At 62.5% G+C, this 57,671-nt stretch carries 50 protein-coding genes, 1 tRNA gene and 1 pseudogene; 43 read left to right on the forward strand and 9 right to left on the reverse strand.

What is annotated here, in order from left to right:
* The first annotated feature begins 12 nt into the window (after positions 1–12).
* From Q4G32_RS02795 to Q4G32_RS02820, 6 genes are read left to right on the forward strand one after another with little or no spacing between them, the layout of a single operon-like run.
* Complete coding sequence (locus Q4G32_RS02795) at positions 13–696, forward strand: MarR family winged helix-turn-helix transcriptional regulator (protein WP_303349130.1); 684 nt, start codon at positions 13–15, stop codon at positions 694–696.
* 42 nt (positions 697–738) lie between these two features.
* Positions 739–1,899 carry a polyprenyl synthetase family protein gene (locus tag Q4G32_RS02800; protein ID WP_303349132.1) on the forward strand — a complete coding sequence of 387 codons (1,161 nt, stop codon included), beginning with the start codon at positions 739–741 and terminating at the stop codon, positions 1,897–1,899.
* Complete coding sequence (locus tag Q4G32_RS02805) at positions 1,896–2,846, forward strand: phytoene/squalene synthase family protein (protein WP_303349133.1); 951 nt, start codon at positions 1,896–1,898, stop codon at positions 2,844–2,846. Before Q4G32_RS02800 ends, Q4G32_RS02805 begins: the two co-directional genes overlap by 4 nt.
* A complete protein-coding gene (crtI, locus tag Q4G32_RS02810) occupies positions 2,843–4,468 on the forward strand; it encodes a phytoene desaturase family protein (protein ID WP_303349134.1) in 1,626 nt (541 codons plus the stop codon). Before Q4G32_RS02805 ends, crtI begins: the two co-directional genes overlap by 4 nt.
* Complete coding sequence (locus tag Q4G32_RS02815) at positions 4,465–4,830, forward strand: lycopene cyclase domain-containing protein (protein ID WP_303349135.1); 366 nt, start codon at positions 4,465–4,467, stop codon at positions 4,828–4,830. The genes crtI and Q4G32_RS02815 overlap by 4 nt, the downstream gene beginning before the upstream one ends.
* The gene (locus Q4G32_RS02820; protein ID WP_303349136.1) at positions 4,827–5,999 is read left to right on the forward strand and encodes a prenyltransferase; all 1,173 of its coding nucleotides are present in this window, start codon (positions 4,827–4,829) and stop codon (positions 5,997–5,999) included. The genes Q4G32_RS02815 and Q4G32_RS02820 overlap by 4 nt, the downstream gene beginning before the upstream one ends.
* Before the next feature lie 133 nt (positions 6,000–6,132).
* On the opposite strand, the gene Q4G32_RS02825 is transcribed toward Q4G32_RS02820, so the two are convergent.
* On the reverse strand, positions 6,133–7,116 hold the full coding sequence (locus Q4G32_RS02825) for a hypothetical protein (RefSeq protein ID WP_303349137.1): 984 nt from the start codon (positions 7,114–7,116) through the stop codon (positions 6,133–6,135).
* A gap of 31 nt (positions 7,117–7,147) precedes the next feature.
* Positions 7,148–7,348, reverse strand: coding sequence for a hypothetical protein (locus Q4G32_RS02830; protein WP_303349138.1), 201 nt, complete (start codon positions 7,346–7,348; stop codon positions 7,148–7,150).
* Between the two features lie 115 nt (positions 7,349–7,463).
* Between Q4G32_RS02830 and lepA the strand changes: the two genes are divergently transcribed.
* On the forward strand, positions 7,464–9,317 hold the full coding sequence (lepA, locus tag Q4G32_RS02835; protein WP_303349139.1) for a translation elongation factor 4: 1,854 nt from the start codon (positions 7,464–7,466) through the stop codon (positions 9,315–9,317).
* A 31-nt stretch (positions 9,318–9,348) separates the two neighbouring features.
* A complete protein-coding gene (hemW, locus tag Q4G32_RS02840) occupies positions 9,349–10,593 on the forward strand; it encodes a radical SAM family heme chaperone HemW (RefSeq protein WP_303349140.1) in 1,245 nt (414 codons plus the stop codon).
* A 34-nt stretch (positions 10,594–10,627) separates the two neighbouring features.
* Here hemW and Q4G32_RS02845 read toward each other — a convergent pair whose 3' ends face one another.
* Positions 10,628–11,257, reverse strand: a complete 630-nt coding sequence (locus Q4G32_RS02845; protein ID WP_303349141.1) for a DUF4870 domain-containing protein — start codon at positions 11,255–11,257, stop codon at positions 10,628–10,630.
* A 213-nt stretch (positions 11,258–11,470) separates the two neighbouring features.
* The gene (locus Q4G32_RS02850) at positions 11,471–12,349 is read right to left on the reverse strand and encodes a DUF3097 domain-containing protein (protein WP_303349142.1); all 879 of its coding nucleotides are present in this window, start codon (positions 12,347–12,349) and stop codon (positions 11,471–11,473) included.
* 138 nt (positions 12,350–12,487) lie between these two features.
* On the opposite strand from Q4G32_RS02850, the gene hrcA reads away from it, so the two are divergent.
* The 3 genes from hrcA to Q4G32_RS02865 all read left to right on the forward strand — a co-directional run bounded on the left by hrcA (position 12,488) and on the right by Q4G32_RS02865 (position 15,526).
* On the forward strand, positions 12,488–13,501 hold the full coding sequence (gene hrcA / locus Q4G32_RS02855) for a heat-inducible transcriptional repressor HrcA (RefSeq protein WP_303349143.1): 1,014 nt from the start codon (positions 12,488–12,490) through the stop codon (positions 13,499–13,501).
* 79 nt (positions 13,502–13,580) lie between these two features.
* Positions 13,581–14,735, forward strand: a complete 1,155-nt coding sequence (gene dnaJ / locus Q4G32_RS02860) for a molecular chaperone DnaJ (protein ID WP_303349144.1) — start codon at positions 13,581–13,583, stop codon at positions 14,733–14,735.
* On the forward strand, positions 14,732–15,526 hold the full coding sequence (locus tag Q4G32_RS02865) for a 16S rRNA (uracil(1498)-N(3))-methyltransferase (RefSeq protein WP_303349145.1): 795 nt from the start codon (positions 14,732–14,734) through the stop codon (positions 15,524–15,526). The genes dnaJ and Q4G32_RS02865 overlap by 4 nt, the downstream gene beginning before the upstream one ends.
* Before the next feature lie 6 nt (positions 15,527–15,532).
* Here Q4G32_RS02865 and Q4G32_RS02870 read toward each other — a convergent pair whose 3' ends face one another.
* Entirely contained in the window at positions 15,533–16,153 is a 621-nt protein-coding gene (locus Q4G32_RS02870; RefSeq protein ID WP_303349146.1) for a GerMN domain-containing protein, read from the reverse strand.
* 296 nt (positions 16,154–16,449) lie between these two features.
* Here Q4G32_RS02870 and Q4G32_RS02875 point away from each other — a divergent pair, with 296 nt between their 5' ends.
* From Q4G32_RS02875 to Q4G32_RS02905, 7 genes are all read left to right on the forward strand, one after another.
* Complete coding sequence (locus Q4G32_RS02875) at positions 16,450–17,544, forward strand: PhoH family protein (protein WP_441327449.1); 1,095 nt, start codon at positions 16,450–16,452, stop codon at positions 17,542–17,544.
* A gap of 95 nt (positions 17,545–17,639) precedes the next feature.
* Positions 17,640–18,056, forward strand: a complete 417-nt coding sequence (ybeY, locus tag Q4G32_RS02880) for an rRNA maturation RNase YbeY (RefSeq protein WP_303349268.1) — start codon at positions 17,640–17,642, stop codon at positions 18,054–18,056.
* A gap of 21 nt (positions 18,057–18,077) precedes the next feature.
* Entirely contained in the window at positions 18,078–19,109 is a 1,032-nt protein-coding gene (locus Q4G32_RS02885) for a GTPase Era (RefSeq protein ID WP_303349147.1), read from the forward strand.
* A 229-nt stretch (positions 19,110–19,338) separates the two neighbouring features.
* On the forward strand, positions 19,339–20,910 hold the full coding sequence (locus tag Q4G32_RS02890; protein WP_303349148.1) for an LCP family protein: 1,572 nt from the start codon (positions 19,339–19,341) through the stop codon (positions 20,908–20,910).
* 288 nt (positions 20,911–21,198) lie between these two features.
* Entirely contained in the window at positions 21,199–22,956 is a 1,758-nt protein-coding gene (leuA, locus tag Q4G32_RS02895) for a 2-isopropylmalate synthase (RefSeq protein ID WP_303349149.1), read from the forward strand.
* A gap of 21 nt (positions 22,957–22,977) precedes the next feature.
* A complete protein-coding gene (gene recO / locus Q4G32_RS02900) occupies positions 22,978–23,733 on the forward strand; it encodes a DNA repair protein RecO (protein ID WP_303349150.1) in 756 nt (251 codons plus the stop codon).
* A 6-nt stretch (positions 23,734–23,739) separates the two neighbouring features.
* Positions 23,740–24,627, forward strand: coding sequence for an isoprenyl transferase (locus Q4G32_RS02905; RefSeq protein WP_303349151.1), 888 nt, complete (start codon positions 23,740–23,742; stop codon positions 24,625–24,627).
* Here the strand turns inward: Q4G32_RS02905 and Q4G32_RS02910 are convergent.
* Complete coding sequence (locus tag Q4G32_RS02910; protein ID WP_303349152.1) at positions 24,594–25,580, reverse strand: alpha/beta hydrolase; 987 nt, start codon at positions 25,578–25,580, stop codon at positions 24,594–24,596. The genes Q4G32_RS02905 and Q4G32_RS02910 overlap by 34 nt on opposite strands.
* A 44-nt stretch (positions 25,581–25,624) precedes the next feature.
* Between Q4G32_RS02910 and Q4G32_RS02915 the strand changes: the two genes are divergently transcribed.
* The gene (locus Q4G32_RS02915; RefSeq protein WP_303349153.1) at positions 25,625–26,707 is read left to right on the forward strand and encodes a quinone-dependent dihydroorotate dehydrogenase; all 1,083 of its coding nucleotides are present in this window, start codon (positions 25,625–25,627) and stop codon (positions 26,705–26,707) included.
* Between the two features lie 85 nt (positions 26,708–26,792).
* Here Q4G32_RS02915 and Q4G32_RS02920 read toward each other — a convergent pair whose 3' ends face one another.
* Positions 26,793–27,395, reverse strand: coding sequence for a DUF3043 domain-containing protein (locus tag Q4G32_RS02920; protein WP_303349154.1), 603 nt, complete (start codon positions 27,393–27,395; stop codon positions 26,793–26,795).
* A gap of 60 nt (positions 27,396–27,455) precedes the next feature.
* On the opposite strand from Q4G32_RS02920, the gene Q4G32_RS02925 reads away from it, so the two are divergent.
* The 20 genes and pseudogenes from Q4G32_RS02925 (at position 27,456) to pyk (ending at position 50,246) form a co-directional block, all read left to right on the forward strand.
* On the forward strand, positions 27,456–28,892 hold the full coding sequence (locus Q4G32_RS02925; RefSeq protein WP_303349155.1) for a dipeptidase: 1,437 nt from the start codon (positions 27,456–27,458) through the stop codon (positions 28,890–28,892).
* A 104-nt stretch (positions 28,893–28,996) separates the two neighbouring features.
* The gene (locus Q4G32_RS02930) at positions 28,997–29,365 is read left to right on the forward strand and encodes a HesB/IscA family protein (protein ID WP_303349156.1); all 369 of its coding nucleotides are present in this window, start codon (positions 28,997–28,999) and stop codon (positions 29,363–29,365) included.
* Positions 29,366–29,629: 264 nt separating this feature from the next.
* Complete coding sequence (gene ctaC / locus Q4G32_RS02935) at positions 29,630–30,547, forward strand: aa3-type cytochrome oxidase subunit II (protein ID WP_303349157.1); 918 nt, start codon at positions 29,630–29,632, stop codon at positions 30,545–30,547.
* Between the two features lie 17 nt (positions 30,548–30,564).
* Positions 30,565–32,268: an aa3-type cytochrome oxidase subunit I gene (ctaD, locus tag Q4G32_RS02940; RefSeq protein WP_303349158.1), complete on the forward strand. Its 1,704-nt coding sequence runs from the start codon at positions 30,565–30,567 to the stop codon at positions 32,266–32,268.
* Positions 32,269–32,275: 7 nt separating this feature from the next.
* On the forward strand, positions 32,276–32,680 hold the full coding sequence (locus Q4G32_RS02945; RefSeq protein WP_303349160.1) for a cytochrome c oxidase subunit 4: 405 nt from the start codon (positions 32,276–32,278) through the stop codon (positions 32,678–32,680).
* Positions 32,681–32,850: 170 nt separating this feature from the next.
* A complete protein-coding gene (locus tag Q4G32_RS02950) occupies positions 32,851–33,036 on the forward strand; it encodes a hypothetical protein (protein ID WP_303349161.1) in 186 nt (61 codons plus the stop codon).
* Positions 33,033–33,296, forward strand: coding sequence for a phosphoribosyl-ATP diphosphatase (locus Q4G32_RS02955; protein ID WP_303349162.1), 264 nt, complete (start codon positions 33,033–33,035; stop codon positions 33,294–33,296). Before Q4G32_RS02950 ends, Q4G32_RS02955 begins: the two co-directional genes overlap by 4 nt.
* Positions 33,297–33,387: 91 nt before the next feature.
* Positions 33,388–34,233, forward strand: coding sequence for an ATP phosphoribosyltransferase (gene hisG / locus Q4G32_RS02960; RefSeq protein ID WP_303349164.1), 846 nt, complete (start codon positions 33,388–33,390; stop codon positions 34,231–34,233).
* Positions 34,234–34,289: 56 nt separating this feature from the next.
* The gene (gene hisF, locus Q4G32_RS02965) at positions 34,290–35,054 is read left to right on the forward strand and encodes an imidazole glycerol phosphate synthase subunit HisF (RefSeq protein WP_303349165.1); all 765 of its coding nucleotides are present in this window, start codon (positions 34,290–34,292) and stop codon (positions 35,052–35,054) included.
* A gap of 67 nt (positions 35,055–35,121) precedes the next feature.
* Entirely contained in the window at positions 35,122–35,511 is a 390-nt protein-coding gene (hisI, locus tag Q4G32_RS02970) for a phosphoribosyl-AMP cyclohydrolase (RefSeq protein ID WP_303349166.1), read from the forward strand.
* A 48-nt stretch (positions 35,512–35,559) separates the two neighbouring features.
* Entirely contained in the window at positions 35,560–37,152 is a 1,593-nt protein-coding gene (locus Q4G32_RS02975) for an anthranilate synthase component I (RefSeq protein ID WP_303349168.1), read from the forward strand.
* Positions 37,149–37,772, forward strand: a complete 624-nt coding sequence (locus Q4G32_RS02980; RefSeq protein WP_303349169.1) for a Trp biosynthesis-associated membrane protein — start codon at positions 37,149–37,151, stop codon at positions 37,770–37,772. The genes Q4G32_RS02975 and Q4G32_RS02980 overlap by 4 nt, the downstream gene beginning before the upstream one ends.
* A gap of 100 nt (positions 37,773–37,872) precedes the next feature.
* On the forward strand, positions 37,873–38,139 hold the full coding sequence (locus tag Q4G32_RS02985; protein ID WP_303349170.1) for an HGxxPAAW family protein: 267 nt from the start codon (positions 37,873–37,875) through the stop codon (positions 38,137–38,139).
* A gap of 146 nt (positions 38,140–38,285) precedes the next feature.
* A pseudogene (gene trpC, locus Q4G32_RS02990) lies at positions 38,286–39,116 on the forward strand (indole-3-glycerol phosphate synthase TrpC); the annotation flags it as partial.
* Between the two features lie 12 nt (positions 39,117–39,128).
* Complete coding sequence (trpB, locus tag Q4G32_RS02995) at positions 39,129–40,409, forward strand: tryptophan synthase subunit beta (protein WP_303349269.1); 1,281 nt, start codon at positions 39,129–39,131, stop codon at positions 40,407–40,409.
* Positions 40,410–40,462: 53 nt separating this feature from the next.
* Entirely contained in the window at positions 40,463–41,266 is an 804-nt protein-coding gene (trpA, locus tag Q4G32_RS03000; RefSeq protein WP_368660354.1) for a tryptophan synthase subunit alpha, read from the forward strand.
* Positions 41,267–41,271: 5 nt separating this feature from the next.
* Entirely contained in the window at positions 41,272–42,180 is a 909-nt protein-coding gene (gene lgt / locus Q4G32_RS03005; RefSeq protein ID WP_303349171.1) for a prolipoprotein diacylglyceryl transferase, read from the forward strand.
* A 176-nt stretch (positions 42,181–42,356) separates the two neighbouring features.
* Positions 42,357–47,084 carry a glutamate synthase large subunit gene (gltB, locus tag Q4G32_RS03010; RefSeq protein WP_303349172.1) on the forward strand — a complete coding sequence of 1,576 codons (4,728 nt, stop codon included), beginning with the start codon at positions 42,357–42,359 and terminating at the stop codon, positions 47,082–47,084.
* Positions 47,077–48,537 (forward strand): glutamate synthase subunit beta, encoded by a 1,461-nt coding sequence (locus Q4G32_RS03015; protein WP_303349173.1) that lies wholly within the window; start codon positions 47,077–47,079, stop codon positions 48,535–48,537. The genes gltB and Q4G32_RS03015 overlap by 8 nt, the downstream gene beginning before the upstream one ends.
* A 224-nt stretch (positions 48,538–48,761) precedes the next feature.
* Positions 48,762–50,246 (forward strand): pyruvate kinase, encoded by a 1,485-nt coding sequence (gene pyk, locus Q4G32_RS03020; protein ID WP_303349174.1) that lies wholly within the window; start codon positions 48,762–48,764, stop codon positions 50,244–50,246.
* Positions 50,247–50,569: 323 nt separating this feature from the next.
* On the opposite strand, the gene Q4G32_RS03025 is transcribed toward pyk, so the two are convergent.
* Positions 50,570–50,652, reverse strand: a tRNA-Leu gene (locus tag Q4G32_RS03025).
* A gap of 170 nt (positions 50,653–50,822) precedes the next feature.
* Here Q4G32_RS03025 and Q4G32_RS03030 point away from each other — a divergent pair.
* The 3 genes from Q4G32_RS03030 to rpsA all read left to right on the forward strand — a co-directional run bounded on the left by Q4G32_RS03030 (position 50,823) and on the right by rpsA (position 56,030).
* Positions 50,823–51,425 (forward strand): ANTAR domain-containing response regulator, encoded by a 603-nt coding sequence (locus Q4G32_RS03030; RefSeq protein WP_303349271.1) that lies wholly within the window; start codon positions 50,823–50,825, stop codon positions 51,423–51,425.
* A gap of 34 nt (positions 51,426–51,459) precedes the next feature.
* Positions 51,460–54,363, forward strand: a complete 2,904-nt coding sequence (polA, locus tag Q4G32_RS03035; RefSeq protein ID WP_303349175.1) for a DNA polymerase I — start codon at positions 51,460–51,462, stop codon at positions 54,361–54,363.
* A gap of 203 nt (positions 54,364–54,566) precedes the next feature.
* Positions 54,567–56,030 (forward strand): 30S ribosomal protein S1, encoded by a 1,464-nt coding sequence (gene rpsA, locus Q4G32_RS03040; RefSeq protein ID WP_303349176.1) that lies wholly within the window; start codon positions 54,567–54,569, stop codon positions 56,028–56,030.
* A gap of 222 nt (positions 56,031–56,252) precedes the next feature.
* On the opposite strand, the gene Q4G32_RS03045 is transcribed toward rpsA, so the two are convergent.
* Entirely contained in the window at positions 56,253–56,951 is a 699-nt protein-coding gene (locus Q4G32_RS03045) for an IMPACT family protein (protein WP_303349177.1), read from the reverse strand.
* Positions 56,952–57,022: 71 nt separating this feature from the next.
* Between Q4G32_RS03045 and coaE the strand changes: the two genes are divergently transcribed.
* Entirely contained in the window at positions 57,023–57,622 is a 600-nt protein-coding gene (gene coaE / locus Q4G32_RS03050) for a dephospho-CoA kinase (RefSeq protein ID WP_303349178.1), read from the forward strand.
* The last annotated feature ends 49 nt before the right edge of the window (positions 57,623–57,671 follow it).

Below are 57,671 nucleotides of genomic sequence, written 5' to 3' on the forward strand. Positions count from 1 at the left end.
TATGATCTGCACATGACCCCCTCGCGTGAGAACCAACCCACGTCTTGGCCCGGGCAGCCTTCCGCAACAGCATCCGGTGAGGCCCAGACGGCCTCTGGCCGTCCCTCCCGTGCCCAGCCGGAGGGTGATGCCGGAGCTGGCTCAGGTGCAGGAGTCGGTTCTGACACCGAGCAAACATCTGCGACACCGCCACTGGAAGCGGCTCCGGGTGAGGGCACGTTCACCGCAAGTTTGCACCGTGAACTCATGCTGGCGTTGCAGGATTTCACCACGGAATCTTCGCGCTATGCCGACGGTGTGCGGCGTTCCTACGGACTGGCGCATTCGGATGTTCATGCCTTGGCTGAGGTGATGGCGGGGCAGCGCCGCGGTCTTCCTTTGCGTGCGGGGGACATTGCGCGGCGATTGGTGATTTCCGCATCGGCGGCCACGGCTGTGATTGATCGCTTGGTCAACCGCGGTCATTTGGTGCGCCACCATGACCACAAGGACCGCCGCGAAGTCGTGCTCAATGCCACCCCCAGCGCTGCCGCCACGGGTAAAGCCATGTTCGCGGCGCTGGAGCGTGAACTCGGCGATGAACTGGCCGGGTGGTCCGCGGAGGAGATCGAGGTGCTGCGCCGCCGCATGCCCGAGCTCACGGAGGCCGTGCGCCGAGCCCAAGATGTCACGCCGCCCCCGCCCTCGGATGTATGAACCTTTATTTCGATTCTTGAAACAGTGTGATGAAATGGGGCAGTGACTTCATCTGATCGTCCACTTCCCGGCCCACCGAGTACCGCGGTTCCGGCAGCTCAGGAGACATCCTCCGTGGTCCTCCGGGGCCTGAGTTCCACCGTTGCCGATCAGGTGTTGACACAGGTGCTCGCCGATTCCACGCGGCGTGCGGTTGAAATTTCCCCCAGCTTTGCGCAGCTCTGGGCGGAGATCGAACGGCTCACCCAGGGTGGGAAACGCTTTCGTCCGGCACTGGTGGCGCTGACCGCCCAGGCTTATGCGCAGGCGGACACAGGCGCGAGCGCAGCGATTACCCGCAACGGTGCCGGACGCACCGTTGCCACCGTGGGAGCGGCCTTTGAGCTGTTGCACAGCGCGCTGATCATTCACGACGACGTCATTGACCGCGACCCTCGCCGTCGTCACGGACCCACCTTGCATCAAGCTGCGCGCGACCGTGCCGTGGCCGGTGGGACCACCGTGGAGCGGGCCGATCACTACGGGTACAGCGTGGGCATCATTGCCGGTGATCTGGCCTTGGCCGCCGCCCACCGAGTGACTGCCACCGCGGGTCTGTCGCGGGAGAAATTGAATCGGGTCCTGGATCTGCTCGATTACGCCGTTTTCGCCTCCGCTGCTGGTGAACTGATGGACATTGATCACGCCCTTCCGGGGGCACGGCCCAGCGTGGAAGCCGTGCTGGAAGCCACGCGACTCAAAACATCCGTGTACTCCTTTGAAGCCCCCTTACAAGCTGGAGCCGTCATTGCAGGCGCCCCGGAGGCCCACATTCAAGCCCTGCGGGAGATCGGACGGAATCTGGGGTTGGCCTTCCAGCTGGCGGATGACCTTCTGGGGGTGTTCGGCAGCGATCAACAGACTGGCAAGCCAACAGACGGAGATCTGCGGGAAGGTAAGCACACCCTGCTGATTGCCGAAGCTGCAGGACAGGTCAATGCGGATGACGTGTTGGCTCTGGTGGGCCGCCATGATCTGACGGCGGAGGAGGCCGCACGCATCCGGGAGCATCTGGAGGCAGGGGGTGCCCGGAGCGCCGTCGAACAGCAAGCCCGTGCTGCAGCGGCGCGCGCAGTGGAGGTCGCCGAGTCAGCGCAACTGCCCGAGGGCCTGACCGGTGCGTTGGCCGCAGTGGCTCAGGATGCCGTGGAGCGCATCCGATGACCCCGGGGCAACCGCAGAGTGCCGTTGACCCGGCAGACCGAGCTGCCGCCGAGCGTTACGACCGCAGCGCCCAAGCTGCTGCTGCCACCGTGATCAGCCGGTATTCGACGTCGTTCGGATTGGCCTGCCGCTTACTGGGCTCCAGCGTGCGCACTCACGTGCGTTCGGTGTACGCGCTGGTCCGGGTGGCCGATGAGATCGTGGACGGTGCCAGTGCGGGTTCGGGAGTGGCACCGCATGAGGCGCAGCAGTTGTTGGACGATCTGGAGGTCGAGACGCTGGCCGCGATAGATCGCGGTTTTTCCACCAACCTTGTGGTGCACGCGTTTGCGTTGGCCGCCCGGGAAGGGGACATCGGTGCGGATCTGATCACCCCGTTTTTTGCTTCCATGCGAGCAGATCTGGGGGTGGACACCCACTCAGATGCCTCCCTTCAGGAATACGTGTACGGATCTGCTGAAGTGGTGGGCTTGATGTGCCTGCAACTCTTTCTGGCAGCGGACCCGGTGGATGCTGACACCCGCTCGGAACTCACGGCCGGCGCCAGACAGCTGGGGGCGGCCTTCCAAAAGGTCAATTTCCTGCGCGACCTCTCTGAGGACTACCAGAGCTTGGGGCGGGTCTACCTTCCCGGTGCGGACCCGCAAGCATTGAGCCAGGCATCCAAAGATGATTTCCTGGATCAGATTGATGCCGATCTGGCGGCTGCTCGCGCTGTCATCCCACAGCTGCCGGCCAACGGTCGCACCGCGGTGTTGGTCGCTCACGATCTCTTTGCCGAACTGGCCCTCAGACTGCGGCACACCCCGGCAGCTGATCTGCTGACCAGCCGGGTTCGCATCCCGGACACTCGCAAACTGGTGCTGGTGGCCCGCGCCATGGTCAGCGCCAACACGCCAACGGCACGTGGGGTGGCGCGTTTGCAGGGAAGGAATGGGAGCGCATGACACACGACGTCGTCGTGATTGGGGCCGGGATCACTGGCCTGGCCACCGCAGCTCTGTTGGCCAAGGACGGGCACCGTGTGACCGTTCTGGAACGCGGAAGCCGCACGGGTGGGCGGGTGGGGCGCTACGAGCGTGACGGTTTTGTTTTTGACACGGGACCGTCCTGGTATTTGATGCCGGAAGTCTTTGAGCATTTTTTCCGGCTCCTGGGCACCTCCGCTGAGCGGGAGCTGCAGCTTGAACGCTTGGATCCGGCCTACCGGGTCTTTGGGGAGAACTATGCCGAGCCGCTGGATCTGCGCTCAGATCTTGACGACACGGCACGGGTTTTCGAGTCCCAGGAGACCGGAGCGGGACAGCGAATCCGGGAATACGTGGCTTCGGCGGACCTGACCTACCGCCTGGCCGTACAGCATTTTCTCTACACGTCCTTTCACTCGCCTGTCAGTTTTGCGCGCCTGGTGAAGCCGGAGGTGGTGCGGCATCTTCCGCGGTTGGGGCGGCACCTTCTGGGCTCGCTGCACGGCTTCACCCATCGCCACTTCACGGACACCCGCCTGCGGCAGGTTCTGGGGTATCCCGCCGTGTTTTTGGCCTCCCGGCCGCGCGATACGCCGTCCATGTACCACCTGATGTCCCGCATGGACCTGGCCGATTCGGTCCAATATCCCGGTGGTGGGGTTTTCACCATCATCCAAGCTGTGGAGCGATTGGCCCGCCAGCACGGTGTCCGGGTGGAACTCAACGCGGAGGTGGAGCAGGTACTCACCACCCCGGCTGCGGCAAACGCTCGATTCCCTCGACGACGACGCCCCCGGGTTGACGGGGTGCAATGGCGCGATGTTCAGGGGGAGACCCACGTGTTGAAAGCCGATCGCGTGGTGTCGTCAGGGGACCTGCATCATCTGGAAACCAGGATGGTGCAGCCCGAACTGCAGACCTACCCCGCCAGCCGATGGGAGAAGCAGCAGACGGGGCCGGGTGCCGTGCTGGTGTTGCTGGGAGTGCGCGGCACATTGCCGCAGCTGACCCACCACAACTTGCTGTTCACCGAAGACTGGGATGCCAATTTCTCCGCAATCTTTGATCACCCCACGCGGATTCCGGATCCAGCTTCCATCTACGTGTGCAAACCATCAGAAACCGATCCCACCGTGGCTCCCCCGGGGGACGAGAACCTGTTTGTGCTGGTTCCCGTTCCAGCGGAGGTGAGCATTGGCAGCGGGGGTGATGATCGCAGCGGCTCGAAACAAGTCGAAGCGGTGGCGGACCGGGTGATCGAACAGATCGCGCAATGGGCGGGGGTCCCCGATCTTGCCGAGCGCATTGTGGTACGCAAGACCATTGGGCCGGCCGACTTTGCGCGGGATTACCACGCGTGGCGGGGCAATGTACTGGGCCCCGCCCACACGCTGCGGCAGTCCGCGTTCTTACGAGGACGCATGCGCAGCCGCAAGATTGCGGGTCTGCACTACTGCGGGTCCACCACCATCCCCGGAATTGGGCTGCCCATGTGCTTGATCAGCGCGGAGAATGTACTGAAGGATTTTCGCGGTGACACCTCTGTGGGCCCTCTACCGGAAACCAACGATCACACAAGATTCGGCGGCGGGAGTTCATGAGTCTGCTCAACTTTGCCCATTTGGGATTCCTGCTCTTCAGCATGGCGGGCATGGTCATTGTGGATGCTCGGGAAAAGTTGTTCTTTTTTCGTTCGCCCTGGCGCGCAGCGGTGGTCACAGTCACGGGAGTCGCCTTCTTCCTGCTGTGGGACATTGCGGGCATTGTGCACGGAATCTTCCTGCACGGAAGCTCTGAGCTGGATTCTGGGATTCTCTTGGGTCCGGAGATGCCGCTGGAAGAAGTGGTTTTCCTGACCTTCCTGTGTTATCTGACCATGAACCTTGTGGTTCTGGTGGAAAGGCTTTTTGCGTATCTGGCGCGTCAACGTGGTGGGAATGCCCGGGAGGTGAACCAGCCGTGACCTACTGGGAACTCATCGTGATTTTCTGTGCGCTGGCCGCCGTACCCTTGGCCTTTCTGGTGGGCTCTGGAATCTCGGAGATCAAGCGCAAGGTGGCCACGGTCGGCGTCGTTCTGGGGATTCTGGTGGTGCTGACCATCATCTTTGATTCGCTGATCATCATGGCCGGATTCGTGGAATACGGGCAGTCCACGCTCAGCGGAATCGTGTTGTGGAACGCGCCGATCGAGGATTTGTCCTACGTGGTGGCAGGCGTGCTGCTGCTATCTGCCCTGTGGTGGGCACTGCAGCGCCCAGGCCATGTCAAGCAGCAGCTCAGCACCTGGTTCACCACCAGTCGGCCCATTTCCTGGGTGAATACGGCCTATCCCTTTGCCGCGGCGTATTTCCTGAGCACGGGCCGCGTGGATGACCTATTGGTGATCGGCAGCCTGTTCTTTTTGATCCCGTACAACCTCATGATGTACGGGATCAACGATGTTTTTGATTACGAGTCCGATCTTCGCAATCCGCGCAAAGGCGGAGTGGAAGGCGCGGTGGTGCCCCGGGCTCAGCATCGCGGCATTCTGGTGGCCTCTTTGCTGACCAGTCTCCCGTTCGTGATCTATCTGCTGGTGGCAGGATCAGTTGCCTCCGCGCTGGTTCTGGCAGTGAGCTTGGGTGCAGTGGTGGCCTACAGCCTCAAAGGCCTGCGGTTCAAGGAAATTCCGTTCCTGGATTCGGCCACCTCCGCAACGCATTTTGTGTCCCCCATGGTTTTCGGCCTGGTGCTGGCGGATGCCACGTGGAGCTGGAGCTTGGTGGCCGTGACGGTGGCCTTTTTCCTGTGGGGTATGGCCTCCCAGGCTTTCGGCGCGGTTCAGGATGTCACGGCAGACCGGGAAGGGGGGCTGGCCTCCATAGCCACGGTTCTTGGCGCCCGCAGCACGGTGTGGGTGGCCGCCCTGATGTATCTCGGCGCGGGAGCACTACTGCTGTTCACGGCGTGGCCGGGGCCGGTGGCTGCCCTGTTCGTTCTGCCTTACCTTGCCAACGTGATTCCCTTCCTGGGCCTCAACGACGCCGACTCTCACCGAGCTCATCTGGGGTGGAAACGCTTTTTGTGGATCAACTACCTGGTGGGCTTTGCCGTCACCATGCTGTTGATCTACACCCGCATGGCCGCTTGATCCGCTGTGCCCGCTGGCCGGTACGCATCTGGCCAGCAACGGTACGCAAATCGCCCATGTGGTGGCCTTTTTGTGGCGATTTGCGTACCGCAGGCGGCTGCCGGAGGTCTCTCCCATCAAGTGGGCCCACGGTTTACAGAAGCCTGTGGGCCAGCCACTCCAACCAGCCTTGAGCCCGAACCGGGTTTCGCATGTCCTCAGCCACCAGAACTCGAATGTCCCAACCGTGGTCGCGGAACAGTTCCAGGCGGTGCATTTCATCGCCGTAGGTGTCACGATCCGAGCCGTGGACGGCACCGTTGTATTCAACTCCCACCTTCTGTTCCTCCCAACCGGCGTCCAGATGAGCTTTCCGGACCCGACCGTTGTCATTGAGCAGGACCGGGAGATTCATGGTGGGGGTGGGTAAGCCGAAACTCACAGCCATGAGGCGGACCATGGTTTCCATGGGTGACCAGGTCCGTGCGCAGGCCAATGGCAAGAGCCGCTGCAATCTGGCAGCCCCGGAACTGCGCATGGCGTTCAACGCCGTGTGGACTTGTTCCAACCGCCAGGGCCGATAACGGGTGCGACCAGGCTGGGTCTCGATCCCCAACAGGTGATCCAGACAGGCCACCGCTCGCCAGTCGGACAGATACGGCTCAATGGCCACCAAGGACTCGACTGCGCTGACGATTTGTGAGTCCCACAAGCCCTGCAGAGCTGGTCCGGGGCTACCGGCTGTGACCAGGAGGCCGTCGTGTCTATGGTGTCCTCGCTTTTCGGTCCAGACCAGGTGCGGGGTATTCATGGCCGCCGCCAGGTCTTGTGCACGTACAGCGGGTTCAATGTCGAGTGCATCGCGGACCCACACCGGGGTGTGGCCGATCGGGAAACCGTACATGTGCGCGGCAGAGAATCCCGCCACCTTGAAGTTTGGACCAAAATGCGTCTGGCACAGGGCCGCAATTTCCTCGGGTTTCAGAGGCGCCAGTCCCGGCAGACCGTGTGCCCAGAGCCCGTGTGCCACCTTGGCGTAGTCCGAAGATCTGGCCATCAACCGGCTGCGCTTGCCGAGCGCGCCGGTGGTGGCCAAGATGGGGCGCGGCTGGCGGGGTTGGTAGTTGAATCGGGGCATGCGTTCCACGCTAGGCATGGTTACGCGCGCTTCAGGAGTTATCCACAGGGCTGATTCCGGGAGCGTGGATGATGAACTCCAACTCGGCTGGCATGACTTGGTACGCAAATGGCCACTGATCGAGGCGGTTCTTGGTGTTTTGCGTACCAATTGAGGGCGAATGCGGACCGCAGGTGGAGGCACGACGACGGGGCGGGTGCTCCGCCACGGCAGCATCCCACCCAAGGCTCATGAGACACTGTGTGATTGATCCTTCCGGGCGCAGGGTGCGGCGTCGTCGTCGTGGTTGCTGACTGGCGTGAGCTGAAGCATCCCCCGGAACTACCAACCGTCATGAAAGGCCCGCTGTGTCCCCACAGGCCGTAGTCCCGCCGGTGCCCTCCCGCACCGACCCGTCTTTGCTGCGCAATTTCTGCATCATCGCGCACATTGACCACGGCAAGTCCACACTGGCTGACCGGATGCTGCAGGCCACCGGGGTGGTGACCCCGCGGGAGATGAAGGCCCAGTACCTGGACCGGATGGACATTGAGCGGGAACGTGGCATCACCATCAAGTCCCAGGCCGTGCGGATGCCGTGGGGGATGGACGGCACCGATTTTGCGCTGAACATGATCGACACCCCGGGGCACGTGGACTTCACCTACGAGGTCTCACGGTCCCTGGCGGCCTGTGAAGGCGCGCTCCTTCTGGTGGATGCGGCACAGGGCATTGAGGCACAGACCCTGGCCAACTTGTATCTGGCCATGGAGAACGATCTCACCATCATCCCGGTGCTCAACAAGATTGATCTTCCCGCAGCGCAGCCGGAGAAATACGCGGAAGAACTGGGCAATTTGATCGGTGAGGATCCGCAAAATGTGCTGCGGGTCTCCGGTAAAACGGGCGAGGGCGTGGAGGCTCTGCTGGATCGGATTGTGCAGGAAATTCCATCTCCGGTGGGCAACGCCGGGGATGCCAGCCGTGCCATGATTTTCGATTCGGTGTTCGACACCTACCGCGGCGTGGTCACCTACGTGCGTGTGGTGGATGGAGATCTCAAACCGCGGGAGCGCATCAAGATGATGTCCACCGGGGCTGAGCATGAACTGCTGGAGATCGGTGTGATTTCCCCGGAGCCCAAACCAACCAAGGGGTTGGGTGTGGGAGAGGTGGGCTACCTGATCACCGGGGTGAAGGACGTCCGTCAATCGCGCGTGGGCGACACCGTGACGGCCGCCCACAAGGGCGCCACGGAGGAACTGGGCGGATACGAGGACCCCAAGCCCATGGTGTTCTCCGGGCTGTTCCCCATTGACGGTTCGGACTATCCGGCCCTGCGGGACGCTTTGGAGAAGCTGCAGCTCAACGACGCCGCCCTGGTGTGGGAGCCGGAGACCTCAGCCGCGCTGGGCTTTGGCTTCCGCTGCGGCTTCCTGGGTCTGTTGCACCTGGAAATCACCCGCGAACGGCTGGAACGCGAGTTTGATCTGGCCCTGATTTCCACCGCACCGTCGGTCTCCTACGATGTCACGCTGGAGGACGGAACTGAGACGGTGGTGACCAATCCGTCCGAGTTCCCGGAGGGCAAGATCAAGGAGATCCGCGAGCCCATGGTCTCGGCCACCATCTTGGCGCCCTCCGAGTTCGTGGGTGCCATCATGGAGCTGTGCCAATCCAAGCGGGGGCAGATGGGTGGCATGGATTACCTGTCCGAAGACCGTGTGGAGTTGCGCTATCGGTTGCCGTTGGCGGAGATCGTGCTGGATTTCTTTGACCAGCTGAAATCCCGCACCAAGGGTTACGCCTCCCTGGACTGGAAGGCCGAAGGCCAGGAGGCCGCCGATTTGGTCAAGGTGGATCTGCTGTTGCAGGGCGAGCGGGTGGATGCCTTCTCCGCCATCACCCACAAGGACAAGGCCTACTCCTACGGGGTCATGATGGCCGGAAAACTCAAGGATCTGATTCCGCGCCAACAGTTCGAGGTTCCCATTCAGGCTGCCATTGGCTCCCGCATCATTGCCCGTGAAAACATCCGGGCCATGCGCAAGGATGTGCTCTCCAAGTGCTATGGCGGTGACATCTCCCGTAAGCGCAAACTCCTGGAAAAGCAGAAGGAGGGCAAGAAGCGCATGAAGATGGTGGGCCGCGTGGAGGTACCCCAGGAAGCCTTTGTGGCTGCTTTGTCCTCGGATTCCTCCGGGGCAGAGAAGAAGAAGTAAGGCTTGGCCCGGCAGTTAAGGAGACCTGAGCGTGCCCGCTCTGCCTGACGGCGATCCCGCACCCGTGGATGGCCTGCTACCTCCCTCAGCCTTCACCACATCGGAGGAACGTGGGCTGAGTCTTTACGTTCACGTCCCCTTTTGTTCGGTGCGCTGCGGTTATTGCGATTTCAACACCTACACCGCTCTGGAGTTGGGGCGGGAGGTTTCCCAAGATTCCTATTTTCTGGATGCGCAACGCGAGATTCGGTTTGCCGGTTCCGTCCTGAAAGCGTCTGGTGGAGTGCAACGTGCCTTGTCCACGGTCTTTTTTGGTGGTGGAACGCCCACCCGTCTGGCAGCCACGGACTTGACCGCCATCCTGGCCACCGCGCGGGAGGTCTTTGGCGTCCACCCCACGGCGGAGGTCACCACGGAGGCCAACCCGGACTCCGTTTCCGCTGAAGATCTGCGTGAGCTGGCTCGGGGAGGCTTCACCCGCGTGTCCTTTGGCATGCAGTCCGCGGTTGCCCACGTACTGCGCACCCTGGACCGCACGCACAACCCCGCCAACGTGGGCAAAGCTGTGCAATGGGCCAAGGACGCGGGGCTCTCCGTGAGCGTGGACCTGATCTATGGCACACCGGGGGAGTCACTGGCCGATTGGGAGACCTCCGTGCGGGAAGCCATCTCTTACCAGCCTGATCACATCAGCGCGTATTCGCTGATCGTGGAGGATGGCACCAAGATGGCTGCTGCCGTCCGCCGTGGGGACATCCCGCCCGTGGACCCGGACGACCAGGCGGACAAATACGAACTGGCAGATGACCTCCTGGCTCAGGCCGGCTACCAGTGGTATGAAATTTCCAACTGGTCCCGGGCTGCACACGGGCGCAGCGCCGTCGAAAATCGCTCCGCCCACAATCTTGCCTATTGGCACAATCAGGACTGGTGGGGGATCGGGCCCGGTGCCCACAGCCATGTGGGCGGCGTGCGGTGGTGGAACCGCAAGCACCCCGTGCCCTACACCAATGCTGTGCGAGCAGGTCAGTCGCCCGCCGCCGGACGTGAAACCCTGGCCGTGGACACGCAGCAGTTTGAACGCATCATGCTGGAAACGCGCACGGTTGACGGGTTACCGATCAGTGCGTTGGACGCCCCGGCACGCCAGGAAGTGGCGGGCCTGGTGGCGGAAGGGCTGATTGACGGGAAGCAGGCCATCCGCGGGCGAGTGGTGTTGACCCGCCCTGGGCGACTGCTGGGGGACGCAGTGGTGAGGCGATTACTGCCGCAGTGACGCCGCTGCGCTCCAGGATCACTGCGCTCCAGGGTCACTGATCCTTGGGCCGCACGCTGACAATCTCACCGGTGGCCGTCATGGGACCGGAAGACATCCGTGCCGCCTTGCGCTCGGCACGGCGCCTGGTCAGCAGATCGTACAGGTACGTGTTGAAGCGGTAGACAAAGGGCCGTCCCTTGTTGACCACGATGGCACCTTGGAGGGAACACACGGCCAGGAACAGCCAGGTGGCAGCGCCAACCAAAGCGAAGATCCAGCCCACGTACGGCACAAAAGCCAACAGAGCGCAGACCAGGATGACCAAGCTGGGGGCCAAGGTGAAGTTGGCAGCTTCCAGGGACTCCTGCTCGGTGAAACGGGCACGCCCGCGCGACCACCGGTGAATCACGATGGCGGGCAGACATCCGGCAATGCCCAGCATGTGCGCCAAGGTGGCCGTCTGTTGGTCCTCAGACACGCTCACGGGGCGGGGCCGCGCGGAAATTCCCTCAAATGGTGTCCCTTGGGGGGTGCCCGGGGCGCCTGCGGTGCTGGAGGACTCGGGCGGGGTCACTGAATCCGCCTCGCGGGTGGTCTCAGCGGCGGGGGAGGTCTCAGCGTCCACGTTGCGGGCGGAGTCGTCCTCGTCGGGTCGCCGGCTGCTGTTGGTCGAAACGGCCACGGTCTACCTTTGTGATCAAGACCGCACAGGGTGTGCGGTCACTTGGTCTGAGTTGGGCTGCCACCGCTCACCTGGTCACCCGGGGTGGGTAAAACCACACCCTGGTTGGCGGACATTGATTCAGACCGGCTCAGGTTTTCTGAGTCGGCCGACTCAGATTGCCGACCTTGATTGCAGTGACCGGAGGAAGCAGCACCATGGTCAGGGCAGAGTTTACCCGCCGGAAGTGCCATTGCCGGGCACGGTGACAAAATCAATGAGTTCTTCAACCCGCCCCAGTAGTTGCGGTTCCAGATCTGCATAGGTTTCTACCCGGGAAAGAATATGACTCCAGGCTTTACCGGTGTCTTCAGCGCTGGCAGATGGCCACCCCAGCCCCCGGCAGATACCCGTTTTCCAATCAGTTCCGCGGGGGACCTGCGGCCAGGCAGCAATCCCCAGAACAGATGGTTTCACCGCCTGCCAGATGTCAATGTAGGGATGGCCCAGGATCAGGACATTGCCCGGTGCTGCGGGAACTTTCATGGCCTCGGCGGCAATCCTGGATTCTTTGGAACCCGCCACCAGGTGGTCCACCAGAATGCCCAATCTGCGGGTTGGGCCTGGCTGAAACTCCCTGATGGCTGCAGCTAGATCATCCACGCCGTGCAGGGGCTCCACCACAATTCCCTCCACGGCCAGGTCATGACCCCAGACTTTGGCCACCAGTTCGGCGTCGTGTTTGCCTTCCACCCAAATCCGGGAGGCTTGCGCCGTGCGCGCGCGGAAACCCTCCACCTCCACGGAACCTGAACGGGTGCGCTGAGGGGCAGCCGGAGCCGCAGCCCGCCGCGGTTCCGCCGCGATCACAGGCTGGCCTTCAAAAAGGAACCCGGGGCCCAGGGGGAAGGCCCGGATCTTGCCGCGACGGTCCTCCAAACTCAGGACCCGCATCCCACCAATGGTTTCCAGACCAACGACGGCGCCCACCCACCCGGAGGAGATTTCCTCCAGGACCATTCCCCTGGCCACGGGCAAGCTCTTGGCTTGTGGGCCCCGACGTTGCCGATTCAGGTCCTCCAGGCTGGTGGGCCCCCACGCAGAATTGGACATGACGCTCCTGGTTGAAGTGATGGTGCTTGCGGGTGCTGGCCCGCGAATCAGCCGCGAGCGTATCAAGCGGGCGCAGCCCGGTCCCCGAATGACCTGTCCCGTTAGACTCTTGGGCGGAATCCAGCAGAGGAGGGAGCCATGGATCACCCGCGTCGCCAGCAAGTGCTGCAAGCGATAGTGGAGGACTATGTCCATTCCCGCGAGCCCGTTGGCTCTCAAGCTCTTGTGGAACGCCATCACTTGGGGGTTTCCTCCGCCACGGTCCGCAATGACATGGGCGTGCTGGAGGAAGAGGGACTGATCATGGCCCCGCACACCAGCGCGGGGCGGATTCCCACGGAAAAGGGTTACCGCACGTTCGTGGACCAGATCACCTCCCTCAAACCGCTCACGCCGCCGCAACGCCGCGCCATCCGAACGCTGTTGGAGGGGGCTGAGGACATCGACGACGTCATGGAGCGTTCCGTGCGTCTCTTGGCTCAGCTGACGCATCAGGTGGCCGTGGTGCAGTATCCGGTCAGTGCCACCATCACCATTCGGCACGTGGAGTTGGTGCGGATGGACTCCCACCACGTTCTGGTGGTGTTGATCCCCACTGATGGGCGGGTGTCACAACGAACCATCACGGTGCCCCAGCCCGTGGATGATCACGTGGTGATGGATGCGCGTAAGCGTGTCTTGGCTGCGGTGGGTGCCAGAGCCGTGGTGGAAGCGGCACCGCTGCTGGGAGCCAGTGCCGTGAACGCTCCGGCCGAACAGCGGCCCGTACTCTTGGCCGTGGCGGAGGCCCTGCACGTGCTGGCGGCCTCCAGCTCGGAGCAGCGCATGGTGATGGCCGGAACAGCCAACCTTGCGCAGTCCACGGGCGATTTTGCTCGTACAATCGGGCCGGTGCTGGAAGCCCTGGAGGAACAGGTGGCTCTGCTCAGACTGCTGTCTGAGATGCAGCAGGACGAACGCGGAATTGCCGTGCGCATCGGTGCCGAGGACTCCTCGGACCCCCTGATGGAAACTTCCGTGGTGGCCACGGGTTACGGACCGCAGGAATCGGCCAAGCTGGGCGTCCTGGGGCCAACACGGATGGATTACCCCCACACCATGGCGGCCGTACGCGCGGTGGCCCGCTACCTCTCGCGGCTGTTGGATTCTTAGGTCATCCGGCTTCCGGGGCCGCGCGCCGGTAGCCTGACTGATGCAGAAATTACTGTCACACACGGAAATGGACTAATCGTTGAGCGATCACTACCAGACACTGGGCGTCTCCCGGGATGCTAGCGCTGAGGAGATCAAGAGGGCTTACCGCAAGAAAGCCCGGACCCTGCACCCTGACGTGAATCCTTCACCGGAGGCTGCGGAAGAGTTCAAACGTGTGGCTCACGCCAACGATGTCCTCTCCGATCCGGAAAAACGCCGGATTTATGACGCCACCGGAGATGAAAACGGTCAGGCCGGTTTTGGCGGCGGCTTTGGTGGTGGTGGCGGATTCGGTGGCTTTGGTGACATCTTTGACGCCTTCTTCCAGGGTGCCGGTGGTCAACAGGGCCCCAAATCCCGGACCCGGCAGGGGCAGGACGCCCTCATCACGGAACGGATCTCCTTGCAGGAGGCCGTATTCGGGACAGACAAGCGGATCACGGTGGACACCGCCGTGACCTGCCCGGAGTGCCAAGGAACGTGCTGTCAGCCGGGCACCCACCCGGAACAGTGCACGGTCTGTGGCGGTGCGGGTCAGGTGCGGCAGCCCATTCGCTCCCCGCTGGGCACCGTGATGACCGTGGCTCCGTGCCATGCGTGCGAAGGTTTCGGCAGCGTGATCAAGAGCCCGTGCCAGGAATGTCACGGACAGGGCCGCGTGCGGGACAAGCGTCAGCTCAACGTCAAGATCCCGGCTGGGGTGCGCACCGGAACCCGCATCAGGCTTTCCGGTCAAGGGGAAGCGGGCACTGCCGGTGGACCCAACGGGGATCTGTACGTGGAAACCCGCGTGCAGAGCGACCCCACCTTCCGCCGTGACGGTGACGACCTCCACATGGTGGTTCGAGTTCCCATGGTGGCTGCCAGCCTGGGCACCACCTTGAAGGTGGACACCTTTGACGGCCCGCAGGAAATCGCGGTGGAGCCCGGAACTCAATCTGGACAGACCCGGGTGGTGCACGGCTTGGGTTCGGGTAAACTCAACAGCCGTGATGGCGCCCGCGGCAACCTGGTGGTGCACCTGGAGGTGGAAACCCCCACTCACCTGGATGACCGGCAGCGTGATCTCTTGCGGGAACTCGCGCAGTTGCGTGGTGAGGACCAGCACACGGGTACGGCGGTGAGCACCACCGCGGAACGCGGCCAGGGTGGCTTCTTCTCCCGCTTGCGGGATCGGTTTGCTGAATCGTGAGCCTGCCGGTTTTCCACGCGGAAGACCCCGCGCTGGCCACCTACACGGCGGGGGATCACTTCCTGCTGACCGGTGCTGAGGCTCGCCACGCCGCCACCGTTCGGAGGCTGGGCCGCGGTGAACTCCTGGACGTGGTGGACGGAGCCGGCACTCGGGTGACGGCGGAGGTTGAAGCAGCCTCCAAAGACAGCCTGAACCTCACGGTGCGCGCCACGCATCACGCAGACCCACCGGCCGTTCGGTTCACCCTGGTTCAAGCCCTGGCCAAGGGGGACCGTGACCTCCAGGCCGTGGAAGCCTGCACGGAACTGGGGATCAACGACGTCGTCGCCTGGCAGGCCGAGCGTTCCGTTGCCCGATTCCGCCCGGAGCGTCAGCACAAGCAACTCGAAAAGTGGCAGAACACCATCACGTCCGCTGCCAAACAGTCGCGGCGCAGCCTGTGGCCCGTGCTGCACGAGCCCGTGGACACGGCGGGACTCCTCCGGCTGGTGGAGTCCTCCCCGCAGACTCAGTGGTGGGTGCTGCACGAACAAGCTGAAATCAGCCTGGTGGCTGGTTTGCGTGCGCAGCCGGCAGAGGGTGCAGAGGCCGGTCACGCGGGGACTCGTGGGCTCACCGACATCGCCGTGGTGGTGGGTCCAGAAGGTGGCATCAGCGAGGCGGAGCTGGAAGGGCTGACCGCTCGGGGTGCCCGGGCTGCTGTACTGGGGCCGGAAGTCCTGCGCAGCTCCACGGCGGGGGCCGCCGCTGTGGCCCTTCTGAATGTGGTCACGGGCCGCTGGGACTGACGGAGACTACAGGGCAGCTGTATCCGCTGTGATCTTCTCCGGCAGGGTGTAGGAACCGAAGATCTCCTGCTGCGGGGTGCCGTCAATCAAGATCCGCACGGTCGGCTGAGCCTCAGTGCTCAACAAGCCGGAATCCTGTGCAGCGGCCACCACGGTGTGCACCAACTGCTGAGTGGCCAACTCGGCGCGGTCCGCATCAAGATGACGGGCGACCACGCTGGAGGGTAGATCCACGGTGATGACTCCCCGGGTGAAGGAAGTTCCCACGCGGGTCACCGGCGTCCACAGCGTGCTCTGTGCGGTGTCGGCCGGGCGGGTCTGCGTCATGGCCAGAACTGCCGATTCAATGGGATCTGCGGTAGTGGAGGAACTGACCCGAACGGAGTCCCGGACCAGCTGGTGGTCCGTGTTTCCAGCCGCCACCCAGTACACAGTCACCGTGGATTCAGCTGCCTGAGCAGTACCCGTGGAGGGGGAGTCCAGGTTGACAGTGTCTGCGGCGCTGGGCTGAACGGATCCGTTGGAGGGACTACACGCCACCAGGGTGAGGACAGTGGCAAGACCCACCCCCACGGCGGTTCGCACACCGCGTTGACCTGGGGTGTGATGCTTGATGGATCGCGGCACGCTGTCCTCCTTCCAAACGGTGAGTTGCGGTCAGTTGCCCAGAGTGTTCCCGTGGTTTTCAAGTACTTTCCGGTCCACAAGTTACTGACCGGTTCCGTACACGGCGCACTACACAACCACAAGGCAGCGTCACCGCGCAGCTGTTCGGCCGGCCTCACGGCAGACCGATACCAAATCGGAATCTTTTGCACCGGCGGTACGCTGGACCCAGCACATCGGCCACAGTCGTCGGCCATCACTGAGGGCAACGCGTCCCTCACCCACGGAAAGCGAGAACTGGCCACAGCGCCGTCGCCATGCAAGACCCCACTGCACCGTCCACCCGCACCGTCCCGGAGTCAGATTCCGCCCGCAGCACCAAGTCCCAGCGGGATCGCCGCGTCATGACTTTTGCCGACCGCGAAACCATGGTCCGCTGCCTGGGCCAAGGTGATGCCGCCCTGACGCAAATTGAACTGGCCCGCCCGGGCACCAAACTCTTTGCCAAGGACCTCCAGGTGGTGGTTGAAGGCAAGGAGGAGGACGCCGCCGTCGTGGTGGCTCTGCTGGCGGAACTGCAAGCGCTGGCCCGTAAAGGCACGCTGGTCACGCCCCAGGTGATCGCCCAGCTGCTGGGGATCCTGGCTCGTGATGCTGCCGCAAGGCCGTCTGCGGCACTGAATCAGGACATTCTCTCCTCCCGCGGGCGAACCATTCGTCCCAAAACCGTCAATCAGAAGCTCTACACGGATGCCATTGACCAGAACACCATTGTGTTCGGGATTGGCCCGGCGGGTACGGGCAAAACGTATTTGGCCATGGCCAAAGCGGTGCAAGCGTTGCAGGCCAAGGAGGTCTCCCGGATCATCCTGACCCGCCCCGCGGTCGAGGCCGGCGAGCGGTTGGGGTTCCTTCCGGGCACCCTCACGGACAAGATCGACCCTTATCTGCGCCCGCTCTACGACGCGTTGCACGACATGCTGGATCCAGAGACCATCCCCAAGCTCATGGAGGCCGGAACCATTGAGGTGGCTCCGCTGGCGTACATGCGCGGGCGCACGCTCAATGAGGCATTCATCATTCTGGATGAAGCCCAGAACACCACGCCGGAACAGATGAAGATGTTTCTGACTCGGTTGGGTTTCGGCTCCAAGATTGTGGTGACGGGGGACGTCACGCAGGTGGATCTGCCCGGTGGCACGTCCTCCGGTCTGCGTCAGGTCCAGCACATTCTGCGCGGCGTTGAGGACATAGCCTTCCCCACGTTGAGCAGCGAGGACGTGGTACGCCATGAGCTGGTGGGCAAGATCGTGGATGCTTACGGGCATTTTGATGCCACCAACCGTGTGCGCGATGAACGCCGCAAGCAGCAGCGCGCAGCAGGCCCACAACCGGAAAGCCCCAGCCCGTGAACATTGACATTGATCTCCAGCACCAGCCGGGTCAACTACCCCCGGATCAGCAGCAGGATGCCGCAGCGTGGGAGGCCTACGTACCGGATCGCCAGCTGGAGCTGATGCGCTACTGCTTCACACAGTTGCATCTGGCTGATTCCGTGGAACTTTCGGTGGCTGTGGTGGATGAAATGGAAATGGCGCGGCTGCACGTGGAATGGATGGATCTGCCCGGGCCCACGGATGTGATGTCCTTTCCCATGGATGAATTGCAGGCCGGAAGTGCCGATCAGCCCACGGAGGGCACGCTGGGGGACATTGTGCTCTGCCCGCCGGTGGCCGCCCGGCAAGCCTTGGCCGCAGGCCACTCCACCGAGGACGAGTTCTTTCTGCTGACCGTGCACGGGATTCTTCATCTGCTGGGCCACGATCACCAGGACGACGACGAGCGCGAAGTCATGTTCCGTGTGCAGCGTGATCTGCTGAGCGGATTCTTGGGCCGACCGGCACCGATCGAGACGATGCAGTAATTCAACCGAAAGGAGCCCACCGTGGGTGCCGATTTCTTGGCTGCCGACTCAAATTTCCGTGCGGGCTTTGCCGTACTGGTAGGCCGCCCCAACGCGGGTAAGTCCACGTTGACCAATGCGTTGGTGGGGGAGAAGGTGGCCATCACCTCCAACCGTCCGCAAACCACGCGCCACACCATCCGCGGAATTGTGCATCGCCCCGATGGCCAGCTGGTGCTGGTGGACACTCCCGGGGTTCACCGTCCGCGCACTCTGCTGGGCGAACGCCTCAATGATCTGGTGGCGGAGACTTTGAGTGAAGTGGATGTCCTGGGGCTGTGCATCCCAGCCAATGAGAAAATTGGTCCCGGAGACAAATACGTGGCCGAACAACTGGCTCAAACGGGCGGCCGTCCCATTGTGGCCATTGTGACCAAGGCCGATACGGTGTCGCGGCAGCAGCTGACCGAACAGCTGTTGGCCGTTGAGGCCCTGGGGCGGGAGGTGCTGACGGCCGAGTTCGTGGAGACCGAACGGCGCAAGGGAGTCCGCGCTGAGAAAAAGGGCAAAACCTACCAGGCCAAGCCGACGCCGTCGGACCTGGGGTTCACGGATGTGATTCCGGTCAGCGCCGTGGACGGTTTCCAGGTGGAGGCTCTGGCAGCACTCTTGATCTCCCACATGCCCGTCTCCCCACCTCTGTACCCGGATGGCGAACTCACCGATGAACCCGAGCTGACCATGATTGCCGAGTTGGTGCGCGAAGCTGCCTTGGAAGGGGTGCGGGATGAACTGCCACATTCCTTGGCGGCTGTCTGTGAGGAGATGGTGGCGCGTGAAGACCGCCCGGAAGATGACCCCATGATGGATGTTCACGTCTCCCTGTACGTGGAGCGGCCCTCCCAGAAAGCCATTGTGATTGGCAAAGGTGGTGCGCGGTTGAGAGAAATTGGGGCGACCGCCCGCCAACAGATCGAGAAGATGCTGGGCACCAAGGTCTACCTGGACCTGCACGTCAAGGTGGCCAAGGAGTGGCAACGGGACCCCCGCCAGCTCTCCCGATTGGGCTTCTGAGACGCCACCACAACGCACTCACACCGTGTAACAGCTTGTTGATACGTGACCACCATCATGCGTAATCCCAAAGATGGCCTGTAGTCTGCCGGGAGTTCAAGCACAGCGTGCACCCGGTTGCGGTGTGGGGCCCGGGGGCGCGTAATCTCTTGGTTCAAACCTCTGTGAGTACTGTTTCATCTGTAGGCCGCAGATCAACGTGCGGCCGTAACCCACTGGAGCTCTATTCGTGAAGCACAACACCCCAACCGGTGAGCGCACCCAGTGGGCGGACACCCGCCAAGCGGGGCGGCACTGGAGCGCACAAGCTGGGCGGAGCCGCGCCATGCGCTGGGCGCTGATCAGCTTGGCCATGGGCTTGGCCGTGGTGTTGGTGGTTGGCGGCTTGGGGGTCTACCGGCTGCAACAGAACTTGATGACCAGTCCGCTGAATCTGGGCAATGACCAGAGCACGGATGACGGCCCCATGGACATTTTGATCATGGGCTCGGACACGCGCCAGGGTGAAGGCAACGAACAGTACGGTGACGTTGAGTACGGCAACGGAGATGGCCGAACGGACGTCATGATGCTGCTGCACATCTCCGAAAACCGGGACAACGTCACGGTGGTCTCGTTCCAGCGGGACCTGATCGTGGACATTCCCGAATGCACTGACCCCACAACCGGCGAGGTCTACGAGGCCGTCGACAACGCCATGTTGAACACCGCCGCAGAAAATGGCGGACCCGGCTGCACCGTGGCCACCATCAATCAGATGACCGGTCTGAGCATTGACCACTTCATGCTGGCCGATTTCAACGCAGTCACGGAGCTCTCCCGCACCGTTGGCGGCGTGGAAGTCTGCGTGAATCAGGCCGTGGACGATCCCAAGTCCGGTCTGGAACTACCAGCAGGTGTCTCCACCATCGAAGGTGAGCAGGCTCTTGCGTTCCTGCGTTCGCGCGCGGCCTTCGGCGATGGCGGAGACGAATCTCGGATCCGGTCCCAGCAGCAGTTCATGGCCTCCCTGGCACGCAAAGTCAAGGAAGAGGGCACGCTGACCAACCCGGGCAAGCTCTATGAGATTGCCGATGTGATGACCAGCAACCTTCACGTGGACGAGGATCTGGGCAACATCACCAGGATTGTCAGCATTGCCGGCATGATGTCCGGGGTGGATCTGGCCAATGTGGTGTTTGTTGCCGCGCCCAGTGAGGTGTACCCGTTGGATCCCAACAGGTTGCAGTTGGCCGAGCCCCAAGCTGAAGAGCTGTTTCACATTCTGCGCGCGGACGGGTCTTTGACCGATGAGGCTCAGATCTCTGCCGACGCCACGGATTCCGCAACGCAGTCCACGGACGCGGCCACCGACTCCGCCACGGGTTCCGCAGTGGAGGGGGCCCAGCCGGAGTCCACGCAGGATGCTGCCGCCTCAGACGAGTCCTCAGTGCTGTTGTTCAACCCGGCTGACATTCCCATTGAGGTGGTGGATGCCTCCGACACCTCCGGGCGCGCCAAGGAACTGATGAAGGTCCTTGCGGATGCTGACTACACGCAGACCACGGAGGGGGAGAAGTCCCAGGAGATTCTGCCCGGTACCCAGATTCTCTACGGTCCCGGGTGGCTTTCGGCAGCCAAGCAGGTGGCTGACGAGCTGGGCATTCCGGAGAGCCAATTGGTGGCAGCAGGTGATCCTGACACCACGGTGCAGCTGGTGATCGGTGAGGATTTCACCTCCGGGGATCGCATGGAGATGGACAGCTCCGTGCCGCAAGGACTCTCCGGCCAAACGGCCGAGCAGTTCACCTGCCAACAGTGAGTTGTGGCTGTAACAGAGGCCACCAAGTGATAGTTTTCAGACATGCGCACGGCCCACTTGCTTCTGCTTAGGTGCCGCAGCGGGTCCTGACAGCCACCATTGTGGGCCGGACTCCCGTTGCGGTGTTTGTGGTGCCCGGCCCGTCACAGGTGACCCAACCAACCCCCATGTATGCCTCCGGTAACGTCTTGAATCCGGGTGCTCTTCTGGGTAACCCCGCGTATTCGCCGGGAAGTTGCGGTTGCCGTGACGCCTTTTTGGGAATCAGGAAAGAACAGGTCTTTCGCCATGCACAGCTCATCTTCCACCAATCGTCAGCAGCCCTCCGGCATGCCCGTCCACAAGTACGTTCCCTACCACCAGCAGTTGCCGTTCGATCTCACGGACCGCACGTGGCCGGACAGAGTCATCACACACGCACCGCGCTGGTGTGCAGTGGACCTGCGCGATGGCAACCAAGCGCTGATCGACCCCATGGACTCCAACCGCAAACTGCGGATGTTCGAGTTGCTGGTGAACATGGGCTACAAGGAGATCGAGGTGGGATTCCCCTCCGCCTCCCAGACAGACTTTGATTTTGTGCGGCGTCTGATTGAGGAGGATCGTGTCCCGGAGGATGTCTCCATCCAGGTCTTGACCCAGTCCCGGGAGCATCTGATCGAACGAACCTTTGAGGCGATCGACGGCGCCCCGCAGGCGATCGTGCACCTCTACAACTCCACCTCCGTACTGCAGCGCAAGGTGGTGTTCCGGGAGGATCAGGACGGCATTGTTGACATCGCGTTGACCGGGGCGCGGCTGTGCATGAAGTACGAAGAACAGCTGAAATCCACCCGTGTCACCTACGAGTATTCGCCGGAATCATTCACGGGCACCGAGGTGGAATTTGCGGCCCGGATTGCCAATGAGGTTGCGGAGACCTTTGAGATTGGTCCAGGCCGGGAAATGATCCTGAATCTGCCCGCCACCGTGGAGATGGCAACCCCCAATGTGTACGCGGATTCCATTGAGTGGATGACGCGTAACCTCTACAACCGTGACGCCACCGTTCTCTCCCTGCACCCGCACAATGACCGCGGTACGGGTGTTGCCGCCGCTGAGTTGGGCTACCTGGCCGGTGCCGACCGCATTGAAGGCTGCCTGTTCGGAAACGGCGAACGCACGGGCAATGTGGATTTGGTGACCCTTGGCTTGAATCTGCTGACTCAGGGCGTGGATCCTCAGATCGACTTCTCCAACATTGACGAAATTCGCCGGACCGTGGAGCACTGCAATCAGCTGCCCGTTCCGGAACGCTCGCCTTACGGGGGTGACCTGGTGTTCACAGCGTTCTCGGGTTCCCACCAGGACGCCATCAAAAAGGGCTTTGAGGCCATGGAGGTGGATGCTCAGGCGCAGGGCAAGAGCACGGAAGAGTTGGTGTGGGCGGTTCCCTACCTGCCGATTGATCCCAAGGATCTGGGCCGTAGCTATGAAGCCGTGATCCGGGTGAATTCCCAGTCGGGCAAGGGCGGAGTGGCTTACCTCTTGAAGGCGGACCACGGCTTGGATCTGCCGCGCCGTGCGCAGATCGAGTTTTCGGCCGTCGTGCAGAAGCACACGGAAACCGTCGGCACCGAGGTTTCCGGTGCACAGCTCTGGGACATTTTCCAAGACGAGTATCTGCCGGCTGACAGTTCAGGACAGCGCTGGGGCCGTTACCGGGTGAGCACCATCAGCACCACTTCAGAGGCTGACGGGGACACTCGCCTGGAGATCGGATTGGAGATTGACGGGCACACGGTGGAACGCACCGGCTCCGGCAACGGTCCCATTGATGCCATGATTCGCCTGTTCCAGAGCGAGGGCATTGATTTGCGGCTCTTGGACTACACGGAGCACACGCTCTCCGCCGCGGCGGATGCTCAGGCAGCCTCCTACGTTGAACTGGCAGTCGGCGAACGGGTGCTCTGGGGCGCCGGTATCGACTCCTCCACCACCCGTTCGTCGCTGAAGGCCATTGTGTCCGCAGTGAACCGTGCCGTGCGGGACGCCCAGCGGGCCTGATCGCGGGCAGGAGCACCACACATGCCACGTGCAACATCGTTCGCCTCCAAGTCCTACCGGGACACCGGGGTGGTCCTGCGGACCTACCCGTTGGGGGAGGCGGACCGGATTGTGGTGCTCCTGACCCGTGACCACGGGCAGGTGCGGGCCGTTGCCAAGGGAATCCGCCGTACCACGTCCCGGTTTGGATCTCGCCTGGAGCCCTTCAACGTCTCGGATTTACAGCTGGTCCACGGGCGTAACCTGGACATTGTCTCCCAGGCCGTGGGCCGCAAGGGGTGGGCTTCTCCGATCGCTGCGGACTACGCAAAGTTCACCGCGGCGGCCGCCATTGTGGAGGCAGCAGAAAACATCACCGAAAACGACGACGACGAATCCGGCCAGCACTATCTCCTGGTTGTCGGAGCACTTTCTGCCTTGGCACGGGGCTTGCACGATCCCGCCGCCATTCTGGACTCCTACCTGATGCGCGCGGTCTCCGTGGCGGGCTGGGCGCCGTCGTTCACGGACTGCGCGCGGTGCGGAGAACCGGGCCCCCACCGTGCGTTCAGCGCGGAACTGGGCGGCGTGGTGTGCGCCAACTGCAGGCCGCCAGGAGCACTGGCACCTGATGCGGCCACCCTGGAATACCTGGAAGCCCTGGTGACCGGGCGTTGGGAGCACGTGGATCAAGCCCCGCCACGTGTGGCCCGGGCTGCCGCAGGACTGGTGAGCAGCTACGTCCAGTTCCACCTGGAGAAGACCGTGCGCGCCCTGGCCTTGGTTGAAAGGAACTGAACGCTCATGACTCGATTTGCGCCACCACCGCCTCACCCCAGTGGAGCTCAGGCACCGGCCATTCCCCGCAGGTTTCTGCCGCGCCACGTGGCTGTGGTCATGGACGGCAACGGTCGCTGGGCCAATGAACGCGGCCTGACCCGCAATGAAGGCCACCGCGCCGGGGAACGCGCGCTCGTGGACGTGGTCGCGGGGGCCATCGAGCTGGGCATACCGTATGTCTCCGCCTATGCTTTTTCCACGGAGAATTGGAAGCGCTCGCCCGCAGAAGTCAGTTTCATCATGAACTTCACGGCGGAGGTGATGGAGCGGCAGTTGGCCACCTTCCACGAATGGGGAGTGCGGATTCGATGGGCCGGTAGGCGTCCGCGGCTGTGGCGATCCGTGATTGACCGGCTGGAGACCGCCGAACGTGAGACCGCCGATCACAATGTCACCACGTTGACCATGTGCGTCAACTACGGTGGGCGGGCCGAAATCGCCGATGCCGCTGCCGCCATTGCGCGGGACGCCGTCGCGGGCAAGATCAATCCCAAGAAGGTGGATGAGAGTACCGTCCAGGCGTATCTGGATGAGCCTGATCTTCCAGATGTGGACCTCTTTCTACGCTCTTCCGGTGAGCAACGGCTGTCCAACTTCCTGCTGTGGCAATCGGCCTACGCAGAAATGGTGTTCCAGGATGTCCTGTGGCCAGATGTTGACCGGCGGACGCTGTGGGAGGCGGTTGAACAGTACGCGCGGAGGGATCGTCGCTACGGCGGGGCCATCGACCGACCCAATACCGCAGAGCAACCGAGTACTGCAGCTCAGCCCAATCTGGGTGCCCAGGCCAATACGCCAGCTCAGCCCAATACTGCAGCTCAGGCCAACGGCAATTCGGAGAGCCAGGCCTGAAGGTCGGCAAAGGCTCGGCCACGGATGGATGGGGCGGAGCGGTGTACGTCGTGGATGGCACCGGGGTAGCTGATCACGGTGGGGGTGCGGCTCAGCAGGCCGATGCGGCGTCGTATGGCTCGGACGTCCAAAACGGTGTCTGCTGCGTGCATGCGGTCATCCCACCACGGCACCAACAAACTCCTGGAGGAGATCTGCAGTAGAACCGGTGCCCCCACGCCTTGCCCGGTCCGGCCCAGTTCCAGGAGGCGCAGACGAGCACGGGCGGTGGAGGCCAGCAGGTTCATCGTGATGGGAAACGAGTTCTTGGGCCGCCACCTGGGATCCACTTGCCAGGAACCTTCCCGGTCGGCCGAAAGCGTGCGGTGGTAGTTGGTGTTCACGGGTACAGGGATCCGGCGATCTTGCCAGGCTTTTGGCATCACGTGGGCGACTGCGCGGATCACGTTGTCCAACCAGGCGAATCCTTGCGGTGCAATCCAGGGCGTGGCCAACGCCAAGCCTGCAACCTGCCCGGGTTGCTCCATGAGCAAGAGGGACATGGCCAACCCGCCTGTGGAGTGGGCTATCACCACCAGGTGATCGGGGTCTGAGGGGGCGCCGTCCTGTTCCATGGCTGTTCTGGCGGCCTGGAAGTCCTCTGCGTATTCGTTGAGGTCATCGGCCATTCCGGGAATCTGCCCGGTGGCCAGAATGGAATCGGTGAGATTTCGACCGTAGCCGTGGAAGTCCAAGGCGTAGAAGTGGTATCCGGCAGCGGCCACATGGCGGGCCAGTTCAGGGTTGGCAAAGTAGTCCGACCATCCGTGGACGTAGAGCACCGAGCCCCGTACGGGTGCGCTGGGGCCCGGGTTGTAGCGGACCAGGGAGATCGTGGTGTGAACTCCACGACCGCTCACGGCAACTTGGTGCACGCTGAAATCCGGGCCAAGGACGTCCTCAGTCCACTCCACGTGGCCGCCACCCTTCACACATTCGTCCGTGGGACACTGCTGTCATGCGCTTCTACCCTACGTTCTTCAAGGTTGGCTTTTCCTGGATGGATCCGGAACGTGCACATCACCTGGGCTTTGCGGGCATCAAGTTGTGCAGGAAGACGGGGACCTCCCGGCTACTGCGGCGCTTCACCGCCGCCCGGCCGGAGGATGCAGTGGAGTTGATGGGGCTGCGCTTTCCATCCCGTTTTGGTTTGGCCGCAGGTTTTGACAAGGGCGCCACGGGTATCCCCGCACTGGCTGACCTCGGATTCGGGCACGTGGAAATCGGAACCGTCACGGGGCAGGCGCAGCCGGGCAACCCTGCACCGCGCTTGTTCCGTCTGGTGGCTGACCGCGCCGTGATCAACAGGATGGGATTCAACAACGACGGCGCCGTCGTCGTCGCCCCCCGCGTCCGCCGTGCACGAGCAGAACTGGAGCGTGATTGGTCCGGCCGCCCGCGACCGATCATTGGAGTCAACATCGGCAAGACCAAGGCGGTGGAGCTCTCTGCAGCCGTGGACGACTACCGGCGCTCAACCCGCGAACTGGCACCCCACGCGGATTATCTGGTGGTCAATGTGTCCTCGCCGAACACCCCGGGGCTGCGCGAACTTCAGGCTGTTGAGTCGCTGCGCCCCATTCTGACGGCCGTGCGCGAAGTCGCTGATCAGGTTGCCCCCCGGCATCTCCCGCTGCTGGTCAAGATTGCCCCTGACTTGGCGGATGAGGACATTCGCGCCGTGGGGGATCTGGCGTTAGAATGCGGACTGGACGGGATTGTGGCCACCAACACCACCATTGCGCGTGACGGGCTGGGTCTGCAGACCCCTCCAGCGGAGGTGGAGGCCTGCGGGGCTGGGGGATTGTCCGGGGCACCGCTGCGGAAACGATCCTTGGAGGTCATCCGGCTGCTGCGCTCACATGTGGGATCAGGGCTGACCATCATCGGTGTGGGTGGTGTGACAACGGCAGCGGATGCCCGGGCGGCGCTGGATGCCGGCGCTGACCTGGTCCAGGGCTACACCGCGTTTCTGTACGAAGGTCCGTTCTGGGCAGCGCGCGTGATCAAAGGACTGCGCAGAACCTCCCCATCAACGTGAGTTCACCGCTTGTTGTTGAGACCACCGGCTACAGGCGGTGCTCTCAACAACAAGCGGTGAACTCACGAAGGAGGGCGGAAAAATCTCAGACCGGACGGCGCCCACGGCCCACGCGGGGGCGGGGCATCCGGGTGGAACGCCAGTTGATGCTGCGGGTCAGTGCATAGAAACCGGTGCCGGATTGGACGTCCCCAAACTTCTTGCGAACCGCCCGCTTGACGCTGAACACCAGGAACACGGAGTCCAAAACCACCACGATCAGCAGGGCATAGAACATGGCCATCACAATCTCCTGCATCCCGGTGGGGATCAGCATGAAGATCAGCGCCAGAATGGCAATGGGCATCAGCAGTTCGGCCATGCAGAACCGGGAGTCCACCCAGTCGCGGACATATGAGCGTTGGGGGCCACGGTCACGCACGGGTAGGTAGCGCTCATCACCGGAGGCCATGCGCTGCTGGACGTGAAGTCGCTGTTCACGGCGGGTCTGCCGATCAGCCACCTTGGCAGCCTTGCGATCCTTGGGGACCAAAGGCTGGTGGCGGGCCGCTTCCTGCTGGCGACGGCTGGGAGTGGGGCGCCCCTTGCCCTGGGTGACACCCGGCCGAGTGGCGGCAGCCTCATCCGTCACAGCCTGGGTTTCCGGCTGCGAATCGGCGGTCTCAGTCTTCTTGTTACGTCCAAACACCCGCCCAAGAATACCGGAGTTTGTGGGGCCACTGTGCGCATGACTGTCTAAGCTCGGGCCATGACCACTACGAACCATGACCGCAGTTCAGCTTCCGAACCAGTCGATGCTTCCCGGGGTGTGGACGTGGACCCAGACCTGGATCACTTCCGGTCCGTGACCGACACACACTTCCCAGCAATCGTTGCGGATCTCAAAGACCTGGTGGCCATCCCCGGATTGGCCTGGGAGGCCTTTGACCCGGCTGAGCTTGAACGTAGCGCCCAAGCGGTGGCAGCGCTCTTGCGCGGCGAAGGCTTCCAGGACGTTGAGGTGCTGCCGGCGGACGGCCATTCAGCTCACCCGGCAGTGATCGCACGCCGCGCCGCTGCGCCGGGGCAACCCACTGTGCTGCTGTACGCCCATCACGATGTTCAACCTCCCGGTGAGATTGAATCTTGGGACTCCGATCCCTTCACAGCGGTGGAGCGTGACGGCCGCCTCTATGGACGCGGAGCCGCTGATGACAAAGCGGGGATTATGGCCCACGTGGGCGCCATCCGGGTGGTGCAGGAGATCCTGGGCCCGGACCACGGGCTGGGGATCACCGTGTTCATTGAAGGGGAAGAGGAGGCCGGTTCGCCCCACTTTGCCCAGTTCTTGGCGGCGCACAAGGAGAAGTTGGCAGCGGATGCCATTGTGATCGCAGACTCCGCCAACTGGGAGGTGGGTTCCCCCACCCTGACCACCGGCTTGCGGGGCGTGGTCTCCGCAGAGGTCACCGTCACGGCGCTGGATCACGCGCTGCACTCGGGTGGCTATGGCGGTCCCATCCTGGACGGCCCCACGTTGCTTGCTCGGTTGATCGCAACCCTGCATGACAACGATGGCGCAGTGGCGGTGGCCGGCCTCCAGCACGCGGCTGAGCCGACGGTGGATTATCCGGAAGATCAGTTCCGTGCAGATGCCGGGTTGCTCGACGGTGTCCAGCTGGCCGGACGCGGCAGTATCGCCTCCAGATTGTGGACTCAGCCTGCCATTTCCGTGACCGGGGTGGATGCCACTGCGGTCAGGGTGGCTTCCAACACCATCGCACCGTCCGCCAGGGCCAAGTTGTCCTTGCGAATCGCCCCGGGGGAGGACCCCGTGGTTGCCGCTGAGCTGCTGACAGATCACCTGAAGTCTCACGCGCCGTTCGGGGCTCACGTGGAGGTCACAATCGGTGAACTGGGAGCCCCGTTCGCCACGGACACCACCTCCGATGCTGCGCAGCACATGCTCTGGGCTCTGGCTCAATCCTGGGGCAAGCAGCCGCTGGAGGCAGGGATGGGTGGTTCCATCCCGTTCACGGCGCACCTCAAGGAGGCCTACCCGCAGGCCACCATTCTGATCACGGGCGTGGAAGATCCGGATACCCGTGCTCACGGGATCAACGAATCACTACATCTGGAGGACTTCCGTCACGTCATTCTGGCGGAGGCTTTGTGGCTGGCTCGGTTGGCTCAGGACCGGGCGTAGGGTGGAAACCGGGAATGAATCGCGGTCTGAGACGGTTCGCAGGATAGAGAACCGCGGGGCCGTCCAACGGGAACCGCTTGGACATTGGACAAGGAGAGCACGGTATGAGCGTCACCACTGAAACTGTCAGCACGGAAGAGCTGCCCACGCACGGGGTGAATCTGACCGACATTGCTGCCCAGAAGGTCAACTCGCTGTTGGAACAGGAAGGACGCACCGACCTCCGCTTGCGCGTGGCCGTGCAGCCCGGTGGTTGTTCTGGATTGATCTACCAGCTCTACTTTGACGAGCGGGTGCTGGACGGGGATGCGGTCAAGGACTTTGATGGAGTTGAGGTGATCGTGGACAAGATGTCCGTGCCCTACCTGGAAGGCTCCACCATTGATTTTGAGGACACCATCCAAAAGCAGGGTTTTTCCATCGACAACCCCAATGCTCAGGGCTCCTGCGCCTGCGGTGACTCCTTCCACTGAGGTGGTGTGAACCACCGGTGGCCACAGGTTGCCAAGGTTCAATCGCTGCCATCAAGATCCCCGCACACCCATCAGGTGTGCGGGGATCTTTGCTGTCGTTTGTGAGGGCAGGTATGGCTGGCCCCACGGGGGACACACTGACTGACACAGTGTCAGCACAGCACCAGCACAGGGGGTAAGCTCGGACAAGACACAGCATGCCCTGGACCGGAGCCGTCCCATTCTCCGCGTCGGGCGCACCACCAAAAAGAGGAAGGGCCGTCTGTGAGTTCGCACTCCCGAACCGACAGCCGTCGCACCAGGACTTTGAAGCTAAGCGGCCTGGGTGCCGTTGCGGTCCTGGCCTTAACGGGCTGCACGCAAGAAGTCCGCAACGGCTGGATGCCGATTGGGGATTCAGCACCCACTGACAACGCGCAGAGCATTCTTGATCTGTGGGTGGGGTCCTGGATTGCCGCTCTTGCGGTTGGCCTTGTGGCCTGGGGCTTGATGCTGTGGTGCATGGTGGCCTACCGCCGTCGTAAGAATGAGGTTGGTTACCCCCGCCAGGTGGCCTACCACCTGCCGCTGGAGATCTTCTACACAATCGTGCCGATCGCCCTGATCGTCTCCCTGTTCTTCTACTCTGAGCGCGCTCTTGCCCAGATCATTCCCAGGTACGACAACCCCGACACCACCATTCAGGTGGTCGGCAAGCAGTGGGCTTGGGACTTCAACTACGTTGACGACGACGTCTACTACTCCGGCACCCAGGCACAGCTGAACACCGATGGCTCCGAAGGTGTTGAGGAAACGCTGCCCACCCTCTACCTGCCGGTGGACAGCGATGTTGAGATCCAGGTTGCCTCCCGCGACGTCATCCACTCCTTCTGGGTTCCGGCCTTCCTGGAGAAGATCGACATGATCCCCAACCGCACCAACTACATGAGCATCCACACCGAGCGTGAGGGTACCTTCCAGGGCAAGTGCGCCGAACTGTGTGGCGAATACCACTCGGAAATGCTCTTCAATGTTGAGGTGGTCTCCCAGGCGGAGTACGACCGCCAAATGCAGCTGCTGCGCGATCAGGGCAACACCGGGCAGTTGGGTACCGAATACGGGCGCAACGTGAACCTGGATGAAAACGGGCCGGTCATGTTGGACAACCCTGTTGGCTCCAGCTATGACGAAGACAACAACTGAGAGGGGCTGGCACAAAGATGACAACTCTTGAGTACTCAGCCGATGACGCTGCATCTGCTGCACCGCGTGTGGTGCCCCGATCCAAGGGCAAAATCGTCGTCGACTGGTTGACTTCCACCGACCACAAGACCATCGGGTACATGTACCTGATCTCTGCCTTCGTGTTCTTCTGCGTGGGCGGTGTTATGGCGCTGCTGATTCGCGCCGAATTGTTTGCTCCGGGCATGCAGATCCTGGAGACCAAAGAGCAGTACAACCAGCTGTTCACCATGCACGGCACCATCATGCTGCTGATGTTCGGTACCCCGTTCTTTGTGGGACTGGCCAACGTGATTGTGCCCCTGCAGATCGGTGCTCCGGATGTGGCCTTCCCGCGGTTGAACGCGCTGGCCTTCTGGTTCTTCCTGTTCGGCTCCCTGGTGGCCATGGCGGGCTTCCTGACCCCGCAAGGTGCCGCTTCCTTCGGCTGGTTTGCCTACGCGCCCCTGAACTCCACCACGTTCTCACCGGGAGTGGGTGGTGACCTATGGGTGTTCGGCCTGGCCTTGCAGGGCTTTGGCACCATCATGGGTGGCGTCAACTTCATCACCACCATTCTGTGCATGCGGGCACCCGGCATGACCATGTGGCGTATGCCGGTGTTCGTGTGGACCACGCTCATCACGGCTCTGCTGATCATCATGATCTTCCCGCCGCTGGCAGCCGCGCTGTTCGCCTTGGGGATGGACCGCCGCCTGGGCGGGCACATATTCGACGCCGAAGCCGGGGGTGCCATTCTGTGGCAGCACCTGTTCTGGTTCTTCGGGCACCCGGAGGTTTACGTCCTGGCCCTGCCGTTCTTCGGCATCATTTCCGAGATCCTGCCGGTGTTCTCCCGTAAGCCGCTGTTCGGCTACAAGGGTCTGGTGTTTGCAACCATTGCCATTGCGGCCCTCTCCGTCACCGTGTGGGCCCACCACATGTACGTGACTGGGTCCGTGCTGCTGGGCTTCTTCTCCTTCATGACCATGATGATCGCCGTGCCCACTGGCGTGAAATTCTTCAACTGGATTGGCACCATGTGGCAAGGGTCGCTGACCTTTGAGACGCCCATGCTGTGGGTTCTGGGCTTCATGTTCACCTTCCTGTTCGGCGGTGTGACTGGCGTGATCCTGGCTACTCCTCCTCTGGACTTCCACGTCTCGGACACCTACTTTGTGGTGGCACACTTCCACTACGTGCTCTTTGGCACGCTGGTGTTCGGCATGTTCGCAGCCCTGTACTTCTGGTGGCCCAAGTTCACCGGCAAGATGCTCAACGAACGTATCGGCAAGGTCCACTTCTGGATTCTGTTCGTGGGCTTCCACATGACCTTCTTGATCCAGCACTGGCTGGGTGTGATCGGCATGCCGCGTCGCTACGCCGACTACATGCCGGAGGACGGATTCGCCTGGATGAATGAGGTCTCCACCATCGGAGCCATGCTGCTGGCTGTGTCCATGATCCCGTGGTTCTGGAACGTCTACACCACGCACAAGAACGCGCCCAAGGTTGAAGTGGACGATCCCTGGGGCTTCGGTGGCTCCTTGGAGTGGGCGACTTCCTGCCCGCCTCCGCGGCACAACTTTGTGTCCTTGCCGCGTATCCGTTCGGAGCGTCCGGCACTGGACCTGCACCACCCTGAGTTGGCCAAGGGCTCACCTCAGCAGTCCATGACCACCCACGCAGGCATGAAGGGTTGATCCACGCATGAAGGCAACTATCTACTCGCTGTGGATCGTCGGCATCTTCGTGATGGGTGCTGGCATTGTGTACGGCTTTGTGACCAGCTTCAACGAATGGGTTGGTTTCCCGGCGCTGCTGGCCACCGCGGCCATGTGTTTCATGCTGGCCGTGTATTTCATGCTGGTGCTGCGCTCCACCAAAGCACTTCTCCCGGAAGATGATCTGGAGGGGGAGATTGCTCAGGCCGCAGGCGATTACGGGCACTTCTCTCCGTGGAGCTGGTGGCCCCTGTTGATCGGCGGTGCCTGCACCATCCTGGTCCTTGGTCTGGCCATTGCCTGGTGGATTGTGGCACTGGCCGTACCGCTTGCCATCCTGGGCTTGTTGGGACTGGTGTACGAATACAGCACGGGAGAGCACGCCCACTGATCGGCATGTTTCCCGACATGAAGATCCCCGCGTACCGCAAGGTGCGTGGGGATCTTCTCTGTGCCCAGACTGGCGTAGGGTGGTGGCGCCCAAGGCTTGCAACAGGACATTCACAGGGATTCACAGTGTCCTGGGGGAAGCCGGATGCAGTCTGAGAGAGGAACCACACAGTGTCCAAGTCCGTGTTTTACATCCTGCTGGCTGCGGGGGTGGTCCTGATCGTTGTGGGGATGTGGCTGGTGGCAGGCAGCGGCTCCAACCTGTTGGGCTGGGGTGCCGTGGTGGTGGGGCTGCTGACCCTGGGTGCCCCTGCGGTTTCTTGGAGGTCCACCGACCCCGATAAGGTGGACCCGTGAAAACTTTTGAGCAGCTTTTTGCCGAGATCACGCAGAAGGCCCATTCACGCCCTGATGGCTCATCCACGGTTGCTGAACTGGATCGCGGTGTCCACGGAATCGGCAAGAAGGTGGTTGAGGAAGCCGCTGAAGTGTGGATGGCCTGCGAATACGAGACCTCGGAAGAAGCCGCGGAGGAAATCTCCCAGCTGCTCTATCACCTGCAAGTCATGATGGTGGCCAAGGGGCTGACTCTTGAGGATGTCTACCGCCACTTGTGATGACCGGAGCGGGTTGAGAGTGCGTCCAGCACCCGTTTATTTGCCTGTCCCCCCGCGGTGACGGGCGCCAACTTGAGGAACAGAAACTCGAATGCTGCGTGTTGCCATTCCCAACAAGGGAGCCCTGTCCGAAGCCTCCACCACCATGCTGCGTGAAGCCGGTTACCGGCAGCGGCGTGACTCTCGTGAACTGGTGCTGGTCGATCCGGAGAATCAGGTGGAGTTCTTCTACCTGCGCCCACGCGATATTGCCGTTTATGTGGGCGGTGATGTGCTGGACGTGGGGATCACCGGTCGTGATCTGCTGCTTGATTCTGCCGCACACGCGGATGAGGACCTTGCCTTGGACTTTGCTCGGTCCACGTTCCGCTTTGCCGGTCCGCACGGTGTTTTCACTGATCTCAGTGACCTCAACGGGAAGCGCATTGCCACCAGCTACGCCGGATTGCTGCGTTCCTATTTGCAAGAACAGAATGTTGCCGCGGAGGTGGTGCGCCTGGACGGCGCCGTTGAGTCCTCCATCCGTCTGGGCGTGGCGGATGCCATTGCCGATGTGGTGGAGACAGGCAATACGTTGCGCGCTGCCGGATTGGAAGTTTTTGGCGATCCGATCATGAAGTCGGAGGCGCTGCTGATCCGCTCCCGCCATGAAGTGGAGCCGGACGGATTGGCGGTGCTTCGGCGTCGTTTGCAGGGTGTTCTGGTGGCACGCCAGTACGTGATGATCGACTACGACGTCGCGGAAGAACACCTGGAGGCCACCACTGCCATCACTCCGGGGATGCAGGGTCCCACCATCTCCCCGCTGGGGCACGGCAATTCGATGGCCGTGCGCGCCATGGTGCGCCGGGCGGATACCAACAAGGTGATGGATGCCCTCTATGCCGCGGGCGCCCGCGCCATTCTGGTGTCGCCCATTCATGCCGCTCGAATCTGATCGAACACATTGTCCTACCACTCCTGACCAAAGAACCTGATCGAGGAAGCTGTCCCGTGAGCGTTGCAGTGCGTGTGATTCCCTGCCTTGATGTTGATGCCGGCCGTGTGGTGAAGGGGGTCAATTTTGAGAACCTTCGGGACGCCGGCGACCCCGTGGAACTAGCCGAGCGCTACAACCGCGCTGGTGCAGATGAACTCACGTTCCTGGACGTGACGGCGTCGTCCTCCGCTCGGGAAACCATGTTCGACGTCGTCGCCCGGACTGCTGAACAGGTTTTCATCCCCCTCACGGTGGGGGGTGGGGTACGCACCGTGGAGGACGTGGATCGCCTGCTGCGCTGCGGTGCCGACAAAACCTCCATCAACACCGCTGCCATTCAACGGCCCCAGGTCATCAATGAGATCACCCGCCGGTTCGGCAACCAGGTGTTGGTGCTGTCCTGTGATGCCAAGCGAACCGGCAACACCACCTCGGGTTTTGAGGTCACCACCCACGGTGGACGTCAACTCACGGGTGTGGACGCGGTGGAATGGGCTGCGGAGGCGGAGGCTCGGGGGGTGGGCGAGATCTTGCTGAACTCCATGGACGCCGATGGCACGCGCAACGGTTTTGACACGGAGATGATCCGGGAAGTGCGTTCGGCCACGTCCGTTCCCCTCATTGCATCCGGTGGTGCCGGGCGGCCTGAGCACTTTCCGCCGGCGGTGGCTGCGGGTGCCGATGCCGTTCTGGCCGCTTCCGTGTTTCACTTTGGACCGGTGGGCGCCATTGCCGAGGTCAAGGCGGCTCTGCGCGCTGAGGGGCACCCCGTCCGATGAAGCCCACGGCGAGCGCTCCCGTTGTGACGCTGTGGGGGAGCGGGCTACGGGCCTATAGTGTCCGGTGATGTCTTCATTGGAATCGGAATCTTCTGCACTTGACCCCGCCATCGCGGATCGCTTGAAACATGACGACCACGGGTTGGTGGCGGCCGTTGTCCAGGACCACGTGTCCCACGACGTATTGATGCTGGGCTGGATGGACGATGAGGCTTTGCGCCGCACGTTGACCAGCGGTCGGGTCACCTTCTGGTCCCGTTCCCGCCGCGAATACTGGCGCAAGGGAGACACCTCCGGGCATGTCCAGTACGTAAAGTCCGTGGCCGTGGACTGCGACGGCGATGCCCTCCTGATCCAGGTGGAGCAAGTGGGGGCGGCGTGTCACCGGAATACGCGCACATGTTTTGACGGCGGCCAGATCCCAGCAGTGGTGGGGTCCTCCGATTCTGGGGCTTGAGCCCACACCGCTGCCTTGGATCGACCGACCAACCCAACAGGAGCACCCATGGAGACTTTGGGAGTCATCACCCCCACTCTGGAAGAGTTCACCGAGCTGGCGGCCCACCATCGGGTGATTCCGGTGCGCACCACAGTCTTGGCCGATGCCCTGACCCCCATCGGTCTGTACCGGTCCTTGGTGTTGCGCCCGGATGGAACAGCCCCCGCCGGAACGTTTCTGCTGGAATCCGCAGCCCAGGGCATGTGGTCGCGGTGGTCCTGGGTGGGAGTGAGCTCCCGGGCTACCTTGACCAGCAACGACGGCGGCGCTCACTGGATTGGGACACCTCCCACCGGTGTCCCCACGGATGGCTCACCGGTTGAGGCGCTGCGGGAGACCATGCGCGTTCTGAAAACCCGCCGGTTCTCCGACGTGCCGCCGTTGACCTCCGGCATGGTCGGCTTTGTGGGGTGGGAGGCCGTGCGGCATTGGGAGGAACTGCCCCATCCGCCGGAGGATGATCTACGCATCCCGGAGCTGGCCATGAATCTGGTGGCGGACATGGCCGTGCATGACAACCAGGCAGGCACGGTCACGCTGGTGGCCAATGCCATCAACGTGGACGGTACGGATGAACGTGTGGAGGCGGCCTATCAGGATGCCGTAGGCCGCGTTCAGGCCATGGTGGAGAAGTTGTCAGTACCCCTGGGCCAGCAGGTCAGCGTGATGGACCCGGAAGCCGACGTGGCAGGCGCTTCAGCGGAGAACCTGGAAGCAGCTGTGGCACAGTCCTGGGACCGCAACATTTTCCTCAACTCAATTGCTGAGGCCAAACAGGCCATTGTGGACGGTGAGATCTTCCAAGTGGTGGTCTCACGCCGGTTTGAAACCGAGTGCAGCGCCGCGCCACTGGACGTCTACCGCATGCTGCGGCGGTTGAATCCCAGCCCCTACATGTACCTCTATGCCTTTGCGGACGCACAGGGTCGGGACTACCACATTGTGGGTTCCTCCCCGGAAGCTCTGGTGACGGTCACCGATCGGGAGGTTGTCACCCATCCCATCGCAGGCTCCCGTCCCCGCGGTGCCACCCCCGCGGAGGATGTGGTGATGGAAAAGGATCTGCTGGCAGATGACAAAGAACGCGCCGAGCACTTGATGCTGGTGGATCTCTCCCGCAATGACCTCTCCAAGGTGTGCGTGCCCGGCACCGTTGAAGTCACTGAGTTCATGGAGGTGGAGCGCTTCAGCCACATCATGCACCTGTGCTCCAACGTGGTGGGGCAGATGCGCCCGGGTGTGGAGGCCTACGACGTCCTGGCTGCCACCTTCCCCGCGGGCACCCTTTCCGGTGCGCCCAAGCCCCGTGCCCTGCAGCTGCTGGACAGTTATGAACCCGCGCGGCGAGCCGTCTACGGTGGAGTGGTGGGGTACATGGATTTTGCCGGTGACATGGACATGGCCATTGCCATCCGCACGGCATTGCTGGTGGATGGCAAAGCCTATGTGCAAGCAGGTGGCGGCATTGTGGCGGATTCGGTACCGGAAACAGAAGCCACCGAATCCTTGAACAAGGCCACGGCACCGCTGCGTGCAGCACTGGGGGCACAGCATCTGAGGGACGTGGCTTCCAGCCGGTCTCACGGTGACACGGCATGAAGCGTTTGCGGTCCAAAGGTTTCCTGGTCCTGGCGGGCCTGCTGATTGCCGCTGCCTTGTTCGGCTCGGCTTCCATGCTGTGGTTCCAGGTCACGGTGCCCAACCCTGTGCAGGAGATTCAGGTGGGTGTCCGGGGGACTGAAGCCAGCCCCGCTGTACCCGCGCTCGCCCTGGTGGCTGCTGCTGCCTGCCTTGCACTGAGCATTGCAGGCAGGGTCCTGCGCTGGGTGGTGGGTGCGGTGATTCCCCTGGCTGCTACGGGAATTGTGATTTCCGTGGTGACCACCCTGGCTGATCCCGTGCGAGCCACAGAAACCGCCGTGGGGGAGTCTGCCGGTGTGATCGGGGCGGATGCCGGCATTGACCAAGCAGCGTGGCCCTGGGCCACCCTGGTTCTCAGCGTGCTGCTGTTGGTCATCGGCATCTGGATTCTGGTGGCCATGCGCGGGTGGAGCAGCAACACCAGCAGCCGCTATGAGCGGGAGCGTGATGTTTCCGCCCCTTCATCCGCCGCTGAAACGCAGCCAGGACCGGCTGTCCACGACCCTGATGCGGCTCGCCGGGATGGCATTGATGCCTGGGACGCTTTTTCAGACGGCCAAGATCCCACCGGCAGATGAAGTCCCGTTCGGGGCGTTGACTACAGTTCAGCGCTTGCTCAATGGCACAATGGGCGCCAAGACCGGATTCACACCAGGAACTCAACGGGAGACCTCAAGCATGTCGAACCAGAATGAAATTGTGTTGGACCACACCGGCTACGTGGGTCACGGCAATACTCCGGCCGCCTGGACCTGCATTGCCATCATGACTGTGGGTGTGCTGGTGGGAGTTGTTGGTTTCACCATTCGAGTGTTCCCCATGTTGTGGGTGGGCGTTGCCATCACCGTGGTGGGCCTGATTGTTGGGTTCGTGATGAAGCGCATGGGCCTGGGCTATGAAGGTGAAGTTGCCCGCGTTGAAGCCAACGGTGGTCCCTCCCACTGAATCACAGTCGGCTTCACCATCCCCACAACGACCAGTCCCCTTCGTGACAAGGGACTGGTCGTTCGTACAGCGGAGGGCCGGCATTCAGAGTGGATCACAAGATCCGCTCCAACCACGCCTGATCCGCACACAGAATTGAGACAAGCATGACCTCCACGCCTTCCCCCAACCTCACCCAGCGCACGGGCACGGTCCTGGATCAGATCATCGACGGCGTCCGGGAGGACTTGGCCGAACGGATGAGCTTGGTCTCCTTGCAGGAGATTCAGGCAGCGGCCCGTGCCGCAGCCCCGGCCCTTGATGCTGTCAGCGCTCTACGCGGGCCGCACCTTGACACGCTGGAGATCATTGCGGAGGTCAAGCGGGCCTCCCCGTCCAAGGGTTCCTTGGCACCCATCGCTGATCCCGCCTCACTGGCTGCCGCCTACGAACGCGGCGGTGCCGCTGTGGTGTCCGTGCTCACGGAAGCCCGGCGCTTCAACGGTTCGCTGCAGGATCTCGACGCAGTGCGTGCCGCGGTGAACATTCCGGTGCTGCGCAAAGACTTCACGGTGGACGAGTACCAGATCTGGGAAGCCCGCGCCCACGGTGCAGACCTGGTGCTGCTGATTGTGGCTGCCCTGGATGATGCCACGCTGCAGCATTTCCTGAGCCTCACCCGTTCCCTGGGCATGGAGGCCCTGGTGGAGGCGCACACGGCGGAAGAAATCGAGCGCGCCAAAAACGCGGGGGCCACCATTGTGGGAGTCAACACGCGCAATTTGAAGACCTTGGAAGTTGACCCTGACCTGTTCGGACGTTTGGCCGCGGGCTTGCCACAGGATGCGGTTCTGGTGGCGGAATCCGGGGTGAGTGCACCCGAACAGGTGGAGCTTTACGCCAGCCAGGGCGCCCATGCGGTGCTCACGGGAGAGGCTCTGGTCCGAGCCGGCGATCCCCTGGGCACGGTCAACGTGTTCCGTTCCGTGGGGGCTGCAGCGCGTGCGCGACTGCGCGCAGAAGGTGAGGCTGCAGCGGGGGACAACCTGGGGTTTGCCAATGCTCCCGGGCCGTATTTTGGCGATTTCGGTGGCCGCTGGATGCCCGAATCGCTGATCGCCGCGCTCGATCAGGTGGAGGAGACCTTTGAGAAGGCGCGCGCCGACCAAGACTTTTTGGAGGAGTTCCGGCGTCTGAGCCGCAATTATGCCAACCGGCCATCTCTACTCACGGAGGCCAAGCGTTTCTCCCAGGTTGCCGGGTGCCGTGTGTTGCTCAAACGCGAAGATCTCAATCACACGGGTTCGCACAAGATCAACAATGTTCTGGGTCAGGCTCTTTTGGCCCAGCGCATGGGTAAAACGCGTCTGATTGCAGAAACGGGTGCCGGTCAGCACGGAGTGGCCACCGCCACCGCCGCGGCGCTGTTGGGTATGGAATGCGTGATCTACATGGGTGCCGAGGACACGGAGCGTCAGGCGCTGAATGTGGCACGCATGGAGCTCTTGGGCGCCTCTGTGGTGCCGGTGGAGAACGGCTCCCGCACGCTGAAAGATGCCATCAATGAGGCTTTGCGGGACTGGGTGGCCTCCGTGGACACCACCCACTATCTGCTGGGGACCGCTGCTGGCCCCCACCCCTTCCCGGCCATGGTGCGTTGGTTCCACCAGGCCATCGGTGAGGAAGCCCGCGCTCAGTGCTTGGCGCAGACGGGACGTTTGCCGGACGCAGTGGCAGCCTGTGTGGGCGGTGGGTCAAATGCCATCGGCATTTTCCACGGCTTCCTGGATGATCCAGAGGTTGCCCTGTGGGGTTTTGAAGCGGGCGGCGACGGCGTGGACACACCGCGGCACGCAGCCACCATCTCCCTGGGCCGCCCGGGCGTGCTGCACGGTGCCAAGACGTTCCTGATGCAGGACCGAGACGGTCAAACCATAGAGTCCCACTCCGTGTCCGCGGGTCTGGACTACCCGGCCGTGGGACCGGAACACGCCTACCTCAGTGCGGCAGGTCGGGTCACCTATGAGGCGATCACGGATGTGGAGGCCATGGAGGCTTTCCGCCTGCTGTGCCGCACCGAGGGCATCATTCCCGCCATCGAGTCCTCTCACGCACTGGCCGGTGCACTCAAGATCGGCCAGCGGTGGGGGCAGGAGTTCGGAGCTGAGGCCGCGGACAAGGTGGTGGTGGTCTCCCTGTCCGGGCGTGGTGACAAGGACGTGGCCACAGCTGCCAAGTGGTTCGGCCTGGTGGAGCCCGAACATGACGAAATCAAGCAGGAGGCCCAGTGAACACCGTGGCGCAACCCACCGACCTGGCCTCCAGGATCATCCCGCCGGAAGCCCTGGTCCAGCGTTCCTCCCGGCTGGCCGAGCGGATAGCGCAGTGCAAGGCGGAAGGTCGCACCGCTCTGATCGGTTATCTTCCGGCAGGGTTCCCCACCGTGGCGGAGTCCATTGAGGCGGCTGTGGCGCTGGGCAACAACGGGGCGGACATCATTGAAATCGGGATTCCGTATTCCGATCCGGTGATGGATGGCACCGTGATCCAAAACGCCACCACCACGGCTTTGGCCAACGGGTTCCAGGTGGAAGATGTGTTCACGGTGATTCATGCGATTGCCACCCGAACGAATGCCGTGCCCATTGTGATGACCTACTGGAATCCGGTCTTGCAGCGCGGGGTGGACAATTTTGCCCGTGAGCTGGCTGAAGCCGGGGGCGCAGGAATCATCACGCCCGATCTCATTCCTGATGAAGCCGCCGACTGGTTTGCTGCCTCTGTCGAATACGGGCTGGATCGAATTTTCCTGGTGGCCCCCTCCAGCACCCGGGAGCGGATGGAATTGACCGTCAAAGCCTCCAGCGGCTTTGTCTACGCCGTCTCCGTCATGGGCGTGACCGGCGCTCGGGACGCCGTTTCGGATGCCGCGCAGTCCGTGGTGGAGCGCACGCGAGCAGCCGGTGACATTGCGGTCTGCGTTGGGCTGGGTGTTTCCAGGCGCGAACACGTCCAAGAAATTGGGGCCTACGCTGACGGAGTGATTGTGGGAACCGCATTGGTCAAAGCCTTGGCCGACGGCGGACCGGGCGCGGTTGGCGCCTTGGCCGCGGACTTGGCCGGACACCAACAACAGCAAGGCAACTGACCCGTATGAACTCCATTGCCCTGTCCATTCCCTCTCCGTCCTGGTCCAGTTTCAATCTGGGACCGCTGACCATTCACGCCTACGCACTGTGCATCATGGCGGGGATGGTGGCAGCGGTGCTGATCACCCGGCGTCGTTGGGCAAAACGCGGCCTGAATCCAGACATCGTGCTGGATGCCGCTCTTCTGGCCATCCCCATGGGCATTGTGGGGGCAAGGCTCTACCACGTGGCCATCACCGACCCCACCTACTATTTCGGGTCCTGGGCAGGCATCCGGGAGATTCCCATGCTGTGGCACGGCGGTCTGGGCATCATGGGTGGCGTGGCCTTCGGGGCCCTGGCGGTGTGGATCGTGTGCCGCCGCAACAAGGTCTCCCTTGCGGTTTTCGCCGATTGTGTTGCTCCGGCACTGTTGGTGGCGCAAGCCATTGGCCGGTGGGGAAATTGGTTCAATCAAGAACTGTTCGGTGCACCCACCACGCTGCCTTGGGGCCTGGAAATTTCCATGTCCTCCGGGAACTTCCCCGCAGGCACAGAAGCCGGCACGCTGTTCCATCCCACCTTCTTGTACGAATCAATCTGGAACCTTCTGGGCGCAGCACTTCTGATCTGGCTCAGTAACTCGGCACGCACTGCCCACCGGGTGGATGGTGGACGTCTTTTTGCCCTCTACCTGATCTGGTACGGGCTGGGGCGCCTGTTCATTGAACTGTTCTTGCGGATTGACCCGTCATATTTGCTCTGGGGCCTGCGCATTCACGTGTATACGGCCGGTGCCATCGTGGTGCTCGGTGTTGTGCTTTTCCTGGTGATCCAGCGCAGGACAGGCACTGCCCGAACCGCGGTAAATGCAGATCGGCAAGGACAGTCACCAGCAGTTGATGCAGCCGGCAGCGGCTCCACGGCACCGTAATTGGGGCCTAGATTTCACGCGTGTAACAAGCGTGCAACGTCGTCGCCATAATCTGGAGCGGTATGATTTCGGCGATCGGGTTCGAGGACGAACCACCCACCACACCTTGAGGTGTCGTCTGCCCGCCATGCCTGTGCGGCATGTGCCTTCAAGCCCGCCCAGTGAGGAGACCCTCTATGACGCAGCCCGAATCCGGACAGCAGCCGCAAGTTTCTGCGGATCAGCGGGGCGTTGACCGCTCCGAGGTGGACACCCACCAGGAGGTCGCTCACGCAGAGCAGGCCGTGGTGTCCCCGTTCCAGCAGTTCTCCACTGCACCGCAGGAACAGGGGTTGTACCGTCCGCAGGAAGAGAAGGACGCCTGCGGTCTTGCCGTGATTGCCACCCTGACCGGGACCGCCCGCCACGAAATCGTGGAGAAGGCGTTGATCGCTTTGCGCGCGCTGGAGCACCGCGGCGCCGTGGGCGGAGATGAGGGCACGGGTGATGGCGCCGGCATTCTCCTGCAGATTCCGGATGGCTTTTTCCGTGAGGTCCTGGACTTTGACCTGCCGCCCTTCGGCGCCTATGCCGTGGGATCGGCCTTCTTGCCCACTGATTCCCAAGGCACGCAAAAGGCTGATCAGCTCAAGGCTTCTATTGCCAAGATTGCTGAAGCTGAGGGCCTGGAGGTTCTGGGCTGGCGTGATGTCCCCGTTGAGGCTTCCGCCGTGGGCTCGGCGGCCCGCTCCGTGATGCCGTATTTTGCTCAGGTGTTCGTCCGGGAGGCTCCGGATGCTCGGGAGGCGTTCACAGGTCACATCCCAGTTTACGATCTGGACGGTGAGGCGGCCCAGCGTCAGCTGGACCAAAAAGCCTTCCGGCTGCGCAAGCGGTCGCAGAATCGGTTGGGCGTGTACTTCCCGTCCTTCTCCTCCTCCACGATTGTCTACAAGGGCATGTTGACCACAGCCCAGTTGGAGCCGTTCTACCCGGATCTTTCGGATGATCGTTTTGCCACCAAGCTGGCCGTGGTTCACTCCCGGTTCTCCACCAACACCTTCCCGTCCTGGCCCCTGGCCCAGCCCATGCGCATCTTGGCGCACAACGGTGAAATCAACACGGTCAAGGGCAACCGGAACTGGATGCGGGCACGCCAGTCCCAGCTGAAGTCCCCGCTGTTGGGCCGCAATCCGGAGGAACTTTTCCCCATTTGCTCGGAAGGCGCCTCAGACTCTCAGTCCCTGGATGAAGTGGCGGAGCTGTTGATGCTCTCCGGGCGTCCCATCACCCAAGCCATGATGATGATGATCCCGGAGGCGTGGGAAAACCACGAAACCATGGATCCGGACCGCAAGGCCTTTTACGAATACCACTCCACGCTCATGGAGCCGTGGGACGGCCCCGCAGCTGTTGCCTTCACGGATGGTCGCCGCGTGGGCTCGGTGCTGGACCGTAATGGTTTGCGCCCGGGCCGCTTCTGGGAAACTGAAGATGGTTTGGTGGTTTTTGCCTCCGAGGTGGGGGTGGTTGACCTTTCGGATCGCACCATCGTGCGCAAGGGCCGGGTTTCTCCGGGGACCATGTTCCTGGTGGACACCGTTGAGGGGCGTGTGATTGAAGACCAGGAACTCAAGCGGGAAGTGGCCACGCTGAAGCCCTGGAAGGAGTGGACGGAAGGCAATCTGGTCCGGTTCGAGGATCTGCCCCAGCGTGAGCACATGGTCCACCCGCGCCGCTCGATTGAACTGCGCCAGAAGACCTTTGGCTACACCCACGAGGAACTGCGCAAAATTGTGGGGCCCATGGCTCTGAACGGTGCGGAACCCATTTACGCGATGGGTACGGACACACCGGTGGCCGTTCTGGCTGACCGTCCGCATCTGCTCTTTGACTACTTTGTGCAGTCCTTTGCCCAGGTGACCAATCCGCCTCTGGATGCCATCCGTGAGGAACTGGTGACCTCCCTGAAGGGCGCGTTGGGCCCCATGGGCAACCTGCTCACCACCAAACGGGTGCGCACCCATCAGGTGGGTCTGGATTTTCCCGTCATCAACAATGATCAGTTGGATCAGATCCTCCACCTGGATGACGACGACGAACTCGCCGTGACCCTCAAGGTTCGCGGACTCTACCGTCCTGAAACCGGGGGAGCTGGCCTGCGAGCACGCATTGCAGAGATCTGTGAGAAGGTTTCCGCCGCCGTGAACCGCGGGGTGGAGTTCGTGGTGATCTCCGACCGTGACTCCAACGGCCAGTGGGCGCCGATTCCGTCCCTGCTGTTGACCAGCGCCATTCACCATCACTTGTTGCGTTCCGCCACGCGGACCCGCTGCTCCCTGGTGGTGGAAGCCGGCGATGTTCGGGAGGTCCACCACGTGGCCCTGCTGGTGGGTTACGGGGCCTCTGCGGTGAACCCGTATTTGGCCATGGAGTCTGCCGAGGAACTGGTGCGCACCGGCCAGATCGAAGGTGTCACCGAGGACCAGGCCGTTTACAACCTGATCAAAGCCCTGGGCAAAGGTGTCCAGAAGATCATGTCCAAAATGGGCATCTCCACGGTCTCCTCCTACTGCGGAGCTCAGACTTTTGAGGCCCTGGGGCTGTCCCGGGATTTGATTGACGACTTTTTTGCCGGCACCACCTCTCAGATCGACGGTGTTGGCTTGGACGTCATTGCGGACGAAGCGGCTGCTCGGCACCGGCGTGGGTATCCGGCCGATGGGGTGCGCGAGCCGTACATCGGGTTGGAAACCGGTGGCGAATACGACTGGCGCCGGGATGGTGCACCGCACCTGTTCAGCCCGGAAACCGTGTTCCGGTTGCAGCACGCCACCCGTACGGGGCGCTATGACATCTTCAAGTCTTATACCCGTTTGGTGGATGACCAGTCGGAGGAGTTGAAGACCATCCGGGGTCTGCTCAGCTTTGCTCCCGATCGGTCGCCCATCAGCATTGATGAGGTGGAGCCCATTGAGTCCATCCTCAAACGGTTCTCCACCGGAGCCATGTCCTACGGCTCGATTTCACAGGAGGCCCACGAAACTCTGGCCATTGCCATGAACCAGATCGGCGGCAAATCCAACACCGGTGAGGGCGGTGAGGACGTTGACCGCCTGATGGACCCCGCACGGCGTTCAGCCATCAAGCAGGTGGCCTCCGGACGTTTTGGCGTCACCAGCTTGTACCTGACCAATGCTGATGACATCCAGATCAAAATGGCACAGGGGGCCAAGCCCGGTGAGGGCGGTCAGCTGATGGCCCAGAAGGTCTACCCGTGGGTGGCCCGCACACGGCACTCCACACCGGGTGTTTCCCTGATTTCTCCGCCACCGCATCACGACATCTACTCGATCGAAGATCTGGCGCAGCTGATCTACGACCTCAAACGCTCCAACCCGTCCGCCCGCGTGCACGTCAAGCTGGTTTCGGAAATCGGGATCGGCACCGTGGCCAGTGGCGTGACCAAGGCCAGGGCCGACGTCGTCCTGGTGTCCGGGCACGACGGCGGTACGGGTGCCGCGCCGCTGAACTCCCTCAAGCATGCGGGGCTTCCGTGGGAGCTGGGTTTGGCGGAAACTCAGCAGACGTTGATGCTCAACAACCTGCGCGAGCGTGTGGTGGTCCAGGCCGATGGCCAGATGAAGACTGGCCGTGACGTGGTGATCGCCGCCTTGCTGGGTGCCGAAGAATTCGGTTTTGCCACGGCACCTCTGGTGGTCGAGGGCTGCATCATGATGCGCAAGTGTCACCTGGACACCTGCCCCGTGGGTGTGGCCACGCAGAACCCGCTGCTGCGGGAACGGTTCACGGGCAAGGCCGAGCACGTGGTCAACTTCTTCCGGTTCATTGCCGAAGAGGTGCGGGAACTGCTGGCCGAACTCGGATTCCGGTCCTTGGAGGAAGCCATCGGTCACGCTGAGGTGTTGCGCACCGAACGGGCGATCGAGCACTGGAAGGCCAACGGCCTGGATCTCAGCCCCATCCTGTACTCGGCCTCCTTGGAAGAGCCGGGGAGGGCCGTGCGCTCCGGGCGCGGGCAGCACCATGAGCTCGATGAGCACTTTGATGTTGCCCTGATTCAGGAAGCGCAACCGGCACTGCAGCACCGGGAGCCAGTGGCTCTGCAGCACACCATTGTCAATACCGACCGTGCGGTGGGCACCATGCTGGGCCACCACGTCACCAAGACGTTCCAGACGGAGGAGTTGGCGGATGACACCATCACGGTGGCGCTGAACGGGCAAGCCGGTCAGTCCCTGGGTGCGTTCATGCCCAAGGGCATCACGCTGCGTCTGGAAGGTGATGCCAATGACTACACCGGCAAGGGCCTGTCCGGTGGGCGCATTGTGGTGCGCCCCGAGCGGGACGCCGCATTTGCCGCCGAGGACAATGTGGTGGCCGGCAACGTGATCGGCTACGGCGCCACCAGCGGTGAAATGTTCTTGCGCGGCCGGGTGGGAGAGCGGTTCCTGGTGCGCAACTCGGGTGCCACGGCCGTGGTGGAAGGCATTGGTGACCACGGGTGTGAATACATGACCGGTGGTACGGCTCTGGTGATTGGCCCCACGGGTCGCAATTTTGGTGCCGGCATGTCAGGCGGTGTGGCCTATGTTCTGGATCTGGCCGAAACGTCAGTGAACCTGCAGTCACGGACCTCCGGTGAGTTGCAGTTGTCCGAGTTGGATGACAACGACTCCCAAACCGTCCGCGAGTTGCTGCAGCGTCACGTGGAGGAAACCGGCTCCACGCACGCCCAGAACCTTCTTGCAGATGTGCCCGCCACGGTGGCGCGCCTGACCAAGGTGCTGCCGCGGGACTACTCCGCGGTGTTGGGCATTCGTGCCCAAGCACAAGCTGCCGGGCAAGACCCGGACGGCTCCGAAACCTGGAACAAGATCCTGGAGGTGACCACCCGTGGCTGATCCGCGCGGATTCCTCAAAATCACCGAACGGCAGGACCGCCCCAAGCGGCCCGTTCCGGTGCGCATCATGGACTTCAATGAGGTTCAGACGGCACCGCATTCAGCGGTGCTCAAGAACCAGGCAGGCCGCTGCATGGACTGCGGTGTTCCGTTCTGCCACCGCGGTTGTCCTCTGGGCAACTTGATTCCGGAGTGGAACGATCTGGTCTGGCGGGGCCGCTCCCGGGAGGCCGTGGCACGCATGCACGCCACCAACAACTTCCCGGAGTTCACGGGGCGGGTGTGCCCGGCGCCGTGTGAAACCGCGTGCGTTTTGGGTATCAACCAACCTGCGGTGACCATCAAGCAGGTGGAGTACTCCATCGGTGAGATGGCTTTTGACGAAGGCATTGTGGAGCCGTTCATCCCGGAGCGCCTGGTGGGTCAAACCGTAGCCGTGGTGGGGTCCGGGCCAGCTGGCCTGGCCGCTGCCCAGCAGCTGACCCAAGCGGGCTTCACCGTGGCGGTCTATGAACGTGATGACCGCATTGGCGGGCTGCTGCGGTATGGCATTCCCGATTTCAAGCTGGAGAAGGAAATCCTGGACCGTCGCCTGGATGTCATGCGTGCCGAAGGCACTCGCTTCCGCACCGGCGTTGAGATCGGCAAGGACATCACTTGGGATCAGCTGCGCCGTCGTTACGACGCCGTGGTGGTGGCCACGGGTGCTCTGGAACCCAGGGAACTGGGTGTGCCCGGACGTGACCTGTCCGGCGTGCATCACGCCATGGATTACCTGACCCAGGCCAACCGCGTGCAGGCCGGAGACCAGGTGGTTGGTCAAATCCACGCGGAGGGCAAACACGTGGTGGTGTTGGGCGGTGGTGACACCGGCTCAGACTGCATCGGTACGGCCAACCGGCAGAATGCGGCCTCCGTGACCAATATCGCCATTGGATTTGAGCTGCCCACCGAGCGCCCGGACGACCAGCCGTGGCCCATGGACCCGCGAGTACTGGATGTTTCTTCTTCCCATGAGGAAGGTGTGGACCGTGTTTATCTCTCCTCCACCGTGGAGTTCTTGGGGGAGGACGGGCGCGTGACCGCCCTGAAGGTGGCTGAAACTGAATACCTCCCGGATGGGCGGCGCGTACCCAAGGCGGGGACGGAACGAGTGGTGCAGGCCGACCTCGTGCTCCTGGCACTGGGCTTCACCGGAAATCAATCTGAACAGTTGGTGGAGCAGATTGAAACGGACCTGGACAAGCGCGGGAACGTGGCCAGGGATGAGAACTACATGACCACCGTTGACGGCGTGTTTTCCTGTGGCGACGCCGGACGCGGGGCCTCCCTGGTGGTCTGGGCCATTGCCGAAGGCCGCGCCTGCGCCTCTGCCGTGGAGAAGTTCCTGACGGGCAGCACCCGCCTCCCATTCCCCGTGGCACCCAGCACCGAGGGCATCAACCTGCGGTGAACCCGTCAATGTTGACGGCGGCGGTGGGCAAAGCACAGCAACCCACCGCCGTCGTTGCTGTGCGGGGAGCCCAAGGCGAGTAGGGTGGAAGGTGAAGCAGGCCGGAGACGGCCTGAACGCCCTGGCAGTGACGCCGCGTCGGCCCGACCATCCCGCGCACGTTACGGGTCGATGCGTAAGATGCCCTGTTGGGCCCATCCGTATTCGACCGAAAGGGATTCCTCATGAGACGAGCCAAGATCGTTGCCACGATTGGACCGGCAATTTCGTCCTACGAGAAACTCACGGAAGCAATTCAGGCGGGACTGAACGTCGCTCGTCTGAACATGAGCCACGACACCCACGCCACCCACCTGGTGCAGTACGAAAACCTGCGCAAGGCGGCCGCTGACCTGGAGAAGAACGTGGCAATCCTGGCTGACCTCCAGGGACCCAAGATTCGTTTGGACACCTTTGTGGACGGCCCGCACTTTCTGGAAGTGGGGGATGTCTTCACCATCACCAGCCGGGATGTGGAAGGTACCAAGGAGATCTGCGGCACCACCTTCAAGGGCCTGCCGCAGGATGTTCGCGTAGGCGATGAACTGCTGATCGACGACGGCAAGGTGCGTCTGCGCGCCACCGCCGTGACGGACACTGACGTGACCACCGTGGTGGAAATCCCGGGCAAGGTCTCCAACAACAAGGGCATCAATTTGCCGGGTGTGGCCGTCAATGTTCCGGCTCTGTCCGACAAAGATGAAGAGGACCTGCGTTGGGCCCTGCAAACCGGCGTGGATCTGATTGCACTGTCCTTTGTGCGCACCGGGGATGACATCTCCCGGGTCCACGAAATCATGGACGAAGAAGGCATCCGCCTGCCGGTGATCGCAAAGATTGAGAAGCCGCAGGCCGTGGAAAACCTCCACGAAATCATTGATTCCTTTGACGGCATCATGGTGGCCCGCGGTGACCTCGGTGTTGAGCTCCCGCTGGAAGATGTGCCCGTGGTGCAAAAGCGCGCCATCGAATTGGCGCGCCGCTGGGCCAAGCCCGTGATTGTTGCCACGCAGGTGTTGGAAACCATGATGGACAACCCGCGTCCCACTCGTGCGGAGGCATCCGACTGTGCCAACGCGGTGCTGGACGGTGCTGATGCGGTGATGCTGTCCGGGGAGACCTCCATTGGCAAGTACCCGATCGAGGCACTGGAAACCATGGCCAAGATCATTGAAGCCACGGAGCGTCACGGCTCTGAGCGTATTGGTGGCCTGGACACCGAGCCCCGCACTCGCGGCGGTGCCATCACTCGTGCGGCTGTCACGATTGCCCGTCAGTTGGACATCGGGTACATCACGGCCTTCACGCAGTCCGGTGATTCCGCCCGCCGGTTGTGCCGCCTGCGCCCCACCCAACCCATCCTGGCCTTCACCCCTGACCAGAAGGTGAGTGCCTTCTGCGCCCTGCTGTGGGGAGTGGAGCCCATCCTGGCCGAACCTTCTGATCACACGGATGAGATGACCAAGCAGGTTGACCGCTACATGTACAAGTCCGGGCGTGCCGGTGCCGGTGACCTGGTGGTCATCTGCGCGGGTTCTCCTCCAGGGGTGGCCGGATCCACCAACCTGGTCAAGGTGCACCGGATTGGCGATCAGCAGGACGCCGGTGCCGTGGCGGAAGACAGCCCCGAGCTGCATGAAACCGTTGGCCCGTGGGGCGAAAGCCGCTGATCACCTGATACCCATGATTCCCAGGTGGTTGTCCGCTGAGACGGACAGCCACCTGGGAATTTTTGATCGACCGGGCGAAGACACCGCAAACCGTCAGGGGCGGAAAATCTGTCCCTGTTTCCTCTTCAAACACCGCCAGCGCCGAGTTCCCATCTGGCTGCGAGATCACCGCCCAGGACGTGGGAGCTCGGCGTATTTGTGGGAAGTCGAGGGTTTTAGAGGGTCACAAGTCCTAATGGGCTTACGGGCCCAGAACGTGTGAGTTGAGGCAGCAGTGAGCCCCCTGCGACCGCTGATGGGTCGCAGGGGGCTCACTGATCAATTGGTGCCCAAGGTGGGACTTGAACCCACACTCCGAAGAACCGCATTTTGAGTGCGGCGCGTCTGCCAATTCCGCCACTTGGGCCAGGCACGCGAAAAAGTGTACCCCACATCCGGTTGTACGCTGGACGGTGAGTACATCGGCCTGTCCGCCGGGCTGCCGAAGCCGTGAAACCCGCACAACCTTTGCAAGGAGCAGTGGCCGTGAGCCAGAGCAGCAGTGAGTCCGCAGTGGATGTGACCCAAGCCCAGAGCATGAAGGGTGCCGGTGCCCCAGAATCCTTTGCCGAGCGTAAACGTGTTCTGGTGGCAGAGGACGAGTCCCTGATCCGCATGGACGTGGTGGAGATGTTGGAGGGCGAGGGCTACCAGGTGGTGGGAGAGGCCGAAAACGGTCAACGCGCCATTGACCTGGCCCGGGAGCTGGAACCTGATCTGGTGCTCATGGATGTCAAAATGCCAGTGCTCGATGGCATCACGGCAGCCGAACAAATTGCGGAGGACCGTATTGCCCCCGTGGTTTTGCTGACGGCCTTCAGCCAGAAGGAACTCATTGAGCGTGCGCGTGAAGCGGGTGCCATGGCCTACGTGGTCAAGCCCTACACCGCAGCTGATCTGATCCCCGCCATGGAGATTGCGCTCTCCCGGTTTGAGGAGATCGTCTCCCTGGAGGATGAAGTCTCCGAAATGAAGGATCAGTTTGAAACCCGCAAGCTGGTGGAACGGGCCAAGTCCCTGCTGATCACCAAGATGGGTTTGAGCGAGCCGGAAGCCTTCCGATGGATCCAGAAGACTTCCATGGACCGCCGCTTGTCCATGCGAGAAGTGGCCGAAGCCATCTTGAACCAGGTGGCCTGACAGAGCTGTCGGTGCCGACCTCTAGGATGGAGCTGTGAGCGATCAGAGTCAGCCCCAGCCCGCCGTCGTAGTGATCGGTTCCAAGACCGAAAACCCCCGGGAAGTCCAGCTGCCGGTGCCGGTGTCCCGGCCTGAGCGGCGGCTGTTGCTGATTGATGGCCACTCGCTGGCCTTTCGGGCGTTTTTTGCGCTCTCCCGCGCCGCCGAATACGGCAACGGCCCCGCTTTTGTCACCGAATCCGGTGAGCACACGGAAGCTGTGTACGGGTTTCTGAACACCATGGCCAAGATGATGCGTGAGCATCAGCCCACTCACCTGGTGGTCTCCTTTGATCTGGAAGGCCCCACGCTGCGATCGCAGGAGTACCAGGAGTACAAGGGTGGGCGGGATGAAACCCCGGAGGCTTTCCACGGTCAGGTGCCGCGGATTCAGGCGATTTTGGAAGCCTTGGGGGTGCCTGTGGTGACCAAAGAAGGCTATGAGGCGGACGATGTCCTGGCCACGCTGGCCCGTCGCGGTGCCGCCGAAGATTTTGAGGTCCTGGTGTTTTCCGGGGACCGGGATGCCTTTCAGATGGTGGATGAGCACGTCACCGTGGTGTACCCCGGCCGCACGCCATCCGATCTGAAGATGATGGATGCTGCAGCGGTCATGGACAAGTACAAGGTTCCGCCGCAGAACTACCCGGATTTGGCCGCGCTGACGGGGGAGCAGGCGGACAACCTTCCTGGAGTCCCAGGTGTTGGACCGGGCTTTGCCGCCAAGTGGATTGAGGCTTACGGGGACGTTGAGTCCGTGATCAATCACGCGCAGAAGATCACGGGCAAAAAGGGTGAGGCACTGCGGGAGAACCTGGAGCTGGTGCGCCGCAACCGCAAGCTCAACCGTCTGGAAACAGCCCTGGACCTTGACCTCGCCTTGGAGCAGGCGGTTCTGCCGGAGCCTGATGCCGAGGCTGTTAACGCCTTGTTTGATGACCTTGATTTCGGCTCCGGCCTGCGGGGACGCGTCCTGGATGCTTTTGCAGGACCGGAATCCGGGCCGTCCTCGGCTGCCTCGGGGTTGCAGGTGGCGGAGACCATTGACTCTGCGCAGCAGCTCTCCCAGTGGCTTGCGGCAGGTCAGGGCCGGGAAGTAGCCATTCGCCCCCTGCGTCACGACGACGACGCCCCCCAACCCGGTGGCCGTGAAGTCACCGAGTTGTTGTTGGCCCGTGCTCAGGACGGGGAACATCCGGCCACGGCTGTGCACCTGGACATGATGAATGCAGCCACCGATGTGGAGGAAGTGCTGGCCGAGTGGCTGGCTTCCACCACCGAGCCCAAAGTGGTGGAGGCGTTCAAGGATCTGTGGAAGTCGCTGCACCTTCGCGGGCTTGAGTTGGACGGGGTGGTGGATGACATTGCTCTGTCCGCCTACCTGCTGGAGCCCGCCCGCCGGCACTACACCCTGGAAGGGCTACTGGCGGACTATCTGGATCTGGAAGTTCCACCGGTGGGGGAGGCGGGGAAGCAGGCAGCTGACGAACAACTTTCCTTGGACGTGGCCGGTGCAGCCGCAGGTGAGGGCCCGCGTACATCCGCTGAGGTGGCCCTGCGGGAAGGGGAGCTGGCCGTGGCTTCCTTGCAATTGTCCAACCACCTGCGGGCCAGATTGGAAACAGATGGCCAAAGTGCCTTGTTGACACAAATGGATCTGCCGCTGGCCAAGATCCTGGGTCAGATGGAGCTGACCGGTGTGGCCGTGGACCTGGACCGCGTCAACACTCTGTTGACCAACCTGGAAGGCCCCATCAAACAGGCTTGGGATGCTGCCCAAGAGTTGGTCCCCCGTGAGGACGGTGCTGCTGAGGTCAACCTGGGGTCCACCAAACAGTTGCAGACCGTGCTGTTTGACACCCTGGAGCTTCCGCCCACCAAAAAGATCAAAACTGGTTACACCACGTCTGCCGCTGCACTTGAAGAACTGCTGACCAAGGTGGACCTGGATTCCCCCGGCGCGCAGTTCCTTCTGGCCCTGCGCAGGTGGCGGGATTCAACCAAGCTCAAACAAATTGTTCAGGGCCTCAAATCAGCGATCAAGGATGATGGTCGGATTCACACGGACTACCAGCAGACTGTTGCCGCCACGGGCCGGTTGTCCTCCACGGACCCTAATTTGCAGAACATTCCGGTGCGCAGTGAGGAAGGTCGTCAGATCCGTGCGGCCTTTGTGGTGGGTCACGATTCAGCCGGGTCTTATGAAGAGTTGGTCACGGCCGATTATTCGCAGATTGAGATGCGTGTGATGGCGCACCTGTCCAAGGATGAAGGCTTGATTGAAGCCTTCTGCGGCGGTGAGGACCTGCACCGCTACGTAGGTTCCAAAGTGTTCGGGGTGGAACCGGAGGATGTCACCGCGCAGATGCGCTCCAAGGTCAAAGCCATGAGCTACGGGCTGGTGTACGGGCTGAGTTCCTATGGACTCTCCCAGCAGTTGAACATCTCCGTGGATGAAGCCCGGACCATGATGTCTGACTACTTCAAGCGATTTGGCGGCGTCAGGGACTTCCTGCGCGGTGTGGTGGACGTGGCGCGGGAGAACGGTTACACGGAAACCATCGACGGTCGTCGTCGTTATCTGCCCGATCTGACCAGCGACAACCGCCAACTGCGTCAGGCTGCCGAGCGAATGGCGCTGAACGCGCCCATCCAGGGGTCGGCTGCGGACATCATCAAGAAAGCCATGATCCTGGTGGACCGGGAACTGGCCCAGCGCGGGCTGCGCTCCCGGGTGCTCATGCAGGTCCATGACGAACTGGTGGTGGAGGCAGCCGCCGGTGAGGTGGAGCAGGTCAGTGACGTGCTGCGGACGCAGATGGGTTCAGCCATTGAGCTCTCCGTGCCGTTGGAAGTCAACGTGGGCGTGGGCCCGGACTGGAACGCCGCGGCCCACTGAAATCAGAGCCGGTGGTGCCCGGCGAATGCTCCACGTGTTCTTGCTGACACACCAGGCTGTGGTATTGATTCGCACTCCGGCGCAGTCCTAGACTGTCCGGGTGTGTGTTCTGCGCACACTGTCCATACACGTAGAAGCCTTCACTGGTTCACGCCGTGTGGACGCTTCACTGACCATTATCAATTCATCGGAGTCCCTACTACATGACCACCACCACCCCGCAGGTTGCCGTCAACGACATTGGCTCGGAGGAAGACTTCCTCGCAGCCGTCGATGCGACCATCAAGTACTTCAACGACGGCGATCTGGTGGAAGGCACTGTTGTCAAGGTTGACCGTGACGAGGTCCTCCTTGACATCGGTTACAAGACCGAAGGTGTCATCCCGTCCCGCGAGCTGTCCATCAAGCACGACATCGACCCCGATGAGGTCGTGACCGTGGGCGATGAGGTCGAAGCCCTGGTCCTCACCAAGGAGGACAAGGAAGGCCGTCTGATTCTCTCCAAGAAGCGCGCCCAGTACGAGCGCGCCTGGGGCGACATCGAGAAGGTCAAGGAAGAAGACGGCGTTGTCACCGGTACCGTCATTGAGGTTGTCAAGGGTGGTCTGATCATCGACATCGGACTGCGCGGCTTCCTCCCCGCTTCCTTGGTCGAGATGCGCCGCGTGCGCGACCTGGCTCCCTACATCGGCCAGAAGCTGGAAGCCAAGATCATTGAGCTGGACAAGAACCGCAACAACGTGGTCCTGTCCCGCCGCGCCTGGTTGGAGCAGACCCAGTCCGAGGTCCGCTCCGACTTCCTGAACAAGTTGGAGAAGGGCCAGGTTCGTTCCGGCCACGTCTCCTCCATCGTCAACTTCGGTGCGTTCGTTGACCTGGGCGGCGTTGACGGCCTGGTGCACGTCTCCGAGCTGTCCTGGAAGCACATTGACCACCCGGGTGAGGTTGTTGAGGTCGGCCAGGAAGTCAAGGTTGAGGTTTTGGACGTGGACATGGACCGCGAGCGTGTCTCCCTGTCCTTGAAGGCCACCCAGGAAGATCCCTGGCAGCTGTTCGCCCGCACCCACGCCCTGGGCCAGGTTGTGCCCGGCAAGGTCACCAAGCTGGTTCCGTTCGGCGCGTTCGTTCGCGTGGAAGACGGCATCGAGGGCCTGGTGCACATCTCCGAGCTGGCTCAGCGTCACGTGGACCTGGCAGACCAGGTGGTTGGCGTCAACGAGGACCTTTTCGTCAAGGTCATCGACATTGACTTGGACCGCCGTCGGATCTCCTTGTCCCTGAAGCAGGCCAACGAGGGCGTGGACCCCGAGTCCACCGAGTTCGATCCCGCTCAGTACGGCATGGCCGCTGAGTACGACGACGAGGGCAACTACAAGTACCCCGAGGGCTTTGACCCCGAGACCAACGAGTGGATCGAAGGTTTCGAGGACCAGCGTGCCGCTTGGGAGCAGCAGTACGCGGATGCCCAGACCCGTTGGGAAGCCCACAAGGAGCAGGTGCGCCGTCACCTGACCGAGGATGCCGAGGCCGCCGTGGCCGGTGCCGGTGTTGCCGCCGCTGCTGCTGCGCCGACTTCCTACTCCTCCGAGGCCCCGGCTGAGGACGAAGGCACCTTGGCCTCTGACGAGGCCTTGGCCGCCCTGCGCGAAAAGCTGACCGGCAACTGATCTTCTGATCGGTCCGAACGGAAGGCCCCGTCACTCCAGGTGAGTGACGGGGCCTTCCCCATGCCGCCTGCCTGGTGCCGAGTCCGCACTTTTACGGTGCCTGGTGCCGAATGCGCATTTTTGGGTGGCCTGAAGCAGTCAGCGGCCGCAAAGTTGGAAACTCGGCTCCGGCGGCCAGGACCCAGGTAACTCAGGACCGCGGTAGGTCAGGACCGCGGTAGTTCAGGCAGCAGGCAGGTCCATCCACTCAGAAGTCTGCTGAACCAGGGGCGCCGTTCCGGAGGTCAGCTGCGCCACGAACATCTCCAGTTCGGCCACATGGCTTGGGGTGTCATGGGTGGCCACGTGCAGCGTGGCGCCGTGCGCGGCCCAGGAGGTGTCCAGCACCTGAATGCCCGCAGAACGCAGTTCGTTCTCCCAGCGCGCGGCTTCTGCCAACGAGGCCGGGACATCACAGTGGGCCATGCGCGCCCGCTGGGTGTAGGCGGCTTGGTCCAAGGCTTGGGAAACGGAGTCTGAATAGGCCCGCACCAATCCGCCTGCGCCCAGCAGCGTTCCACCGAACCACCGCACGACGACGGCGCACACATCCGACAGATCCGTCAGATCATCCTGCAAGGATTCCGCAGCACCACCTGGCTCCGTCCTACGTTGCGTAATGGCTTCCAGCATGGGAACACCTGCCGTGCCGGATGGTTCGCCGTCGTCGGAAGAGCGCTGGAGGCGCCGGTCCGGACCCAAAACCCAAGCCGAGCAGTGGTGGCGGGCGTCGTGGAATTCGCGGCGCAGATCGGCCAGGAGATCGGTGGCCTGATCCTCCGACTCGATGCGCTTGAGAACCGTCAGGAACCGGGACTTTTTGATCTCAATCTGGTGCCTGATTTCTGCGGGGGAGTCCAGGACGGTGTAACGCTGCGGCATGAAAAGAGTCTATGGACCCCCGCTGTTCGCGCCGCGCCGCGGGTGGGGTGTGTGGTGGGTAGCCTGTGAGCATGTTGCACATTGCGTTGACTGGTGGAATTGCCTCCGGTAAGTCGGCCGTGGCTGCCAGATTGGTGGAGAACGGCGCAGTTCTGGTGGATTCGGACGTCATTGTTCGGCAGTTGCAGGAGCCCGCGCAGCCCGGATTGGTGGAGATCGCTCGTGAGTTCGGCCCGCAGATGATCGCGGCGGATGGTTCGCTGGACCGCCGGGCGCTGGGGGAGTTGATTTTTGCCGACGACGGCGCCCGTGCCCGACTCAACGCGATCATCCATCCGCTGGTGCGGGCCAGGTCCACAGAGCTGGTGGAGCAGGCGGTTGCCGAACACGGTGAAGACGTGGTGATCGTCCATGACATCCCCCTGCTGGTGGAAACCGGACAGGCCGCGGATTTTGACGTGGTCCTGGTGGTGGAAGCGCCGCGGATCGAGCGGATACGGCGCATGGTGGACAACCGTGGCATGTCAGAAGCGGATGCCGCTGCCCGCATCGACGCCCAGGCCGCGGATGCCGAACGGCGCGCGGTGGCGGATCACGTGTTCCTCAATGACCGATCGCTGGATCAGTTGGAAACAGCGGTGGATCAGTGGTGGACAGCAACGCAGCAGTGAGGCGACTGTGTGCGTGTGCCAGGCGCGAATGACCACTACGGCTGTCTGA

It is taken from the genome of Kocuria sp., assembly GCF_030538595.1.
In the GTDB taxonomy this organism is placed as follows: domain Bacteria; phylum Actinomycetota; class Actinomycetes; order Actinomycetales; family Micrococcaceae; genus Kocuria.

Excerpts from the sequence above, each read along its gene's own strand:
- crtI (WP_303349134.1), top strand. The coding sequence starts at position 2,843 with ATGACACACGACGTCGTCGTGATTGGGGCCGGGATCACTGGCCTGGCC.
- Q4G32_RS03045 (WP_303349177.1), bottom strand. The coding sequence starts at position 56,951 with ATGCCGCAGCGTTACACCGTCCTGGACTCCCCCGCAGAAATCAGGCAC.
- Q4G32_RS02930 (WP_303349156.1), top strand. The coding sequence starts at position 28,997 with ATGAGCGTCACCACTGAAACTGTCAGCACGGAAGAGCTGCCCACGCAC.
- Q4G32_RS02815 (WP_303349135.1), top strand. The coding sequence starts at position 4,465 with ATGAGTCTGCTCAACTTTGCCCATTTGGGATTCCTGCTCTTCAGCATG.
- Q4G32_RS02985 (WP_303349170.1), top strand. The coding sequence starts at position 37,873 with ATGTCGAACCAGAATGAAATTGTGTTGGACCACACCGGCTACGTGGGT.
- Q4G32_RS02980 (WP_303349169.1), top strand. The coding sequence starts at position 37,149 with ATGAAGCGTTTGCGGTCCAAAGGTTTCCTGGTCCTGGCGGGCCTGCTG.
- Q4G32_RS02850 (WP_303349142.1), bottom strand. The coding sequence starts at position 12,349 with ATGTCCAATTCTGCGTGGGGGCCCACCAGCCTGGAGGACCTGAATCGG.
- Q4G32_RS02905 (WP_303349151.1), top strand. The coding sequence starts at position 23,740 with ATGACTCGATTTGCGCCACCACCGCCTCACCCCAGTGGAGCTCAGGCA.
- Q4G32_RS02875 (WP_441327449.1), top strand. The coding sequence starts at position 16,450 with ATGCAAGACCCCACTGCACCGTCCACCCGCACCGTCCCGGAGTCAGAT.
- Q4G32_RS02830 (WP_303349138.1), bottom strand. The coding sequence starts at position 7,348 with ATGAGCCTTGGGTGGGATGCTGCCGTGGCGGAGCACCCGCCCCGTCGT.
- Q4G32_RS02945 (WP_303349160.1), top strand. The coding sequence starts at position 32,276 with ATGAAGGCAACTATCTACTCGCTGTGGATCGTCGGCATCTTCGTGATG.
- Q4G32_RS02925 (WP_303349155.1), top strand. The coding sequence starts at position 27,456 with ATGACCACTACGAACCATGACCGCAGTTCAGCTTCCGAACCAGTCGAT.
- Q4G32_RS02805 (WP_303349133.1), top strand. The coding sequence starts at position 1,896 with ATGACCCCGGGGCAACCGCAGAGTGCCGTTGACCCGGCAGACCGAGCT.
- ctaD (WP_303349158.1), top strand. The coding sequence starts at position 30,565 with ATGACAACTCTTGAGTACTCAGCCGATGACGCTGCATCTGCTGCACCG.
- coaE (WP_303349178.1), top strand. The coding sequence starts at position 57,023 with ATGTTGCACATTGCGTTGACTGGTGGAATTGCCTCCGGTAAGTCGGCC.
- Q4G32_RS03030 (WP_303349271.1), top strand. The coding sequence starts at position 50,823 with ATGAAGGGTGCCGGTGCCCCAGAATCCTTTGCCGAGCGTAAACGTGTT.
- Q4G32_RS02795 (WP_303349130.1), top strand. The coding sequence starts at position 13 with ATGACCCCCTCGCGTGAGAACCAACCCACGTCTTGGCCCGGGCAGCCT.
- recO (WP_303349150.1), top strand. The coding sequence starts at position 22,978 with ATGCCACGTGCAACATCGTTCGCCTCCAAGTCCTACCGGGACACCGGG.
- rpsA (WP_303349176.1), top strand. The coding sequence starts at position 54,567 with ATGACCACCACCACCCCGCAGGTTGCCGTCAACGACATTGGCTCGGAG.
- lgt (WP_303349171.1), top strand. The coding sequence starts at position 41,272 with ATGAACTCCATTGCCCTGTCCATTCCCTCTCCGTCCTGGTCCAGTTTC.
- leuA (WP_303349149.1), top strand. The coding sequence starts at position 21,199 with ATGCACAGCTCATCTTCCACCAATCGTCAGCAGCCCTCCGGCATGCCC.
- gltB (WP_303349172.1), top strand. The coding sequence starts at position 42,357 with ATGACGCAGCCCGAATCCGGACAGCAGCCGCAAGTTTCTGCGGATCAG.
- pyk (WP_303349174.1), top strand. The coding sequence starts at position 48,762 with ATGAGACGAGCCAAGATCGTTGCCACGATTGGACCGGCAATTTCGTCC.
- hrcA (WP_303349143.1), top strand. The coding sequence starts at position 12,488 with ATGGATCACCCGCGTCGCCAGCAAGTGCTGCAAGCGATAGTGGAGGAC.
- Q4G32_RS02975 (WP_303349168.1), top strand. The coding sequence starts at position 35,560 with ATGGAGACTTTGGGAGTCATCACCCCCACTCTGGAAGAGTTCACCGAG.
- Q4G32_RS02915 (WP_303349153.1), top strand. The coding sequence starts at position 25,625 with ATGCGCTTCTACCCTACGTTCTTCAAGGTTGGCTTTTCCTGGATGGAT.
- hisG (WP_303349164.1), top strand. The coding sequence starts at position 33,388 with ATGCTGCGTGTTGCCATTCCCAACAAGGGAGCCCTGTCCGAAGCCTCC.
- Q4G32_RS02825 (WP_303349137.1), bottom strand. The coding sequence starts at position 7,116 with ATGCCCCGATTCAACTACCAACCCCGCCAGCCGCGCCCCATCTTGGCC.
- hisI (WP_303349166.1), top strand. The coding sequence starts at position 35,122 with ATGTCTTCATTGGAATCGGAATCTTCTGCACTTGACCCCGCCATCGCG.